A 47,097-nucleotide genomic window follows, 5' to 3' on the forward strand; every position below is an offset into this window, starting at 1 on the left:
TCCGGCGTGCTGTTCTACGGCGACAGGACCGGGACTGCGGCACAGAGCACCTTCAACGGCACAGCGGACTCGCTTTTGACCGGCGCCATCTATTTTCCCAGGCAGCAGGTCAACTACCTTGGCAACTTCTCGGGGAACGGTGGCTGCACTCAGGTCGTCGCCGACACTATCCAGTGGTCAGGCAGTACGACGATCAAGCAGAACTGCAAAGGCCTCGGGATGGACGACATTCCGGCGGCACTGTCCGTTCAGCTTGTCGAGTAGCGGGATGGGTGGGCGGACCTTGCGCATTGTCCGGGACAAATCCGGGATAGCTGCCGTGGAGTTTTCCATGTTGCTGCCGGTCCTGTGCCTCGTTTGCCTCGGCATCGCCGACGGCTGGTCCTACGTGACGAGTTACCTGCAGATGCGCGCGGGCGTTAAAACCGCGGCCAATCTCGTAATGGCCGGCGCGTCCAATGACACGGGAACGCAGGCGGTCGCGCTTTCGAGCTGGAACGACAAGCCCGAGGACGCCGCCGTCGTGCTGATCCGCTCCTATTTGTGCGGCGCCACGGTCGTGGATGAGACCACCATCTGCGGCGGAACAAAGCTGCCGACTGTCTTCGTCCAGATAACGGCCACGGGCACCTGGGTGCCCCCGTTCAACTTCGGTGTTTTCCCGGACCCGCGCGCGATCAGCCATCAGGAGGTGATCCGTGTCCGCTGAAAGGATCGGATCCAGGTGGCGCCGTGACTGCTCCGGCGCAGCCGGGCTGGAATTCGCCTTGATCGCGCCTTTCCTGGTGATGCTTTTGTTCGGAATCTTCGCCTTCGGCTGGGCCATGAATGCCGTGTCGACCGTCCGCTATACACTGGAAACCTCTTCTCGGGCGCTGCAGCTGAACAACACGCTTTCGCAGAGCGACATCCAGGCCATCGCCACGCAGAAATTGGTGAACCTGGGTCTGAAGAACGTCATTGTGACGATCGCGACCGACCCTGCCAGCGGCGGTTTCAAGATGGCGCATCTGACCGCCAGCTATGCCTTCGTCATCGCTTTCCCGTATTTCGACCAGTATCCGATAAATTACGCCACGACCGTCACGGTCCCCCTGGTTGCTAGCTAGGCGTACGACCGGCTTTCGTTGAGTTGGCGGCCCTGTATTCAGCTTCCCAAGGCAATGCGTCGAAGTCGGGCTTGTGCCCCGCTTCACGGTAGGCGGCCTGAGTGAGGAAACCTGCTTTGTCCCGCTCCACAACGCAAACAAATGGCGGAGTGCCCGGGCACCTATAAACGCCTACAGCTTTTTCCATGCAACAGGTGTGCTACGGGTGCTCGGAGATGTCGTCCTTCATTACGATGACAGAACAAGAGCGAGGACAGCAGCGGCCCGGCATCACTGAAAGGGTGCGGGTTGGTAAAATTCGTACAACTCTTTTCATTGCGGAGAGAGTTTCGGCGAGCTTATTAATGTGTCGTTTGCCATTGCCTTTTCTGGGAGGCTGCGATGGTTGCAACGCCCATAGATATCGCTCGAGCGGCCACTACGGCCACCTTGCTGATGCGCCAGAAGTCCATGGCGGAACCCGCCACATTTCGCCGGGACATGGATCAATCGCGCAGGGCCATCCGAGCCTCACGCGAGCTTCTGAAGCGCCTTGGTCACGTCGTCGCGACGTGGCGCTAGGCTGGGAAGATGCCGACCCGTCTACTGTTGCCGTCTCCGCCTTTCAAGCCGACGTTCTCCGCTCTGCATTCCGAGCCCTAGTAGGGGAAACGGGTACGCCTGAGTGTCAATGGCGCGATTTAGCCAAGGCCCTGGTGCGCGATTTCACTGGGTGCGAGCTGATCGAAACTGGCTTGGTGGATTGGATCGTCAGCAAGTAGCCGCTGCCCGCCAGCGGCCCAGCAGCGGTCTGCGGGGACTTTGCAGCGGACGCGCTGGGCCTGACCGGTGGGGCGGTGTGGTATCCGCCGGCTGGCGAACATATGCGCCTCCTGCCAACGCCAGCGAAACATCCAAACGAACGAGGCGATCTAACCGCGATCTCGCCATCCAAGGCCAACACATAGGCCGATAGCAAAGGCCTATAATCGCTGAGAGAACGAAAATGGCCGACGCCATGGTTGGGGAACCCGGGTGGGTAGGCGCCGGCCACAAGTGGAACAAGCCCGCCGCGCCACACACATGGCTGATTTGTCATCACGTGGTTATGGTGTGATCGCGCAGGGCTGCACCAGCGGAACTTAGTAAACGCCGCTTGGTAAGCGATCCTCGACGCGATCGTTCATCGCCACGACGACTTGGGAAACTTGACGGCTGCAGCCTTCTGCCATGTCAAACTCAAGTCGTTAACAGCGGCCGCCCGGTCATGAACAGGCATGCGCCCATCCTAGCATATCGCGCTGCCGGTATCGCAAGGCGCCGGCAGCAAGGGGAGGCGACCAGAGCCGATGTGAAGGGACTAGGCAGCTAATATTCGCTTGCGCTAATTTAAAAGTGCCGTAACGTCATGCTCAGCCTTTTGCGGAGGCGCAACGGTGGGGAAGTATGATGAGAGTTGCTGCGTTTTGTGCGGCGATCGTGATCGCTGGGACTGGTGTCGCTGTTGCCAAGGAGAAGAAGGTGGTGGTGAGTGACGCCACGGACCTTTGCTCTACGAAGCAGTCGGCCAAGAAGCAGGTGCTCGAGCTGGACTGCAGGCCGACCGGAACCGCCAAATTGCCGGCCGATGGAACGCCGGAAAAGCCGCGCCTCGGATACGACACCGATCCGTGGCTGGTTAAAGGCCTTTAGAGACTAGCCGATGGCAATACAGCGCGGCTAAGGGGAATGTGCGCTGGCGGTGAAGCCTTCTTTGTTCTCTCATCGGTGGAACATTGTCGCCTGGAAACGCTTCGGACGGTGCACTGCCCCATCAGTGCAACGTTCCCTTCCTTGTTTGCACTGGCCGGCTGCCGAAAGGTGGCCGGCTTTTTTGTATATAACCGCGACCTGATGTTTGGGATTGTTGATGGACAGCCGCGAGTGGCCGCTGCTGGCCTAGCGTCTAGGATTGGAATACGTAGAGGCGAGATCACCAAGGCAGGAATGGCCAGACTAAACAGCGGTTTCGTCTGTTAGCCGCGACGCCGGCGATAATTGAATTCAGAAGGGCGTCGGCCCGGCTGCACAGCCGGGCCAAGGCTGGAAGAGTTCCGCTCCCGCCCAGCACGATACGCATCGCACCTGGCCGCAAGCGGTACCAATGGCTCGCCTATTCCGCCGCGTCTTTTCGGCAGGAAACCCTCGGCCTCATCACAATGGAGGGCGACATTCGCAGCGCCCTATGGAACCATCCAGAGTGACATAGGCTGTTTCATGGAACTTCCTGATGACATCAGGAGGCCTGTTAAGCATGCCAGTTGTTCGCGCTCGTAGCTCAGATGCAGGTTGGAGCTCTGCCTAGTGCACCAGTATCGGAAGCGAGAACTAGGAACCGGGAGTGCTGCGGATAGATTGCCGCAGTGGAGCTTTTATCAGCGCATGGCAAGGGCTGCCTTTCTCTCCACGTTGGCGGTCGTCCTGTTGCTCGCGCTATTGCCAGACCACTTGCTGCACGCCCTCGGATTGGCCCTTACGTCTCATCACGACAAGCTCAACCACGCCGCCGCGTTCGCCACCTTGTCGGCTTTGGGTAGCCTCGGCTGGCCCCAACAGGTGGTCCGGCTGGCGGTTCTACTTGCTTTAACGGGCGCAGCGATCGAAATCCTTCAATGCGTCACAGGCCGTGACATGAGTGTCTTCGACTGGTTTGCCGACTGCGCCGGAATGGCATACGGGCTGAGAACTATGAGCTGGGTGAACGAGATTCTGGGCGAACCGGTTATTTGATCGCCACAGGCTCCGCTTTACCGCCCCTGTCTTGGCCCCACTTGCCAGCCTCACGCCCGGGGCCGCCTTCGATCACCCTCGCTATTTCAATTTCCGACGCAAAGGCCGATAGCAAGGCGAATGGGTTTCAGGCCGCTCACCATTTAGACTTAGGTCCGATTCTTTCGCGCAAATGGCCGAAGCCGGAAACATTTCTCCTTCTACTTTGTTGCAGTGGCCGTGCCGCTGAGGAGAACATGCACAGTGCCTCTATCAAACGAACTGCGCGACGTACCTTTAGAATTCCAATGCCCCTCCTGTTCACGCCCTATGGTGAGAAGGGGATCCTGGCTGAAAACGATTGCCGGTTTCAAATGCGATAGCTGCAGGTCCAGAGTGCGGCTCGGCTACGAAGAGAAGCTGGCCATATTCGACCGGCACCTTAAGCGAGGCGCGCCGGATCTGGGCCGACGACCAATGGAGTGCGATCCCGGCAACGGTTCCTGAGAGTGTGTCGGCAATTCAAGCTCCAACTGCTTGCGGTCTGCCGCAAGTCCAAGCTTTCATCTGGTCGCAGGGTCAGGCGGCTCTTTCGTCCGTACGGAACCGATGATGGCGAGAGGTTTCGATGCGTCGGAGCACCGAGCAGGTCTACACGTTTTTCGTAGCGACCACCAATCTCTAGCTGACCACTTCAACGCTTTGACGAGGTGCGAGCAACTTGATTTTCAATAGTCTTTTTCGGGCCAACATGCGCGCCGCCTCTGCGATGCGGCCTCCGTAAGCATCGGCGACGAATGATAGCGTCGACAGGTCAATAATGAGGTCACCGACCGCGCCCGCCAAGACATTGGACCCGGGCCCAAATTGATGCACCAGCGCCCGCACTTCCTTAAGTGCCGTCGAGGCTTCACCCGCATCCAGCAGCGCCTCGATGTGATCGAAAATCTGCATCCCGACCCTCCCGCTTGCGCCTCACACGCTGAGCCCCCTCGAATGGAAAGGAAAACGATGGCAATATCGCGCGAAAAGAAAGCGCCTGCCAAGGTGCTCGCGGACGAGGCGGCCGCGACTTCATATCGCATCGCCGCAGGGAGGCGGTGCTGAAGGATATCGTAGCACTTGCCGACCGCTTGGCGTCGAAATCGAGACCGCCATCCGCAGCCGCGTCGCCGCCGCCGATGCCATTCCCCGCCAGGCGGGCAGGGGAGCGGCACTGATCGTCATGGGCGTGGCGCGGCGCACCGGCGAGGAGCTCTTCTTCGGCGAGACGGCCACCGGCCTGCTGCAGCGCTGCCCGTGCCCGGTGGTGCTGATCTCCGATTCCAGGCTGCGCCGTGATGACGAGGGCAGGGAAGAGCTGCGGTCGGGAACGGGTGGAGCTTGATCTCCCCCTTGAGGGGCCCTTGAGGGGGTTGAGGAGTGGTCCGCGTAGCGGACAGAAAGCCAATTGCTCGGCTTTCTGAATGACGAAAGCCGGCAGGCCAGAGGGAGTCGCCGCGTGTCAAGCGCTGGCCTCTTCTCGGCAATAAACTCTCGATATGTGACCGATCTCGTGATGCGACAAAGTCCCACTAGGGAAGGAAAGAGACGAAGCCTTCTGTCCGCATTGGGAAGCCAACCGGAAGGTCTGCTTTGCGCCCAATCTCGGTCGTTGCAGTTAGGTTTGCGACTGCCTTAAAGCGGACATTACCAGCGTCCGCGCCGGAGGTCGCGGCCGTCTTTCGCAAGTACCCGCAAACTGGCGGCCCGCGAATCCTACCCAGTCGAGATGATAGCGACTATGCCGATTTCAAATGAGCTTCTTGAGCGAGGCTCCGTGCCAGTGCCTCTCCGTCGACCTGGTTGTGCCTGGCAGACAAACGGCCAGCGGTTTCTGCGTCGCCCACCAATATCGCTTCAGCGATAGGCTCGTGGATCGGAATCATGTCCGCGAAAAGATCGACATGCATGGATTCGGTCAGCGCCATGAACAACCGTATCTGTGCCTCCAAAAGTCCATACGTCTGTATGAGGCGTTTGTGCTTTGACATCTCGACGACAAGCCTATGGAAGGACAGGTCAAGCATCATGCATGCAGTCCGGTCACGCTTCTTCACCGCGCCCTGCATTTCCGTCATGAGCTTTCGCAGCGCATCTTTTTCTGACTTGGTGGCATTCTGTGCGGCCAAGCTAGCCCCCAGCGCCTCAAGAGCATCACGCAAGGTGCACAGCTCCAAGGCGTCGCTGGGGTCCATTGCAGAAACGAAGACACCCCTGCGTGGCTTCAATTCGACGAGTCCCTCGCCTTGCAGATGTCTCAAGGCTGACCGGATGGTGCCATTGCTCACCTCGAACTCACGCGCAAAATCTGCTTCGACCAGATGAGCACCGGCGGCAAGCTGACCGCTGAGGATCTTCTCACGGATGCCGTCGGCGACGACAACGTCCAGGCCGGGCCTGTCTGCAGCAATTGCACGAACCATAATGTCCCTTATCATCCGATGATTATGAATAATCAACAATGTGGAGGGCTGGCAAGTTCCGCCAGCCATCACAGACAATGACAGATCAATTTACCCCCATCAGTTCGGGCAACCACAACACCGTTTGCGGCACATAGGTGATGACGCTGAGAACCACCAGCATGATGCCGATGATCGGCAGGCTCTCCCAGACCACCTCCTTCATCGGAGCCCGTGAGATAGCCTGGGTGATGAGCAGGTTGAGGCCGATCGGCGGATGAATGAGACCGATCATCAGATTGAGAACCACGACGAGTCCGAAATGGGTAGGATCGACGCCGAAGCTGAGAGCGGCAGGCAGGAAAATCGGCACTAATATGATTGTCGCCGGGGTCGAATCCAGGAAGATGCCCGCGATCAGGAAAACCACGTTGACGATGAGCAAGAATTCGATCGGCCCAAGATCGCTGTTATGCAATGCCGACTGGATGTCTTTTGGAATTCCATGGATGACGATCACATAGGCAACGAACGAACTCACGCCAACGACCAGCATGATGTTGGCAGTCTGCAGGGCGGCATCGGTGAGCATCCCCGGTAGCTGCCGCCATTTGAATTCGCGGTGGATCACCCAACCCACGAAGATGGCGTAGAACACCAGAACCGCGCCGAGTTCGGTGACCGTGAACAGGCCGCCCTTGGCGCCCACCATCAACAAGATCGGCATGCTCAAGGCCCAGGCGCTGACGCGAAACTTGGAACCCAGTTCCGACCAGGCCATGCTGCCGCGCGACGACAGGTTCTGGCGGCGCGCAACATAAAGAACGTAGGCCGTCAGCACTGCGGCAATGATCAGGCCGGGAATGTAGGCAGCGACGAAAAGCCGTGTGATCGAGACCTGGGCTATCACCCCGTAGATGACCAGTGGGATGCTGGGCGGGATGATCGGGCCGATGATTGCGGCACCGGCGGTGAACGCGGCCGCGAAGGCGCCGGAATAGCCCTCCTTCTTCATTTCGGGGATGAGCAACGCCCCGCTCGCCGCCGCATCGGCGACGGCTGACCCGGATATTCCGGCGAGAAAGACGTTGGTTCCGACGTTGACGATGCCGGAACTGCCACGCACCCTGCCGAGGGCACCGGCAAACAGGTCTATGACTCGGGTGGTGACACCGCCACTGTTCATCACCGACGCCGCCAGAATGAAAAACGGGATTGCCAGCAGGGGAAATGAATCCATGCCGTTGACCACTTTCTGCGCGAACAGGAAGCCGGGCATGCCCCAGATTTGGATGACGACGAGTGCGGCGAGCGCCATGGCAATGGCGATCGGGACCGCGAACATGGTCAGCGCGAAAAATACGATCGAAAGCGTTGCAAGCATTACCATTGTCACGATCCCTTGTGAGCGTAAGCGACGGAATCCTCGACTTCGGTGGCATCATCGGTAGCGCCGCAAACGAGGCGTTCGACGATGAAGAACAGGCCGCAAACGCTGAACACGATAGGCGGCATGTAGAACCAGCGGTACGAAAGGCCGGTGGCCGGCGCTATCTTGAGTTTCACGACGTCGATCAGCTGCGCCGCGTAGATGGCGAACGCGACCAGAAGTATGGCCGTGAGAATGTCGACCCCAATGCCGAGACTATTCGATAGCCGTCCGCTCAGCCGGCCATGCATGAGATCAATGACGATCAGCTTACGCTGACTGACCAGGACAGCGGCGCCGATGAACACCAGCCAGATGAGAAGTATCCTGCATAGTTCGGCCAATTCGAAGGTCGAGCTGTGAGTGATGTAGCGGGCGAGGACCTGGACAAAGACGAGTATGATGATGACGCCCAGAAGCGCAGCCACCGCGTGGCCCAACACCGATCTCAAAACGTCGCCGAGCCGGCGCAGCATGTTCGACATGATTTTCTCCGATGGAACGGTGTCCACACGAGTGACGGGCAGGCATTGATCGCTCACTGAACCGCGCGGATCTTGTCGATGATCGGCTGAAGTTTCGCATCGAACGTCGCCGTCTTGGCTCGCTCGGCGAATTCATCAAGGTTTGGCGTGTGCACGACCACGCCGGCCGCCTTCAGTTCGGTGATGATCTGGTCTGTGTTCTCCTTGGTGTATTTGCGATACCAGTCGGCACCAGCGTCAGCAGCCTTGCCGATCGCTGCCTTGGTTGGGGCATCCAATTTCTGGTACCAGGGCTCACCGCACATGAAACCCATCGTTTCGGCCATGTGGTTGGTCATAACCAGATGCTTGGCCACTTCGTAGAAGCGATGATCCTTGATCGCGACCAGAGGCTGTTCGAGCCCGTCCACGACGCCTTGCTGGAGCGCTGCATAGGCTTCCTCGAATGCGACGGAAGTCGGGCTGACGCCGAGCGCCTGGATGGAGGTCACATAGGCAGGGATTCCCGGCACGCGGATTTTCATGCCTTGCAGGTCGGCAAGGCTGTCGACCGGCTTCTTGACCAGAAACTGGCGAAAGCCGCGAAATCCCGGCCCGAGTACGCGGAAGCCGGCTTCGTTCGCTATTGTGTCCAGGATCTCTTGTCCGACGTGGCCGCGCCAGATGCGGAAGAAATGGTCATCGTCGCGGTAGAGATAAGCCACGCCTTCGATGTTGGCCGCCGGAGCAAAGTCGCCAAGGTCGCCGACGCTTTCATAAAGGCATTCAAGCACTCCACCCTTGACCTGCTCGACCATCTCGCTCCAGGTTCCGAGCTGTGATGCCGGAAACAGCTCGACGGTGACATCTTTCCCGAGCGCCGCCTCGACCTGCTGCTTGAACAGCTCGATGACCTTCGTATCGGGCGACTCCGGGGTGCCGGTACCGCCGACGCGGATATGGAGTTCTGCATTGGCGCACGCGATGCTCGCCGTCGAGATGAGACATACGGCTATGACAGTCTTGAGAATTGCTTTCATCGTGGTTCCCCTTTGGTTCTTGTTTCCGGCAAGCGGTTTGTCCGCGTTGCCGGCCTGCACTGCGTAATGCGTCTCAACGCGAAATGAGGTCATCCAAGGCCGCCCGAAGTTTCGATCCGGGCGCCAGACCGAGCGCGCGAGCGGCCGCGTTTACATAGGAGATGACGCCATTGTCCCACATGTCCTGGGAGTCGCCGATGCGCGCACTCATGTGAGCGACGGCGCCTGCCGGAATGCCCTTGGTCTGCAGCATGTCGAGCGCGACGATGCCCGCATTTTCCTTGCCGACGCCGGCATCGTTGAAAAACACGCCACCAAGCGGCACGGCCAGGGCAAACTCCCCCGAACTGGCTCCGCCATGAGAGGCGGACACAACGATGGCGCCCTCATCTTCCAAGGTCACCTTGGTGATCGAATCCATGAGTATGACGCGACCGCCAACGCCACTTCCAATCTCGCTCTTCAGCATCAGACATCTCCTTTGGGCTGCGGTGGTTTCTCGCGAAAGGCGTCAGGCATTGCGGTCAGCACGTCGTCCAGCGCGTCGACGATCTGATCGATCTCCGATTCCTTGATGGTGAAGGGCGGGCTGATCTGGATGTGATCGCCACCACGTCCGAAATTGACGCCCGGCACGCCGGGGTTGATGATGACGTCGCGTTTGCGCATCTCCGATGCCAGCATCGCTGTGAAGCCGGCATCTTCCGGGAAGGGCGCGCGCGAACTGCGATCCGCCACGAACTCCAGGCCGGCAAAGAGGCCGCGACCTCGAACCTCGCCGATGCAGGGATGGCGCTGCTGCAGAGCATCCAGACGGGAGAAGAGATATTGTCCGATGATTCCGGGGCGAGCGAACAACTGCTCGTTCGTCATGATTTCGAAGACCTTCTGGCCTATGAAACATGAGGCGGCGTGTCCGCTGTAGGTGAAGCCGTGGACGAAGCGGCGCTTTCCCGAGCGGAAGAATTCGGTGATCTTGTCGTTGACGATCACTGCGCCAAGTGGCGCATAGCCGCTGGCGATCGCTTTGCCGGCGGTGATCATGTCCGGCAGCACGCCCCATTGCTCGATGGCGAAGGGGGTGCCGGTTCTGCCGTAGCCGGTCAGGACCTCGTCGGCGACGAACAGCACGCCATAGCGGTCGCAGATTTCGCGGATGCGCCTGTAGTAGCCAGCATGGGGCACGACGCCTGAACACGTCGTTCCGATGATCGGCTCGGCGAAGAAGGCCGAGATCGTTTCCGGCCCTTCGAGATTGATCGTTTTCTCGAGCTCGTCGGCGCAATCGAGCGAACAACCGTTTTTGTCGGCGCAGTATGCGCAACGATATTCGTAGGGCGGTGCGATATGAATGACCGGCAACATGTACGGGTCGTAGGGCTTGCGCCAACTGGTTCGACCCGACATCGCCAACGTGGCGAGGGTAACGCCATGGTAGCTCTGCCACCGGGTGATGATCTTGTGGCGTCGCGGCTCGCCCCGCTCCAGGTGATATTGGCGGGCGAGCTTGACCGCTGTCTCGTTGGCCTCCGAGCCACCCGAGACGAAATACACCGAAGCCATGCCTTTCGGCGCGACCGAGAGCACTGACGCCGAGAGCTGCTCCTGCCAGGGATGCGTGAACCCCGCTGTGTAGACGAAGGTGACGCTGTCGCCGGCGTCGGCAAGAGCCTGGGCGATCTCAGTTCTCCCATGACCGATGCCGACGACCCCAGCGCTGCCCATCGCATCAAGGTAAACCCGGCCGTCGTCGCTATGAATGAACACGCCCTCGCCGCGCGATATCCGTATCGGGGCAACCGAGTAGTCCCTGGAGAATACGGTCATGGCCGCTCCCTGGTTCGTTTTGAGATGCACCTGGGCCGATTGCCCAAGTCATCCTCAAATGAAAGCGAGAGGGCGCTCTTGTCAATAGAAAATAATTAATTATTATGTGTTTCAGGTTTGAAACTGGAGATTCATGTGGGTGTCATTCGCTGGAAATCGGAAAATGGGCTGGGGTTGGAACACCTTGTCTTCGATCGCGACGCAGCCGGCGTTACCGCTGACGGCACAGTGATCGGAGAGCGGCAAGGGCAAGCCTATGGCATGCGCTACCGCGTCCGCTGCGCAATGGATTGGACGGTTCGGGAGGTGGCGATCGACATCGTCGGAGGCGGCAAGATACGCCTCGAAGCGGATGGCCGCGGCGAATGGCGGGACGCCAACGGGATCATCCGTGCCGATCTTGCCGGATGCATCGATGTCGACATTTCCGCGACACCCTTCACCAACACCTTGCCGATCCGGCGACTACGGCTCGCTGTAGGCGAGCGTCGGCCGATCCGGGTCGCCTATATCGCCATTCCTTCCCTCGAGGTGGCGGCGGCCGAGCAGGCCTATACCTGCCTGAAGCCCCGTGAGCGCTACCGCTACGAAGGTATTTTCCGAAACTTCCAAGCCGAGCTCGATGTCGATGAGGACGGCCTCGTCCGCGACTATCCGAGCCTTTTCAAGCGGTGCGCCCCGGGCGATGGCTCGGCGCAAGTCTAACTGTCAACGAACTCAAATAGCGGCTTTTGCCGCGGAGAAGAGCCTGTGCCCGATCGTATCCGATGCACCTATCTGCTGGAATCTCCAATCGACATCGGCAGGGCCGCCGAGCTGCTGGCAAGCGAACAGTCGATCGGCTCCTTCACCCGGGTCGCCGGAGAGACAGACGAGATCATCGAACGCTTCTGCGGCCGTGTGGACGAGTTGCGTGTCGTCGCCGAGGACACGCCTCCAAGCTTGACAACATCGCTGCCCGGCATCGACGAACGCTCCCGGTGCAGCCGGGCGATAGCCACAATATCGTTCCCTGTCGAAAATTTCGGCCCGAACCTTCCATCGCTTTTCGCCATCCTGCTCGGCAACCTCTTCGAGCTGCAGGAACTGACCGGCGTCCGACTTGAGGATGTCGATATCCCCGCGAGCTTTGCCGACCGGTTTCCGGGGCCGGCCTTCGGCATTTCCGGAACGCGTCGATTGAGTGGCGTCGTCTCGGGCCCAATCATCGGCACCATTGTCAAGCCGAAACTCGGACTTGAACCCGCAGCCATCGCCGATCTGGTGCAGATGCTCGGCGATGCCGGAATCCATTTCATCAAGGACGACGAATGCATGACCGATCCTCCATCCGCGCCGTTCTCGAAGCGCGTCGAGGCGATCGCCCCGGTTCTCGATCGCCTGGCCGACAGGCACGGCCGCAAAGTCATGTACGCGTTCAACATCAGCGACGACGGTGACCGCATGTGCCGCAATCATGACCTGGTCGCCAACAGCGGTGGAACCTGCGTCATGGTTTCGCTCAATGCCTGCGGCCCTGCCGCCATCGCCCAATTGCGGCGCCACGCCTCGCTGCCGATCCATGCCCATCGAGCCGGCTGGGGAATGTTGACCAGGCACCCCGCCCTCGGATTGAGCTTTACGGCCTATCAAAAGCTGTGGCGCCTAGCCGGCATCGACCAGATCCATATCGGTGGCATCCAAGGAAAGTTCTCCGAAGTAGATGCTACCGTCACCCAATCAGCACGAGCGTGTCTTGGCCCATTCGGCGATCACGCGCCGATCATGCCGGTGATTTCGTCAGGCCAATGGGGCGGCCAGGCACCCGTCACATTCAAGGCATTCGGCAGTGACGATGTCATTTACTTGGCCGGCGGTGGAATCCTTGGGCACCCGCTCGGTCCTGCGGCTGGCGTGCGCGCCATAAGTGAGGCCTGGGAGGCGGCAAGGCTCGGCATAGACCTTGTTGACTACGCCCGCTCACACGAGCCGCTGGCAAGCTCGATCGGTTTTTTCGGAAATCTCAGGCAGATGAGAGCAACTGGCAATGGCTGACACCAATCCATACCTCTGTTTCTATGGAGACGACTTCACAGGCTCCACTGATGCACTCGATGCGTTGACAGCTGCCGGTGTCGCCGCGGTCTTGATTCTCGATCCGTCGCAGGATGTGTTGTCTCAATTTCCCGGTGTGCAGGCCGTTGGTCTGGCAGGGACCACCCGCGCCATGTCCCCTACCGAGATGGATAAGGAATTGCCGCAGGCCTTCCGGTGGATGGCGGATCTGAAGCCCCGTATCATTCACTACAAAGTATGCTCGACCTTTGATTCCTCACCAGAAACGGGCAGCATTGGCAGGGCCATGGAAATCGGACTGACAACGCTAGGCGGCGGCAGCGTACCTATTGTGGTCGGCGCCCCGCGTCTGGGTAGGTTCGTGGCATTTGCCAACCTCTTCGCTCGCGCAGGGTCGGCGCCGACCATTCATCGGATCGATCGGCATCCGGTCATGGCCCGGCACCCCGTAACTCCTATGAAGGAGGCTGATCTCCGGTTGCATCTCAAGGCACAGACGAAGATCCCGATCGACCATATCAGCATAATCGATATGGAGGCGGGGAACTGGCCAGTCATCGATGGCGATACGAGGGCAATCCTGTTCGACACCGTTTCTGCTGATCAACTCACTGCGATTGGGAATTGGCTTGGCAAGCAAAGCCGGGACACACCCGTCTTTTGTATCGGGTCGAGCGCCGTGGAAACAGCTCTGTCGCCAATTATGTCGGCGGAGACTCGATCCGTCGCGCCAGCGCCGACGGAAAACCCAAGCCATCGCGGACCGATCCTTGTGGTTTCCGGCAGTTGCTCGCCAGTTACAGCGCGCCAGATCGACGTCGCGGTTGGTGCCGGCTTTACACCGATTCCAGTTTCAGCCGCAGCGCTCGCAAATCAGGAAGCCTGGGAGGAGGCTTGCACTAAGGCGACCAACACCGCACTGGCGGCATTGGCAGGGGGAAGATCCGCGATTGTCTATACCGCACATGGCGAGCCCGACTTGATCCCTGGCGACGGCGACATAAACCTGCGCTCGGAAGCCGAACGGATTGGCGTCGGACTGGGGCGCATACTTTCTGCTGCCGTAGCTTCCTTGAAGCTCACCAGGGTTGCAGTTGCTGGAGGCGACACCTCCGGGACTGTAACGCGAGCGCTTGGCATCACCGCGCTGCAGATTGCTGCGCCTATCTCTCCCGGTGCGCCGCTTTGCTACGGTCTGCTCCGCCAGGGCGGGCGCATAGAGATTGCGTTGAAGGGCGGTCAAATGGGCGCGGACGACTTTTTCTGCCGGGTGAGGGATCTCTGACATTTTGTGCAGCTCGATAAGCAAGAAAAATGATCGCTTCTGGCGCGGTCGTATCACTCCGTTCGTGCCAGCTTGGTCAGCTCAGGTCGATGACGCAGGGTGGCTGAACGTCCGCTCCTGACATTCCGAGCCTCGAAGCCGTAAGTCTGGTTTCGGCCCCACTTCGGTCATTCGAAACTGGCGCCCGATGACCACCCCAGGCGCAATGTGGACGGCTTTCCGCCGAACAGGGACATCAGTCTTCGACACGCTTCGAGCCGAGGTGCAGCGTTCGTGCGCGAGGAATGGGGCGGGCGGCTTCGAGAGATCGGCCCTCACTTCCAGGAGCACAGCACCACCCCTGCCATACGACGCTGATCCTTGGTTCAGCCGACGGCCTGACGCCATCAACCCGCAAGGGGTCGGACTGCGCGAAGCGTGCCGCCGCTCCGGCTTCGCCTTCGCGGTGATTGCGGTCTTCGCCTTCAGCCTCGCTGCCACCTCATGGTAGCCATCGTCATTTTCGTGCCGGCGATGGCACTCTCTCGGTCGTTCCCACGGACGAGTATGACGGCGACGACACCGCCATCGTCGGCGAAATCGACCGTTCGCCCCAGGACGGGGCGAACATTGCCGCTGGCGAAACAGAGCTTTGGCATCTCGCCGGTGCTTTTCGTTGCTATGCTCTGCGCTGCGCCGAGGTGGTGGTGGAAGGCGCAATCGCCAGAGCTATTCTCTCGGAGAGACCACCATGATCATCCTCGGCATGTTCGTTTGTATCGCTGCAATCGGCATCTTGTGCTGGTTGCTATTCACGCTTGCTATCTTCGCCCTCCCGTTGTTCGTCGGGGGCAGCGCAGGCACCTGGGCGTTCAACACCGGCGCCGGCTGGCTTGGCGCGGTTCTTGTCGGCATCCTCGCAGCCGGGTCGACGCTCGGCGTTCGCCAAATCCTCCTCGGCGTTATTAGCCCCATGTGGGCAAAGCTGGCGCTCGTGGTGGTCTTCGTCGCTCCCGCGATCGCTGTCGGCTACCATGCCACCCATGGGATCGCGAAGCACATGATGCCTTCGGAAACCTGGCAGAGCGTCTTTTCCGTCATTGGCGCGACCGCCGTCGGCGTCACGGCATATCTGCGGGTCGCGAACATGAGGGCCGCCGACCAATCCGGCAGGGACGTCGTTCGAGCCTGGACCCGTGTGAGCGGGGCGGATGGACCAGACCGAGGAAGGCCTAGCCACCTCCTTATCGGTGGTTGGAGCAATCGGGTTCCATGCCAGGATCGAGCAACGGCCATGTGCCGGCGCGGCCCCGTCTGTGGACTTGGACTTTCTTCGGTCGAAGCCCATGGCAGACCGACCAGTCGGTAGCAGGACGGCGGCGCGCGCAGTGGCGGGGCGTTGCAGATGCGCGGAATCTGTGCCTGGAATGCATGGGCGATGCCGGTGAAGCCTGTAGCGAAGTGCAGGAGGCGCGTTGCATGCCAACGTCTCCGTTGCCAATCTGTCCCAAGAGCGCTCCAAACGGCCTCTTCAATGGGCTGATCTGGCCGAAGGACGGCTGAAGCCTCGACCGCCTGAGCCGCAACGGCGCGTCTCGACTTTCTTCCCCTGCCGGCGCCCACCCCATGCCGCAAGCGCATGGGGACCCCGAGCGCCGCCATTCCTCGCGAGACAAGAAAGCCGTTCCTGCGCCGTCCTCCGCTTTGCTCCGGTCGCAAGCGATGCGTCGTCGGTCGCCTCGGGCCAACCGATCGCCATCGAGGCCGCATGGTGCGGGCTCGGGAACAGAAAACGGAGACTTACAATGGCTACCATCGGCACCTTCAAGAAGTCCGCCTCGAACGAATTCACCGGTGAAATCGTCACCCTCAGCGTCCGGGCCAAGAACGTGCGCATCGTCCCAGACACCCGCGCCACTGGCGAGAACGCTCCCAGCCACCGGGTGCTGGTCGGCCGCGCCGAGATCGGCGCCGCATGGTCGAAGACCTCCAACGAGGGCCGCGACTACCTGGGCCTCAAGCTCGACGATCCAAGCTTCAACGCCCCGATCTACGCCAACCTCTTCGACGACGAGGAAGATGAGGGTTTCTCGCTCATCTGGTCCCGTCCGAACGCGCGGCGGAGCGACTGAGGACCCGCGCAGGCCCCGGCCGGAAGGCCGGGGCCTCTTCCGCGGACGGTCCGGTTCGGTTCACTCAAGCCGAGAGCGATGCCGAACCCGCATCGCCTGATGCTGATCAACCGGCCTCCGTTGGCAGAATTGTTCTGTAAAATGCAGGCTTTCACTCTGGGAAGACGAGGCAAGCGATGATCGAGCCGTTTGACGAAACCGCGCCGACCAGTGACGAACTCACCGAATACGATCGGGAACACGTCAAGCTCTATATGCGCCTGCTTGACGCCGCCGATGACGGCGCGGACTGGCGCGAGGTGGTCGAAATTCTGTTCGGCATTGATCTGACGAAGGAGCCGCAACGCGCCCGGCGCATCCATGACAGCCATCTGGCGCGAGCGCGCTGGATGGCGCGTGCAGGCTACCGTCATCTCTTGCGTCGGCACGGCAACTAACACCACAGCGCCTGCGGTTCCCGGGTGATGCCGGAGCGGCATCACCCGATGCCCGGCGAGGGTCTTCCGCCAATCGCTACAACCCGGAATCGTTTGCAGGCGGGGTCTATGCGTTGTTTGCGAGGAGCTCTTGGATGAGGCCGGATACGTCGCATTGGCGAGACAATGACAGCTATGATTATTTCGATACGTTGCCCATCGAGGGGCTCGCCTGGGAGTGTCTGCGGCGTCACGAACCCTATCAACGGCACTACCAAGCGCTCCTGACCACAAGAGCCGAAAAAGCACCCTTCCAAGCTGAGACACAGCGGCTGTGGGGGTTACGATTTCCCGGCCAGGCCGGATTTGTCCGCCTTAGCGCAAGACATTCTGTGGTCGCCTGACGTCGATCCAGCTGTGGTTTCTCTCGTGCCAGCGCCGGAATTTCTGTCTTCCTTGCGATGGGCGCCGTTGACCGGCCTGGGCGTGCTCCGCGACAGCCCGGAAGGACGTCACACTGTCCACAGTGCAGGTGTCGCGACCCAACTTCTCCTTCTGCCCGGCAGTGACCCGCACGGGCACCTGGCGGCGCTGATCCCATTGGATGCAGAAACGTTGGGACGGATCGAAGCACTCACCCGTTTCTGGCGCTCCTTGCAGGGGCGCCCCACACCTTCGGATACCCGTATGACCCCACAGCAGCGCCGCCGGTTTCGTTTGATGATGCAGGCCGCTGACGCCCGTGCCAACGGCGCGAGCTACCGCGACATTGGCGTCGCCCTTTACGGGTCTGAGCGCGTCGCCGCTGATCCCTGGAAGACCTCCGCGCTGCGCGATGCGGTGATCGGTCTCGTCGAAGGCGCCACCGCCATGATCGGCGGCGGCTATTTGCAAATCCTGCGTCATCGCCGCCGATCGTAGCGGTTGTGACAATGGACAGGGGGGTAGGATTTTAGCCTCCCTCAACTTCCCCATCCCTCGCGAAGCCCATTCTGCGCCAGCGTGGTCGCCGTCCACCGCTGAACGCCAGCGGCTGCCCAAAACCCCACGGAGGTCCGACCAATGCGACCCGACATCGCCGTTTTGCCGCCGCGCTTCCTGCGCACAAAGGAAGCCGCGGATTTCCTCAGCCTGTCCGCCCGCACGCTCGAAAAGCACCGGACCTATGGCACTGGTCCTTCCTACCGCAAGCTCGGCGGCCGCGTCGTCTATGCCGTCGACGACCTTCAGGCCTGGGCCGAACGCGGCGCTGTCACCTCGACATCCGATCCGCGTGGGTCGGTCCTGCCCGCCAAGCGTCACACACCGACGCCGCCGGCGCATGGCGGACGATACGCACGCTGACCGCGCGGATTTCCAGATGGTGGCGCGAAGCCAATCCCTTTCGGAGCGCGGGCAGCTCGACCTGTTCCGGGCGCTGCCTGGCGACTTCGCCCCACGGGATGCGCAGGATCTCATGGCCTATCCGTTCTTCTCCCTGTCCAAGACCCATCGCGTCGCGCCAATCGACTTCACGGCCGGCAACGTCACGATCCGGGTCGAAGCCGTGTCCGATCATGGCATGGCGACCATCTGGGACGCCGACATCCTGATCTGGGCCGCAAGCCAGATCGTCGAGGCGCGCGACGCGGGCCTTCGCACCTCGCGCCTGATGGCCGCCACGCCCTATGAGATTCTGACCTTCGTTGGCCGCGGCAAGAGCCTGCGCGACTATCAGCGCCTGAAGGCGGGGCTTGACCGGCTGCAGTCGACCACCGTCTCGACGACGATTCGTCAGCCCGCCGAAGGCCGGCGTCACCGCTTCTCATGGATAAATGAGTGGCAGGAGCGCATCGACCGCCATGGCAAACCCGCGGGGATCGAACTGATCGTCCCCGACTGGTTCTACCAGGCGGTCATCGATGATGCGCTCGTGCTGACGATTGATCGCGCCTATTTCGACCTCACTGGCGGGCTGGATCGCTGGCTCTATCGGCTGGTGCGCAAGCATGGCGGACGCCAGCGCGATGGCTGGCGCTTCGACTTCCGCCACCTTCACCAAAAATCCGGCAGCCTGTCGCCCTACAAGCGCTTTGCCTTCGAGTTGCGCGACATCATCCGCCGCCAGCCGCTGCCCGGCTACACGCTCTTCCTCGAAGTGGAGATGGGCGGCCGGGTTCTGCTTGCCTTCGAGCGGATCGGCTCCTGTGGAAGGCCTGTGGACGGCCTCGTGCTATCGGGAACCGGACCTATCGTGCCATCGGGAACCGCAGGCTCGTGCTATCAGGAACCGAAACGGGGCCTAACCCTAGGAAAGCAAAGTCGAAATCGTGCCCTTAACTTAGACTCTAACCCAGATTCTAACTTTGAAGCGCGCGCGCGCAATGTGCAGAGGCTGATCCGCCGAACCAGCGACGCACTCGGGATAGAGACCGACAAGACCTCCAATGCGCCATCGGTTTCTGGCGGTCGCATCACGGCAACCAGCGCTTCCGAAGGTCCGACTCCGCCGCTTGATCCGCGCTCGGGAGCCACCCGATGAGCGCCGCACCCCTCAATCAAAAGAGCCGTGTCGGGTGGGCAACTTTGACGCTGCATCTCGCCGGTGAATTGACCTGCAAGGGAAATCAGTTCGCGACCTTCGTCGTGCGCCCCACCACCGACATGACGACTCAGGAGCGCGCACGCATCGCCGCTTTCGAGAACGACGTCATCGTCGCCGAAACGCTGCGCGCGAGGCTCGCGCGCGAAATTCCCACCACATCAGGAGAACCGAAATGACTGGCATTGCGGCTCCCCGCACGCGCGGCGCATTCCCGGCCACGCACCACGCTGCCGATAATCTCGTCCATGTCGAACTGACCTGGGTCGAGAAGAGGATCGAGAACTGGATACGGTTCGGCACGCCCGCCCAGGAACAGATCGTCGATCGTCGCCGGCGGATCCTGTCCTATCGTCCCGGCGTGGTCTTCGCCTTCGTGCGATGGGCGGCGAACGACTTCGGAACGATCATCTCACGCATCGACATCGTGCGTGCGGTCGCGTCTTGCGAAGCCTATCAGACACTGCCCTTCGTGCGACCCGGCGGCGACATCCTTTTGAAGGTCGAGAGCTGGCCCAAGGTCGAACGCGTGCTGCAGGCGATTGACGCCATCCAGCGCCTCGGCATCGAGCCGGAGTTGGCGTCGCCCGATCATTGGCGGCACATCCACAACCGGATAACCACCGGCCACACGCCGCGCAGCTACACACTCGACCAACATCGCGCCTTCCTGCTGCGCAAGAGGACCGAGCCGTGACGCGCGCCATGATCATATTGGCCAGCGTTATTGCAACCATCGGCGTCGGTTATCCCGGCCTCACTTCCATGCCCGCGAAGCTCATCTGGAATGCGTCAGCCAGCGCACCGATCGGCTTCTACACGATCGACTTCGACGGACCCTCCGAGGTCGCCGATCTTGTCGCCGTCAACGCGCCCGAGCCACTCGCGACGTTACTCGCCGATCGCGGCTATCTGCCGAGGGGCGTGCCACTCTTGAAGCGCATCCTTGGCGTATCGGGGCAACGGGTCTGTCGCTCGAATCTCACCATCACTGTCGATGGCATCGAGGTGGGCGCGGCGCTCGAGCGTGATCGGGCCGGCCGTGACCTGCCGGTCTGGCAGGGCTGCCGCCGCATCTCGATCGGGGAACTCTTCCTGATGAACCGGCAGGTCCGCGACAGTCTCGACGGACGTTACTTCGGCCTCCTCGCAACCAGCCAGATCATCGGCCGCGCCGTCCCGTTGTGGACGGACGAGGGCGGCAACGGCCGCTTCGAATGGCGCGCGCCAACGCGGTGAGCGCGCGACCAGCGGCGCGCGTCGTGCCGCCAGTCTTCATCACCGCACCACTCGAAAACAGGAACCTGACATGCAACAGATCGGGGAATTCACGCGCCAGAAGACAGGCTATAGCGGGCGCATCCACACGCTCAGTCTCAACCTGGATATCGCCATTGTGGCGGCAGAGGCGAGCGAAACGGAGAATGCGCCTGACTACCGCGTTCACGCCGGAAACGAGGACGGCCCCGAGATTGGTGCCGGCTGGAAACGCTCCAGCGAAAAGGCCGGAGACTATGTCTCGATCGAGCTCGACGACCCGACCTTCGCGCAGCCGATACGCGCCAACCTCTTTCGCAATGGCGACGACAAGACGTCCTGGTCGCTGCACTGGGCGCGCCCGCGCGACCGTAGCGAGAAGGATTGAACGATGCGCGCTCGCCGTCCGTCGACGAGCCATCGCGGTGCGCCCGGGCCGCTTCGCGCTGCCTGGCGCATGGCTCTGCTCCTCCTTTGCGGCCTGTCCGTCGCGACCGTCATGCCGGCGGCGACCTTGGCGCAGGACTTGGCCGTCCCACGGTCGTCCCAACGCGATCCGTTCGGCGCGCATATCGCAGAAGCCTCGCACCGCTTCGGCGTTCCGACCGCGCTGATCCGCGCCATCATACGCAAGGAGAGTGCGGGCGATATGCGTGCCGTCTCCAGCGCAGGCGCCCGCGGCTTGATGCAGATCATGCCCCGTACATGGGACTATCTGCGCGCCCGCTGGTCGCTTGGCCGCGATCCATTCGATCCCCGGGACAACATCCTGGCTGGAACGGCGTATCTGCGCGAACTGCACGATCGCTTCGGCTCGCCCGGGTTTTTGGCCGCCTACAATGCGGGACCTGCACGCTACCAGGCCTACCTCACTGGGCGTCCGTTACCGGCCGAGACCCGCGCCTATGTCGCAGCACTTGCTCGGCTTGTCGGAGGTCGCGCAACCATCCGCCCTTTCGCCGTTACGTCTGTCGAGGCCATTCCCTGGAAGCGCGGCTCGCTCTTCGTCGGTCAGCCGGATCGCAAACAAGCTGTCGCTCGGGTGCCAACCGAGCGACCACCAAATGACGCGAGCTCCGCACCCACTGTGCGCGATGTCTCCGCCATCGTGCCGCTGTCCGAAGGCCTCTTCGTGGCGCGAGCTGGCGAAGGGATCCAGCCATGAGCGCACATGGGCGTCTTCGCGCAACCGCGAGCCCCGGCGCACCGTGGCGTGGATGGAGGCGGAAAATGTGCAGAACAACCGGAAGATGGCGAGATAAAAGGCCGCGAGGTGCGGCGTCGATCGGTTGTGTTGTTTCAATAGTTTATGCAGCATTTCCGCGAGGTGCGAAGGTTTCGCGCACCTCGGCGGAGCACCGATTTACCTGTGATTTCCGTGTCTTGACACGATGTGCGGATCTTCGTCATGCACGGTGAGGATGGTTTCCGAATCCGGCCCGGCCGCATCCGCTCATCGGGCGCCCAGCGCGCCAGGCCCTTCATCGCGCAGGCGCTTGCCGCCGCCCAGAAGGCCGGCGCCCGCATCTCTCGCACAGGCCGGATCAGTGCGGGCAATCGCTCGACCTTCGGGCGTGGCCGCTCGGCGAGCGTGCGCGCCAATCGTCTCCTCACCGGCCGCTCGCGAGCCGTGATCATCAAGACACGGCTGGTGCGTCATCACGCGCGCGCAGCGCCGCTTGCCGCCCATCTCACCTATCTGCGCCGAGAGGGCGTCACCCGGGACGGGGAGAAGGCCAGGCTGTTCGGGCCGGGGGCCGGGGAGGTGGATGGCGGTGCTTTTGCCGAGCGGTGCGGCGATGATCGGCACCACTTCCGCTTCATCGTCTCGCCGGAAGATGCCGCCGACATGGCGGACCTCAAATCCTTCGCCCGCGATCTGATGGGGCAGATGGAAAAGGACCTCGGCACAAAACTGGATTGGGCTGGCGTCGATCACTGGAACACCGACAACCCGCACCTTCACATCATCCTGCGCGGCCAGACTGATGACGGGCAGGATCTTGTGATCTCGCGCGATTACATCAAGGAGGGGATGCGCGCCCGCGCGGCCGATCTTGTTACCCAGGAGCTCGGCCCGCGCACCGATCTCGACATCCATCGCAATCTGCAGCGCCAGGTCGAAGCCGAACGCTGGACCCAGCTTGACCGGCAGCTTGTTCGCGACGGCCGCGACACAGGCGTTGTCGATCTTGGGTCCCCGGCGAACGCTCAGCCCGATGAGTTTCACGTGCTGAAGGTCGGGCGGGTGCGCAAGCTCGAAACCCTTGGCCTTGCCGAACAGGTCGGCCCGGGCCAATGGATGATCGACGACAAGGCCGAGGCAACGCTGCGCGAGCTTGGCGAGCGCGGTGACATCATCAAGCGCATGCACCGCGCCCTGACAGAGCAGGGCATCGAGCGCGGCTCGGCGACCTATGTGCTGGCGGCGGAGCGCCTCGACACGCCGATCGTCGGTCGGCTGGTCGACCGCGGTCTCGATGACGAGTTGAAGGGCAGTGCCTACGCCGTGGTCGATGGCACCGACGGCCGCACCCATCACATCAAGCTGTCCGATCTCGATGCCGCCGGCGACAGCGCTCCGGGTTCCATCGTTGAGCTGCGCAAGTTCCATGACGCGCAGGGACATGGGCGCGCAGCACTCGCTGTCCGTTCCGATCTCGATATTGAGCGGCAGGTCACCGCCGCCGGCGCGACCTGGCTTGACCGCCAGAACATCGCCCGCGAACCGATTGCGCTGTCGGAATCCGGTTTCGGCGCCGAGGTACGGCAGGCAATGCAGCGCCGTGCCGACCACCTCGTCCAACATGGCCTCGGCGAGCGGCATGGCCAACGCACAACCTTCACTCGCAACCTGATCGACACGCTGCGTCGCCGCGAGTTGGATGCGCTCGGCGAAAAGCTCTCGGCCGAAACCGGCCAGCCTTTCAACCGCGTCCGCAGCGGCGAGTTTGTGGCCGGTTCCTGCCGGCAGCGCTTCACGCTCGCGTCGGGCCGCTTCGCCATGATCGATGACGGCCTCGGTTTCCAACTGGTGCCCTGGACGCCGTCTCTCGAAAAGCATCTTGGCCGCCACGTCTCGGGCATCGCTCGCGATGACGGCGGCATCGACTGGAGCTTCGCACGCAAGCGAAGCCTCGGTCTCTAACCCATTGTGAAGAAAGGACCGCTTCTATGTCCGCCACCAAGATACTCTGGGGCCAGATCCTCGCGGTCTTGATGATCGTGCTGATCACCATCTGGAGCGCGACGCAATGGGTGGCCTGGCGCCTGGCGTTCCAGCCCGAGCTCGGCAGGCCATGGTTCCATGTCCTGGGCTTTCCGTTTTACCTTCCGCCGTCCTTCTTCTGGTGGTGGTATGGCTTCGATGCCTACGCGCCGTCGATCTTCGTGGAGGGAGCCTTTATCGCGGCTTCCGGCGGTTTCGCCTGCGTCGCCGTCGCCATCGGCATGTCGGTCTGGCGGGCTCGCGAGGCCAAGAAGGTCGAGACCTACGGCTCCGCCCGCTGGGCCGACAAGCAGGAGATCAAGGCAACGGGCCTTCTCGGCTCCGATGGAGTGGTGCTTGGGCGGTTTGACCGCGCCTATCTGCGCCACGATGGACCGGAGCACGTGCTGTGCTTTGCGCCCACACGTTCGGGCAAGGGTGTCGGCCTCGTCGTCCCGTCGCTGCTGACCTGGCCGAGTTCAGCCGTCGTCCATGACATCAAGGGCGAAAACTGGCAGCTCACCGCAGGCTTCCGCGCCAGGCATGGCCGTGTCCTGCTGTTCGATCCAACCAATCCGAAATCCTCATCCTACAACCCGCTGCTAGAGGTGCGCCGCGGCGAATGGGAAGTCCGAGACGTTCAAAACATTGCCGACATCCTGGTCGATCCCGAAGGCTCGCTCGAGAGGCGAAACCATTGGGAGAAAACCAGCCATGCCCTGCTGGTCGGCGCGATCCTGCATGTCCTCTACGCCGAGAAGGACAAGACGCTTGCTGGCGTGGCCGGTTTCCTCTCCGATCCAAAGCGGCCGATCGAATCGACGCTGTCCGCGATGATGAAAACTGCGCATCTGGGTGACGCGGGTCCACACCCGGTCATCGCCAGCGCCGCGCGAGAGCTGTTGAACAAATCAGACAACGAGCGCTCCGGCGTGCTGTCCACCGCCATGTCGTTCCTTGGCCTTTATCGCGATCCTGTCGTGGCCGAGGTCACGCGCCGCTGCGACTGGCGCATCAGCGACCTCGTCGACGACAAGCATCCAACGACACTCTACCTCGTCGTGCCGCCGTCCGACATCAACCGGACCAAGCCGCTCATTCGCCTGATCCTCAATCAGATCGGTCGCCGCTTGACGGAAGATCTGCAGGTGAGGGCGAAAGGGCACCGGCTGCTTTTGATGCTCGACGAGTTCCCGGCGCTTGGCCGCCTCGACTTCTTCGAGTCGGCGCTCGCCTTCATGGCCGGCTACGGGCTGAAAAGCTTCCTGATCGCTCAATCCCTCAATCAGATCGAGAGGGCGTACGGCGCCAACAACTCGATCCTGGACAGTTGCCATGTCCGGGTAAGCTTTGCCACCAATGATGAGCGCACCGCCAAGCGCGTGTCCGACGCGCTGGGAACAGCGACCGAGATGAGGGCCATGAGGAACTATGCTGGCCACCGGCTGTCGCCGTGGCTCGGTCATCTCATGGTCTCCCGCTCGGAGACGGCTCGCCCTCTGCTCACGCCGGGTGAAGTGATGCAGCTCCCATCCACCGACGAGATTGTCATGGTTTCGGGTGCACCGCCGATCCGCGCCAAAAAGGCGCGCTATCATGAGGATGCTCGCTTCCAGGAACGTATCCTGCCGCCGCCGGTGCTGAAGGCGGCGGCGGAGGAGGGGAGGCCCGACGACTGGACGAAACTGCCGCTGCCTTCCCGTCCGCAGATTGCTGAAGCCACGTCGGCACCGTCGGCCACGGATGACGACACAACTGATTCCGAGCGTCGTCGGCAACCCGAGCTCAGTCGCGTCGATCAGGTCGTGAAGCCTTCGACCGAGAACGAATTCGAGATCGATCACCTGGACGACGTGGAAGACGAGGCTGCCCGCAACCGTCGACTGACGCGTCTGATGCAGGGCATTGCGCGGCAGGCGTCACTCGACCCCGGCGACGGCGTGGATATGTGAGGCTGCCATGGTAAAGCCGCCCCGCAAACAACGCCTGTCCGTCTATCTCGATCCGAAGGTCATGAGCAGGCTGGCCGAACATGCGGCGCGACGAGATTTTTCACGGTCGCTCGTCGCTGAGGCGGCCATCGAGTCGTTCCTCTCACCCGATGCCGCCGAGCGACAGGAGGCGGCGATCACCAAGCGGCTTGACCAGCTCGATCGCCGTATGACACGCCAGGAGCGCGATGTCGCAATTGCCGTGGAGACGCTCGCTGTTTTCGTCCGCTTCTGGCTGGCGACAACACCAGCGTTGCCCGAGCCTGCGGCGCAGGCAGCCCACGCCAAGGCTGGCGAGCGCTATGATGCCTTCGTCACAGCGCTCGGCCGGCGCCTGGCGAAAGGTCCAAAGCTCCGACAGGAAATCTCCGAGGATATCGATGGCGGCCTGGACACAAACCAGCCCGGCAGGCCCGTGGGCTAAATGGACGGGCGGACTGAGATTTTACAAGCCTCGATCAGGATTCTTCGTTGAAAAGTATAGTCTGTATGCTATAAGGCGAGGGCGAATGAAAAACCAAAAGCCCGCAGTATGGATGGGGTCGTCGAAGGGCGACCTGCGCGAGTTTCCGGTCGATGTTCGCCGGTTGATGGGTGTCGCAATCAACGACGCGCAGAATGGTGAGGAGCACCCGGCTGTCAAGGCCCTGAAGGGCTTTGGGGGCCGCAGCGTCCTCGAGGTGGTCGACGACTTCGACGGAGATACCTATCGGGCCGTCTATGCCGTGCGGTTTGCCGGGGTGATCTACGTGCTTCATTGCTTCCAGAAGAAGTCGAAGAAGGGCAGGGAGACACCCAGGCACGGAATCGATCTGGTTACAGTGCGATTGACGGCGGCCGAGGCGCACTACCGCGAAAACTATGGCAAAGGAACAGAGTCATGACAGAAGACATCACCGCCGAAGTGAGCAGCGGCAACGTGTTTGCGGACCTCGGCTTTGACAATCCCGAAGAGGAATTGCTCAAGGCCAAGCTGGCCCGCGAGATCCGCGCCATTATCAAGCGCCAGCGCCTGACCCAGGCGAAGTCGGCTGAACTGCTTGGAATGAAACAGCCCGACGTCTCCGCGATCGTGACCGGGCGCACGGGTAAGTTTTCAATAGACAGGCTGGTTCGCTGTCTGGACCGGCTCGACTACAAGGTCGAGGTTGTGGTTCGCCACAAGCCTCGACGGTCGACTCGTGCTGAAGCCGATTGATCAGACGGCTTTGCCGACGAGCGGACAATTAATTTTCCAGGTTTGGATGGGCGCCACCGCGACCAGGACGGTAGGATAAGAAAGCACGGGAACACGAACGTGGACACCCTTAGTCAGACCTAAGCGGTCATCTTAATCTCCCACCTGCGATAAGGGATACTGACCCGGGACTCCGGCCCGCGGGCGGGCTAGATGTGCGCGGCAAGCTCGCGTTTCAGTGCTTGGATTGCATCTGCGAAATTCCTGAGTATCCTGCTTTTGCGCATGTGAGCATAAGGTGGCGCCTGGCGCCCTGTTTGGCCACCACACTAAGAACCACCGTCGGGATGGCGACCGACAGGCTGATGTCACGGAACGCCACTCCAAGAAGGATGGTCCTCTCATGGATTCCAATGCCATTATTACGTCCCTGCCAGTGGCCGGGGCTGACCGATTTGTGCTGATTGAGGCCGCTGACGCCGCGTTCGAGGCCGTCATTGAGCGGATTGAACCGAACAACGAGGAGCAGACCCGAAGCCTTTGGGATGCCGGCGATTACATCGACAATAGCCTGTTCACAGACCTCAAACTGCCGATGCACGGGACGAGGTTGCATATTATATCGATGTATTCCTGGTACATCATGTCATTGGTCTGGCGGTTGAGGCAGACAGAGAGGCCGCCGAACCGCAGCCTTGAACGCGGCAAGGCGGTAATCAGCTCAGACCTTGTCAGTTGCGGCCGCGTCAGCCTGTTGCACCGTTCTTAAGGAGGGCGCGATCAAAAAGGTAACCTTTACCGCCACCTCTTCGAGAGTGGCGGTAAGCCGGTTGATCTGCGAGGTGGTTGCCGCCAGTTCCGGGCCGTAGCGAGTGACGAGATATTCCCGGTTCTGGCTGAGGGACTGAAGATGATTGGCGGTTTTCGCGCGAAGGCGCAGCCCCACTTCCAGGGCGCGCTCTGTACGCTCCGCCAAGTTGTGCTGCATCTTCCGAATTTGATTGGGATTGTGCCCGCGGTGGAGCAAAAGCGCGGTCAGATAGAGTTCGATCGCGTGGATGGCGGAGAGTCTGAACGGCGCCCGAGTAAGCGGCTTGCCTGATCGGCCGAGCTGAAGGAGCAGGGCTGCCGCCTTGCGGTACTCTTCGGCCAGTTCATGGATCTGCTGCGGGGAGGCCAGCTCTCCCGGATAATTGGGTTCTGTCATCACCATTTACACAATGTAAAAGGGTACCGGTTGCGGTAGTAAGCATCTCACGCCAACCCAACATCAGCAAATGTTGTCCTAGCTCAGCGCTCTCTGGAACGGATGTGCCTCAAGGTCGTCAGCCTTGATTGCCGGGCGGCACCGCCGATCTCCTGTATTTGCACGCTACGCCACTACGCCTCGACATAGGTGTTGAATCCACTCGAGATGTGGCTCTCTTAATCATCCCCGTCCAGGGGCCGCCAATGTTCCCCCGGATCGAAAGGGGACCGGATGGCAGCTTCGCATTACAATTCAGAAGGTCTCGCGCGCGGCGCACGGATGCTGCGCACGGCACTCGGACCCGCCATCGCGCGCTATCTCGACGACGCGAGCATTGTCGAGGTGATGCTCAACCCCGATGGGCGTTTGTGGATCGATCGCCTGTCCGAGGGTTTGTCCGACACAGGAGAGCGCCTGTCGGCGGCGGACGGCGAACGCATCGTTCGCCTCGTCGCTCATCATGTCGGTGCCGAAGTCCATGCCGGCGCCCCACGCGTCTCGGCGGAGTTGCCCGAGACGGGCGAGCGCTTCGAGGGGCTTCTTCCTCCCGTCGTCGCGGCGCCCGCCTTCGCGATCCGCAAGCCCGCCGTCGCCATCTTCACCCTTGAGGACTATGTCGCGGCCGGGATTATGTCGGCGCGCCAGGCGGACACGCTGCGCCAGGGCGTTGCCAACCGCGCCAACATTCTCGTTGCAGGCGGCACCTCCACGGGCAAGACCACGCTGATCAACGCGCTGCTCGCTGAAGTGGCCAAGACCGCCGATCGCGTCGTCATCATCGAGGATACGCGCGAACTGCAATGCGCCGCGCCAAATCTCGTGGCAATGCGCACGAAAGACGGCGTCGCGTCTCTATCTGATCTTGTCCGCTCATCGTTGCGCCTGCGCCCCGACCGCATCCCGGTCGGCGAGGTGCGCGGGTCCGAGGCGCTCGAACTGCTCAAGGCCTGGGGCACCGGCCATCCCGGCGGCCTGGGCACGATCCACGCCGGCAGCGCCATTGGCGCGCTCCGCCGCATGGAACAGCTCATCCAGGAAGCCGTCGTCACGGTTCCACGCGCTCTGATCGCCGAAACGATCGACCTGGTTGCCGTCCTTTCCGGCCGCGGTTCCGCGCGCCGGCTGTCCGAACTCGCCCGTGTCGATGGCCTGCGCCCGGACAGTGATTACCGGGTCGCGCCAGCCGTCCTCGATGGCGACGAGGGCCCGACCTTGCTCGTCCAAAACCCTGAAGGAGAAAATCCATGATCCAACGCCTGCGCCTCACGCGCCATCGTCTCGCCATGACAGTTACGGGTGCCACGCTCATCCTGGTGATGGCCGCGCCCGCCCATGCCTCCGGCTCGTCGATGCCGTGGGAACAACCGCTGCAACAGATCCTCCAGTCGATCGAAGGCCCGGTTGCCAAGATCATGGCGGTGATCATCATCATCGTCACCGGCCTGACACTCGCCTTCGGCGACACGTCGGGCGGCTTCCGCCGGCTCATCCAGATCGTGTTCGGCCTGTCCATCGCTTTCGCGGCGTCGAGCTTCTTCCTGTCGTTCTTCTCGTTCGGCGGCGGAGCGCTGGTCTGATGGCGGGCGCTGTCGAACAGAGCGGCCCAATGCCGGACTACGCAGTGCCGGGTTATGCGGTCCTCGTGCACCGGGCGCTGACCGAGCCGATCCTGCTCGGTGGCGCCCCGCGAGCCATTGCCATCATGAACGGGACGCTCGCGGGCGCCGTGGGGCTGGGACTGCGTCTCTGGCTCGTCGGCGTCGCCATCTGGGCCATCGGCCATGTCGCCGCCGTCTGGGCCGCCAAGCGCGATCCGCTTTTCGTCGACGTCGTTCGCCGGCATTTGCGCATCCCAGCGCATCTCACTGTTTGAGCGAGGTCGCACCGATGATGAACCTTGCCGAATATCGCAACCGTAGCAGCCGGCTCGCCGACTTCCTACCCTGGGTGGCATTGGTCGGCGCCGGCGTCGTCCTCAACAAGGATGGCAGCTTCCAGCGGACCGCGCGCTTTCGCGGCCCCGATCTCGACAGCGCCGTTCCGGCCGAACTGATTGCCGTCGCCGGCCGGCTCAACAATGCCTTCCGCCGTCTCGGCTCCGGCTGGGCGATCTTCGTCGAAGCGCAGCGCCATGCCTCGACCCGCTATCCCGACAGCAGCTTTCCGGATGCGGCCTCCACGCTGGTCGATGCGGAGCGAAAGGCGGGCTTCGAGGAGGCCGGCGCGCATTTCGAGTCCAGCTACTTCCTGACGCTCACCTATCTTGCGCCCGCCGAAGACACCGCCCGCGCGGAAAGCTGGCTCTACGAAGGCCGCGAGAAGAAGGGCCTCGACCCCAACGCGGCGCTGACCGGGTTCACTGACCGCAGCGACCGCGTCTTGCGCCTTGTCGAAGCCTTCATGCCGGAGTGCCGCTGGCTCGATGACGCCGAGACGCTGACCTATCTGCATGGCTGCGTCTCGACCAATCGCCACCGTGTCCGCGTTCCCGAAACGCCGATGTATCTCGACGCCATGCTGGCCGACCAGCCGCTGACCGGCGGGCTCGAGCCGCGGCTTGGCGCGTCGCATCTGCGCATTCTCACGGTCACGGGATTCCCGACCGCAACCACGCCGGGTCTGCTCGACGAACTGAACCGGCTGGCGTTTCCGTATCGCTGGTCGACACGCGCGATCCTGCTCGACAAGACCGATGCCACCAGGCTGCTGACGAAGATCCGGCGTCAATGGTTCGCCAAGCGCAAGTCAGTGGCGGCGATCCTCAAGGAGGTGATGACCAACGAGGCGTCCGTCCTCGTGGACACCGACGCCGCAAACAAGGCCGCCGATGCCGACATGGCGCTGCAGGAACTCGGCGCCGACTATGCCGGCATGGCCTATGTCACCGCGACGGTGACGGTGTGGGACGATGATCCCAACATCGCCGACGAAAAACTGCGCCTGGTCGAAAAGGTCATCCAGGGCCGCGACTTCACGGCGATTATTGAAACCATCAACGCCGTCGACGCGTGGCTCGGCAGCCTGCCGGGTCATGTTTATGCCAACGTCCGTCAACCTCCCATCTCCACGCTCAATCTCGCCCACATCATTCCGCTTTCCGCGGTGTGGGCGGGCGAGGTGCGGGACGAGCATTTTGCAGCGCCCCCTCTGCTCTTCGGCAAGACCGAAGGCTCGACCCCGTTCCGGCTCTCGCTTCACGTCGGTGACGTCGGCCATACGCTGATCGTCGGCCCGACCGGCGCGGGCAAGTCCGTGCTCTTGGCACTGATGGCGCTGCAGTTCCGCCGCTATCCAGGGTCACAGGTTTTCGCCTTTGATTTCGGCGGCTCGATCCGCGCGGCGGCACTCGCCATGGGCGGCGACTGGCATGATCTCGGCGGCGATCTCAGCGATGGGGCGATCGACAGTGTCAGCCTTCAGCCGTTCGCCCGCATTCACGATGTCCCCGAGCGCGCCTGGGCCGCCGACTGGATCGTTGCGATCCTGACGCGCGAGAATGTGACGATCACCCCTGAGGTCAAGGAGCATATCTGGACGGCGTTGAGTTCGCTGGCGTCCGCGCCTGTCGCGGAGCGCACCATCACCGGCCTGGTCGTGCTGCTGCAATCAAATGACCTCAAGCAGGCATTGCGCCCCTATTGCGTCGGGGGTCCCCATGGCCGGTTGCTCGATGCCGAGCGCGAGCATCTCGGATCGGCGTCGGTCCAGGCATTCGAAACCGAAGGACTGATCGGAACGGGCGCTGCGCCCGCGGTGCTATCCTATCTCTTCCATCGCATCGAGGACCGGCTCGATGGCTCGCCAACGCTTCTCATCATCGACGAAGGCTGGCTTGCGCTGGACGATGAGGGTTTTGCTGGCCAGCTCCGCGAATGGCTGAAGACGCTGCGCAAGAAGAACGCCAGCGTGATCTTCGCCACGCAGTCGCTCAGCGACATCGATGGTTCGGCAATCGCGCCCGCGATCATCGAGAGCTGCCAGACCCGGCTTCTGCTGCCGAACGAGCGCGCCATCGAGCCGCAGATCACGGCGATCTATCGCCGCTTCGGCCTCAACGACCGGCAGATCGAGATCATCGCGCGGGCGATGCCGAAGCGCGACTATTACTGCCAGTCCCGTCGCGGCAACCGGCTGTTCGAGCTGGGACTGTCGGATGTGGCGCTCGCGCTTTGCGCCGTATCCGCGAAGACCGACCAGGCCGCGATCTCCCGCATCGTCGCTGAGCACGGCCGCGACGGGTTCCTCGCTGCCTGGCTTAGCCACCGTGGCGTCGGCTGGGCCGCTGAACTGGTTCCCGCCCTAACCAGCCCCGCCCTCACCAACAAGGAGAAGTCCCCATGAAACTGCACCGCTCCCTTGGCATGCGGCTCGCTGCCGCCCTGCTTGTCGCTCCCGCCGCGCTCTCGCCCATGCTGGCAACGCCCGCACAGGCCTTGATCGTTTTCGATCCCTCGAACTATTCGCAAAACGTCCTGACGGCAGCGCGCTCGCTCGAACAGATCACCAACCAGATCACCTCGCTTCAGAACCAGGCGCAGATGCTCATCAACCAGGCGCGCAATCTCGCAAGCCTGCCGTTCTCCTCGCTGCAACAGCTCCAGCAGTCCGTGCAGCGCACGCAGCAATTGCTCAGTCAGGCGCAGAACGTTGCCTATGACGTGCAGCAGATCGATCAGGCCTTCCAGCAGAAATATGGCAACGTCTCGCTGTCGGCTTCGGATCAGCAACTCGTCGCCGACGCGCGCTCGCGCTGGGGCAACACGGTTGGTGGCCTTCAGGATGCCATGCGTGTGCAGGCGGGAGTCGTCGGCAACATCGACACCAATCGAACGCAGATGTCGGCGTTGGTCGGCCAAAGCCAGGGTGCGACCGGAGCGCTTCAGGCAACACAGGCCGGCAACCAGCTCCTCGCGCTCCAAGTGCAGCAGCTCGCCGATCTCACCGCTGTCGTCGCCGCGAACGGTCGGGCGCAAGCGTTGCAATCGGCCGAACAGGCCACCGCTGCCGACCAGGGCCGAGAGCAGCGCCGGCGCTTCCTGACGCAGGGCTCGGGCTACCAGCCCGGCAGTGCGCAGATGTTCTATGGCAAGAACTGAGGTCGGCGCGATGGAAGGCAAGCTCCTCGCTCGCATCGGCGCGGTCATCTTCATCGCGGGCGCTTTGACAGTGACCGCAATCGAGATGAGCAGCGAGGACGACGAGCCTGACGCCCTTGCGACGGGGGACCGTTCCGTCGCGCCACAACACCCACTCGCGGCCGAATTGCGCCGCTGTTCCGGGATCGGCGAGGCCGGTCCTCGCGATCCCGGCTGTCTGAAAGCGTGGGCAGCCAGCCGGCGCCGGTTTCTCGGTCAACGTGACTCGGCAACCGCGCCTGCTCCGGTAGCGCCGACAACGCTGTTTCCGAATGTGCCGCCGTCAGCCGACCGGAAAGAAGGGAAGCGGGCGGATGTGACCGCTCCCGCGATGCAGGTCGAGCCGCCCCGACCGGAGGCTCGCTGACATGGGCGGCATGGGCGTCATCGACCATTTCCTCGAAGTCTTCACGCGCTACATCGACAGCGGCTTCGGCCTGCTCGGCGGCGAGGTCGGGTTCATCGCGACGACCCTGATCGTCATCGACGTGACGTTGGCTGCGCTCTTCTGGTCCTGGGGTGCGGACGACGACATCATGGCGCGCCTCGTCAAGAAGACTCTGTTCGTCGGCGTCTTCGCCTATCTCATCTCCAACTGGAACAATCTCGCCCGCATCGTCTTTGAAAGCTTCGCCGGGCTTGGCCTGAAGGCCTCGGGTACGGGTTTTACCGTCAACGATCTCATGCGCCCGGGCAAGGTGGCGCAGACCGGGCTCGATGCCGGCCGGCCGTTGCTGGACTCGATCTCGAACCTGATGGGCTATTGGTCCTTCTTCGAGAACTTCATCCAGATCGCCTGCATGTTCTTCGCCTGGGCGCTGGTGCTGCTGGCCTTCTTCATCCTGGCAATCCAGCTTTTCGTCACGCTGATCGAATTCAAGCTGACCACGCTCGCCGGTTTCGTGCTCATTCCCTTCGGTCTGTTCGGCAAATCCGCCTTCATGGCCGAGCGGGTGCTTGGCAACGTCATCTCGTCCGGCATCAAGGTGCTGGTGCTCGCCGTCATCATCGGCATCGGCTCAACGCTCTTTTCCGAGTTCACCGCGGGGTTCAGCGGCAACACGCCGTCGATCGACGATGCCATGGCGATCGTGCTGGCCGCGTTGTCGCTGCTCGGCCTTGGCATCTTTGGACCGGGCATTGCCAACGGTCTCGTCTCCGGCGGCCCGCAACTCGGTGCGGGCGCGGCTGTCGGGACCGGGCTCGCCGCCGGCGGCATGGCAGCAGTGGGCGCCGCCGCCGCCGGTTCCGTCGTGTCCGGCGGCGCGGCTGTCAGCGGCGGTGCTGCAGCGGCGGCCCGTGGCGGTGCCGCCATGGCGGGCAGGGCGTCCACAGCCTACGGCCTCAGCGCGGCCGGAGAGTCTGGCTTTTCTGGCGTCGCATCCGGGCTCGGCGGTGTCATCAGAGCCGGCGCCCAAGGTGCCATCTCACCGCTCAAGCGTGCGGCCAATAATGCGGCAGGCAGCATGAAGCAGAGCTTCCAGTCCGGCGCTCGCGCTGCCTTCGAGACGACGGGCGGGTCATCCACGGCTGGCACAATCGGCGCGAACGCGCCCGAAGCCGGCTCCGCACCCGTCGCGTCCTCCGCAACCGAAAGTCAGCCAGCCTGGGCGAAGCGCATGAAGCGCTCGCAACAGATGACCCATGGCGTCCAGGCCGCCGCCCACGCCGTTCGCAGTGGCGACAGCCATGGCGGCGGCTCCTCGATCAACCTCTCTGAAAGTGACTGAGCATGTTCAAACGACCGTCCACGCACTACGGCAGATCCCCACAACCCGAGACGCCCTACCAGCGTGCTGCGCAGGTCTGGGACGAGCGCATCGGTTCCGCTCGCGTGCAGGCGCGCAACTGGCGGTATATGGCTTTCGGTTGCCTGGCGCTCGCCGCGGGCTTCTCCGCAGCGCTCATCTGGCAATCCGCGAAAGGCTCGATCGTGCCTTGGGTGGTGCAGGTCGATCGTCTCGGCCAGGCGCAGGCCGTGGGACCCGCGATCGGCGACTATCAGCCGAGCGATCCGCAGATTGCCTTCTACCTGGCACACTTCATCGAACAGGTGAGGTCGATCCCCGCCGATCCGGTCATCGTGCGGCAGAATTGGCTGCGCGCCTACGACTTCGCGACGAAGGGCGGGGCGCTGGCGCTCAACGACTATGCGCGCGCCAATGACCCGTTCACCAAGGTCGGAAAGCAGCAGGTCGCCGTCGACGTGTCCTCGGTGATCCGCGCATCGCCGGTGAGCTTCCGCATCGCCTGGGTCGAACGCCGCTATCAGGATGGCTCACTCGCTTCCACGGAGCGCTGGTCCGCCATTCTCACTATTGTCGTGCAGCCCCCGCGCGACGCCGATGCGCTGAGGAAGAACCCGCTTGGCATCTACATCAACGCCATCAACTGGTCGAAGGAGCTTGGACAATGACGCCCGCACCCTGCAAAGCCGCCCCCTGGGGGCGTCCGGTTTTCCTCATCCACGCTGTGCCGGCCTTCCGCAAAATAGCCTTTCCAGCACTTCTGCTTTGCACTTTGGCGCTTTCAGGCTGTGCCACCAGGCAGAAGCCGCCGGAGATTTCCTATGACGATCCGGTCCCGGCCGTGCAGGCGGTCGATCCGCCCCCGCCCGTCAAGGTGGTGGAGCTGTCTAAGCCGCTGCCGCTTCCAGGCCAGTTGAAGCCGGTCGGCAAGGCCGCAAGGCCCGAGCCGGAACCGACCGATCCGGCCGCGCGGGTGAGCCTGGCCAACGCGGCCGCGCGCGTCCAGCCTGTGCGCAACGGCTTCATCAACTCGATGCAGGTCTATCCGTTCGTCGATGGCGCGCTCTATCAGGTCTATGCCTCGCCGGGGCAGATCACCGACATCGCGCTGCAGCCCGGCGAGCAGCTCGTCGGCTCCGGTCCCGTCGCCGCCGGCGACACCGTGCGCTGGATCATCGGCGATACCGAGAGCGGTACGGGCGGCGCCAAGCAGGTCCACATCCTCGTCAAGCCGACGCGCGCCGACCTTCTCACCAATCTCGTCATCAATACCGATCGGCGTACCTATCATGGAACTGCGCTCGACGCCGTCGACCTATATGGCATCGGTTTCCTGGCAATATCCGCAGGACCAGCTCATCGCCTTGCGCAGGCAGAACCAGCAGGCTGAGGCTGCACAGCCGGTCTCGACCGGCATCGATCTTTCTCGCGTCAATTTCCGCTACGAGGTGACGGGCGATCGCGCACCGTGGCGGCCGCTGCGCGCCTTCGACGATGGCAAGCAGGTGTTCATCGAGTTCCCGCGCGGCATCGGCCAGGGCGAGATGCCGCCACTCTTCGTGGTCGGGCCGGAAGGTGACACGTCCGACTTGGTGAACTATCGCGTGCGCGGTAACCACATGATCGTCGACCGGCTGTTTGCCGCCGCCGAGTTGCGCTTCGGCGCAGGCAAGAACCAGCAGCGTATCCGCATCTCCCGCACCGACGGGGTGCGGAGCAGTCGATTTTCATTGATACGTGGCCCTGGTGAGACCCCGAAAGCGACGTTCTACCGAACAGACAAGGGAGGGTCGTCATCATGAGCGACAGATTGGATCCCGGGAAGGAAGAGGGCCGGGGGCCGGCGGATGACGCCCGGCCGGAGGCGTCGGTCGAGGATGGCGCCCGGCCCCTGACAGGCGAGCCGGCCGCGGCCATGCGGCTGCGCGCCGAGCCACCGCGGGTGACGCGTCTGTCCCGCAAGGCGCTGGCCGCGTTGGGGCTCACCGCAAGCCTCGCTGTCGGCGGTGCGCTGATCTACGCGCTGCAGAACCGTCAACAAGGCCAGGGGCAGGAGCTGTATTCGACCGACAATCGTTCGACCCCCGATGGGCTCGCCGGCCTGCCGAAAGATTATACGGGCGTTCCGAAGCTTGGCCCACCGCTTCCCGGCGATCTCGGCCGCCCGATCCTCGCCGCGCAGAATGGCGGCCCCGCGCTATCAACAGGTCCCGTTGGACCGGACCAGGAGGAGCAGCGCCGGGAGCAGGAACTGGAAGCGGCGAGGACGGCGCGCTTGTTCGCGTCCACGCAAACGTGGCCTGCAAGTGACACGACCGTCGCTCAAGTCACGACAGAAACCGTGCCACGGCCTGATCTCTCCAGCCTTGGGTTCGCGCCGCAGCCGGCCACGCCCTCGGCGCAGGACCGGCAGCGCGCGTTCCTTGATCAGCCGGCGGACAAGCGAACCGTCTCGCCTGATCGCGTGGCGGCGCCGGCGTCGAAAAACGTCCTGCAGGCGGGCGCTGTCATCGCGGCCGCCCTCATCACCGGCATTCGCTCCGACCTGCCGGGTCAGATTACCGCGCAGGTGACGGAGAATGTCTATGACAGCCCCACCGGACAAGTCCGTCTCATTCCGCAGGGGACGCGCCTCATCGGCCAGTATGACAATGGTGTCGGCTTCGGCCAGCGTCGCGTGTTGCTGGTCTGGACCAGACTGATTTTTCCGAACGGCCGCTCCATCATTCTGGAACGTCAGCCTGGCGCGGACGCGGAAGGCTATGCTGGGCTCGAGGACGGCGTTGACTATCACTGGGGCGAGCTCTTCAAGGCTGCAGCGCTCTCCACGGTTCTGAGCATCGGGGCGCAGGCAGGCTCATCGGGACAGGAGAGCAACATCATGCGCGCTCTTCGCCAGGGCGCTTCGGACAGCATCAGCCAGACAGGCCAGCAGGTCTTGCAGCGGCAGCTCAATATAGCGCCGACACTCACCATCCGGCCGGGATACCCGGTGCGCGTCATCGTCACGCGCGATCTCGTGCTTGAACCTTATGGAGGCTGAAATGGCCAAGCTGAAACTGGGGCCAATCGCTGACGACAAACCTGTCAAGGTCATGGTGGAGCTTCCCGCGGCATTGCACCGTGACCTGACCGCTTATGCCGAGATCCTCGGCCGCGAAGCGGGGCACCGGCCCGCCGATGCGCCGCGCCTCATCGTTGCGATGTTGGAGCGGTTCATTGCGACGGATCGGGGCTTTGCCAGGGCCAAGCGTTCGGAAAGTGCTGGCTAAGGGCCTGGGGACCGAAGTCGAACCGGGTCAGTCGCGCCTCCCATGCCTGGCGTGACTTCAGAAATCGCGCCGCGGCGAGCTCCTCCATTGACAGGTCCCGGGTCGTGCTGCTGTCGCCATGTTTCTTGCGGTCCCAACCAGCCGCAAGAGCGCGCGCTTTGGGTTCGATTCAAGCCACACTGCCTTGATCCAACTGATGCTGCTCTGCCCACGGATCGGTTTCCACACTGTGGCGTCGATGGCGACTGTCCTGGCAAAACCCTCGCCCGCCAGAGTGACGCCTTGACCGAGTTGCACCTTGAGGATGACCGTTGCTTCGCTGGCGCGACATATCTGGATAGCGGGGCCACCATTCGCAGCGATATGCTCCAGCAATTGCGGATCCCGGGAGGATTCGCCTGAAACCAGCAGACACGTATCTGCAAGATCTGCCCATCTGACCGCAGGCTTTTCTGCAAGCGGATGGTAGCAGGGCAGGAGAACGAACAAGCGCTCGTGCGCAAATATCTCGCTACGGCACAGGGCGGCGTTCTCAAGCCCGTGCGTGAAGACGATGTCGAGGCGCCGGCGGCGTATAGCCGCCAGGCACTGTTCGAGTGGAACGTCTTCGATCTCGACGCACACGTCTGGATGTAAACGGCCAAAACGATCGATGAGACGTGTCACGAACGTGCGCCCCATCTGGGCGCATAATCCTATCCTGAGCGTTTTGACATCCTGGTGACCGCGACTACCTCCAGCCAGTGCATCCTGCAAGCCTTCATAATGGGCCCGGACAAGATCGACCCAGGCCCGGCCTGCCTCGGTCAGCCGAACGCCATGGACGTCGCGGTCAAACAACTGCATGTCGAGCAACTGCTCGAGAGCTACGATGTTGCGGCTGACACAGGATTCCCTCACTCTGAGAACTCTTGCAGCCTGCCTGAGGCTGCCATGGTCGACAGCTGCGAAGACATGGTCCAAACGGCGGAGCGTGTTGTCGACCTGTCCCAAGGCGCAGGAGCCTATTCCTGCGCGGCAGGGACGCTAACTGGCAGGGGCGGACACAAGCTCGTTTCGTAGACGTACTCGTGCGGAATGGCCGGAGTGGCCATCTGGGAGAGGTACCGGTTTAGGTTTTCCTCGCTATTGCTCGCCGCCAGGCTACAGAAATTTCCGCTGTTCCACGTCAGTGAGCAGTAGCTGAAATGCTGGCGTATGGCGTCGGCCATCTGTGCCAAAGTCACCTCATTGCCGAACATCGTATCCAGAACGAGGGTTTGCTTCTTCTCGATTTCATCTGGGGGAAAATAGCGCGCCTTGAACCCAAAATCCTTCTGGTATTCGCGACGCCTGTAGTCCGGCTCCTCGGTTGCCCGGAACTTTTCGACGAAGACGAAGATTCCGTCCTGCTTGAGGTGCTGGGTCACGAATTCGATCTGGCTTGCTCTGTTGGGCGAGTACATCTGAAAGGTCGTATCTTCGAGAATGATGTCGAACCCGTGGGCAAAATTTGCCAGTCGCGGATCTGAACGCAGGACGTCCTTTGTCAAATGATGAAAGGGGCCGACGAAGAAGTCAGCGTGCGGCGGTTCGCCATAAGCCATGAAGCAATTGTAATTCTCCGCGTTCGGGCTGCACGACAGTGTGCGTATCTGTCCCTCCGACAGTTCGGACAGTGTCCTCGCCATCGTGCCTTCCGCTGTTCCAAGGCTGTATAGCGAATGCGGACCACCACGATCCCGTGCGTATTTCAGCATTGCGTAGGCCATCCGGCACTCCTCCTCCAATCTGTAGGGAATGCTGCCGTGATAATGCTGGTCAAAAAAGCCTTGTCGTGCCCCATGCAGGCTGACCAGGCCGCGCAGCAGTTCATCGCTCGGCAGAAGCCGGGCGTCGGCGACGGGCTTGCGGATTGGCATCCCGCTCTTGCCAGCGGCGGTCGCCGCGAAAAAGCCTGCCAGTCCGTTGATCCGTGGGCCGTGGTCGCACTCAGCCAGAAAGTCGTCGAGTCCACGCATCGCAGTATGCCTCCAGCACCGTTCCATTGGTGAGATGCCGATACGTCGATGGGGGAAATTCCACCAAGATAAGTGGGGTCTAATATTTCACCGGGCTCAAGTATTGGCTGAGCCAAATGGTAGGCCTGCCGGATACAGGCGGCTTTCACTCGTTTGCCATTTTTTCGCTAAAGTCACATCTTCTACCAATCCAGAGTTATTTGCGTGTTGTTCAGCAACCCATGGTTCGCCACATCATGCGACGACTGGCCGCTCGCCAGTAAGGAGGCTGCGGATACGTGAATACTCTTGCCCTCGACCCGACCGAGAACCGCCGGTCACGCCACCAATCGCTTGCCCACAAGTATGAGAATTGGGGCAGCGTACGGGCGGACGTGGTCAAAAGAACCGGGCTGAGCGCCAGGAAACAAGAATCCTGCAGCCAAACCATTTGTTCCTGATGAACCTGAAGGGCACGGCGTGCCGCGGAGAAGACATCGTGGATGGGCGCCGGATTGCCTTTTTGCCGCGCCGGGCCGGTTCGATAATCTTCATGCCCGCCGGCAGTGATTGGAATGGGTGGGACGAGGGGGACGCGACCGCTTCCTACCTCCTAGTCTCGATTGCAAAAGAGTTCGCCGACGATGTGTTTGCGGGAACGGCTCGCCATCGCCCGGCAGTGCTGCCGCCGTCGATCGGGTTTCGGGACGGCACTGTAGAGTTGGCGTTGCAGAGGATTGCCTTGGAGCTCAAGCAGCCTGACCCCATCAGCGCAACGATGGTGGAGTGCCACGCCACGCAATTGCTCGGCCAAATGTTGAGGTTGAACGGCTTCCATCAGGAGCCGGCAAAAGGCGGTTTGTCATCGTTCGATCTCAAGCGGGCGGTGGACATGATCGAGACGTTGTCGGACGGCAGACCTACGCTCGCCGATCTGGCGAAAGAGATTGGGGTTAGCCGGTTCCATTTCTGGAGGGCCTTCAAGCAGTCGACAGGCATGACGCCGCACGCATTCATTGCGCAGCGACGGCTGGAGCAGGCCGCGGACATGCTGCGATCGACCAGTCTGTCGGCGACGGAAATCGCGATGGAATGTGGTTTCGGCAGCTCGAGCCATTTCACGACCGCCTTTAAGCGGGCATTCGGCGCGGTCCCGACGGAGTTTCGTCGTAACTGCAGAATCTAGCCCGCCGCTTGTCGGTTCTCAGCAAGTATCGGAAAACCCCAACATCACAGTAAAGCAGGCTTGGCGGAAGACGGTATCCATCGGCGGTCAGCCGGATACGCCGCTCATGTCAAACCTGGTTCGAGTTCATCATGGCAAAGGACGGGCCGGCCGGTCCAGTCCCTGCCTCGGATTCCTGGCCAGCACGCTATCGGCGGCCGTTGCCCGAAACGGCTACTACATCGCATCCGCCTGGATTCTCGTCGAGCGAGGGTACGGAACCGCCGGCGTGGCGACGTTCCTTGCGATCGTCAGCGTTGTCGAATTCATCGCGAGCCCTCTGGCCGGTGTAGCGGCGGATCGATTTGACAGGCGATGCTTGAACGTTGCGGCAGACCTCAGCCGCTTCGTCGTTATGCTGGCTACCGCTTGCGCGCTTCTCGACATGGACGTGTTTGTGATTATCTGTCTGTCAGCGGCCCTCTTTTCGTTTTGCGACCGTGTCGCGCTTACAAGCTCTCAATCAATGATCCCCGTGATAGCTGACGGCCGCGATCTTGTAGCCTCGAATTCCGCCGTCTTCTTCGTCATGCAGGTCGGCAATCTCGGCGCAGCTTTGCTTGCAGGGCCTTTGCTGCATGATCGCTCCCCAGTCCTGCCATTCACCGTTATTGCTGCCTTCTTTTTGTTTTCATCGGGCTGCCTAGCCTTGATGCGGCTGCAACCGGTTTCGCGTGATGTCCGCTTCGCCAAAATCTCGGCAGCACAATTAGATCCAAGCCTGCGTCGTCTCATCGGCGTCTACGCGCTTCTCTACACAAGCGCGGTGCTTGTCAGCGTCATGGGATCTAGCTTCGTCTTCCAGGAGCAGAAGGGTACTGCCGCGGATTTCGGCTACCTTGAGGCTGCATGGTCGGCGGGCTCACTGATCGGTGCGGTCTCTCTATTCCGGATTGAAAGAGCGATGAGTACCCACGTGCGGCATCTCATGCTTTTGGGCTTAACGGCGCTGGTACTCATGGCGCTGGCATCTCTGCCCACGCCTTGGACAGTGATCCTTTTTGTCGCGCTCGGATTTCTATACAATCTTGGACGCGTCAGCGTTGAAGTCACATTGCAGTCGCATGTTTCCATTTATCTTTTGGGCCGGGCCAAAGGCATTATGCATAGTGTGGCCGTGGTGCTCGGGTTACTCATCTTCGGCATCGCCGCCGCTGTCGGAGATCGAGCATTTCCTTCGACGATTTTCTTGAGCTTTGGCGTGGCGCTCCTCGTCAGTATTTTGTGTTTGAGCGTGGGTGTAATTCAGACACGAGAAAAAGGTGAAACGTGAGGTGGAAGAGCTAACAGCAGGCGTAGATGCGAAACAGGCAGTCCTGGGGTCGCTGACGGCACTCTACCCCTGGATGAGCCCATACCATTCCCGGCCGATCCGTGATTATGCGTTTCGCCTGTTTACGGCGCCGGCTTCGGTTCCCATGCCAGAAATCCGGCTCCGAGCCTTCACCAAACTACTCGACATCATCAGGAAGGCAGCGACACGAAACGGGTTGTCTGCCGATACCGCCTTGGAAATCTGCAGGGATTTCCAAAGGCGCCGCGTGTTGCAGACAGGCCCTCATTTGTTTCTCCTCCTGGAGCCGGAAGCCTATTATACGCATATCTTCAGCCTCCTTGGTCTCTCGGCGCATGGCTGTTCGACCTACGTTTCCTACGCCGTTTCGACGGTGAATCTCGTCGAAAAGCCACGCAAGGGACCAGGCTGGATCACCGTTGACGGCAAGCCGGTCAACGTCTTTGGCCTGAGCCGAAGCCGGATGATCGGATACAGCCTGCTAGCCGGGCCGGGACCTTACAGGTTCGAGTTGTTACCGACGGAGCCAAGCACTGGCGGAGACGCGCTCACGCTGCTTCGTAGCCTTCTGCCGAAGACGCAATTCGAGCGGCCCGCGCACGCCATCAAGGCAGCCAATCTCATCCTTTGGCCAAAAATGTTCGGAGGCCGCTTCGCCTTCCTGCAGATCGACGACGAGGATGTTGCCGACCTGGTGGCCAACCATCTGTCGGAGGAAAATTCCTGGCTACGCATGAGACTGCTGGAAGACCCGAAGTTCGCTTCCAACATCCTTGCCGGCCGCGACGGACTCGCGTCTGGCCCGTGGAGTGGCTGGCTCGCTCGGGGTACTGATTTCTTCTGGTTCTATGAAAATGGCAAACGCCGTCCGCTGCGTCTGATCGCCGGCGAACTCATCGATCCTGCGACCGGTATGAAGGTGGCGTGCTTCACAGCCCCCGACATTCTCGAGCGGCTGGCAAACCGCAGCCTTGTCCCGAATCTCCTGCTGATGTTTCTGGTTTTGTCGATCCTGCCCGGCGTGCGCGCGCTTGGAGGCAGCTATCAGCCGATCTACTACCCCCTGATGCGCTATGTCGTCTGCCGGGCGCTCAAGGCCGCAGGTGTGGATGAAGATCTTCGGCAGGCTCTCGCAAACGAGGACATACCGGGTGCCTGGGGACATCGGGTAATTGAGTGTGACGATGATCCGCTCGAACTATTCCTAAATGGCAGGAACCGTGGGTTGAGTGGTCTTATCGACCGCCTGGGCGACATTTCCTTCGCCGAGGCATGTGGAACCATGAGAGGCTTCGTGACTGATCCGTCGTGGCATGAACTTCACAGCCGGTTGCGGAACGGGCTGATTGCGCCGACCGATGAGGAATGGGCTTTTTCCTGAAATGTCCTACTGCACTTCCTATGTGTACGCCGGTTACGAATGGCAGCTTTGCGCCCCATGTCGGTCATTGAGCAAGCCATAGTTGCATCCGAAAGCGGACACTTCCGCCAACGGCCACCTTTGCGCTTACCGGCTATCCCAACGGAGCAACAGGCGGTTACGCTCGACGCCGCTCGGCGCCTCGGTAATCGACGCTCTTCAAAATTCAGCCTGGATTGGTGCCGTACTGACGAAGCCAGTAGCACTAACGCCTTCCCGCCCTGGGCCGCGTTCGCTATGTCTGGCCGCGCCGTCCGCCTTGGATCCACCTGATGTGCCCAGGACAGCTTGTATGACCACAAGCTAATATGCTACCTTGCACAATGCGCGGATTGCTGGCACTTGGAATGCTGGTTTTGGCGGCTACAACAGCAGCCGCAGGTGAGCAGTTGTTCGACTCCATCGCCGCCGGCGACAAGGGTGCCGTGGAGCAAGCCCTGGCAGGCGGTGCCGACGTCGACAGCCGGGCGCGCGACCAGGCAACGCTGCTCATCGCTGCAGCGCTCGATAACCAGCCGGAAATCGCCGACTTCTTGCTGGCCAAGGGTGCCGACATCATGGCGCGTAACTCGGGCGGCTTTACCCCGCTTCATGCGGCGGCCTTCTCGGGCAGCCTGCCGATCGCCAAGCTGCTGCTGGAAAAAGGCGCGGTGCTCGACGATGCCGCCAACAAGGCGGGTGCTACGCCGTTGCTGGTGGCCGGCGAGGAAAACCACATTGAACTGGCCGAGTTCCTCATTGCGAAAGGTGCCAATGTGAACCATGCCGAGGGGCATGGCTACATGCCGATAACGCGCGCATTCTGGAAGGGCAACACGGATATCATACGACTTTTCAAACGCCATGGTGCTACCTGCCAAGCCAAAATTCTTGGCGAGGCGAACGCGGCGAAGTGCGCCGAGATCCACGATTAACGGAGGATACAGATGAGCACGATGATCAAGCCACGACTGGTTCGGAGTTTGGGGACGGCTGCCCTGGTCGCGGTAGCTGTGGTCGCCGGCGCGGGATCGGCATGTGCCGACGATTCGGTAAACACCGGCTATTTTGGTGGTGTGGCGATCATGGGCTACGACACGGTCGCTTACTTCACTGACGGCAAGGCCGTGAAGGGCTCCGAAGAGTTCACTTATGAATGGCTGGGGACACCTTGGCATTTCGCCAGCAAGAAACACCAGGAAATGTTCATGAGCGAACCGGTCAAGTACGCTCCTCAATATGGCGGGTACTGCGCCGGCGAAGTCGTGGGCGGGGGGGTCACGGTCAATGTCGATCCTGAGGCATTCAAGATTATCGACGGCAAGCTCTACCTGATCTACGACGTCGACAATGCGGATGATTTCGCCGCGCATGCAGCTGAAAATATCCCGAAAGCCGATGCCAACTGGCCGAAGGTCGCGGCCAATTTGGAACTCGATCACTATCATTGAGACGCGCGTGTGCGTCTACCGAACCACGGTGAAGTGAAACACCTTGCTTGTATTGGCATAGGAGTAGCTTTTGCCGGCTGCGTCGTTGCGTCTGTAGACGGGACCACAGTCGGGGCGACCGAACAGGTTCTCGCTCTGCTCGCACAACAGATCGCCATCGACGTAGACGGTCTCGGTGACTAGCCGCGTCGTAGAGCGGAAGGCCGCCTTGCCGTCGCTTCCGATCTGAAGGAAGGCTGGTTGGAGACCGGGTTCGATCTGGCCTTGCAGTGTATGGCCAATGACGAGGGACGCGATCTCGGCACCCTTTAACTGGTCCTGTTCGGCCGGGGTAAAGCCGAAGCGCCATTGGGGGAGGCCCGCCTGGCGCAGTGCGGCGACGAGTATCGCCAGATCCTGCGGATTCCGAAAATGTGCATGAGTCATCTCCCACCCAGCCAAAGAGTCCACGTAGCTGGACCCTGCTACGAGGCGGAGCCCCTCGGCGATTGCGGCTTTCGCATCCGGTAGGCGGCCGCCGCGGACATACGCCGCAGCGAGCGTAAACCGAAAGTTGCCAACCGTGGACGCATCGTCGCGTGTGTGCTCGAGAGTCTCGATCGCTTTCTCGACATTGCCCTGGAGCAGAAAAACCAGCCCAGCAGTTTCCCGGTTGATCGCTGAGAGGTCGGGGTCGAGCCTGAGCGCCGTCTCGACCGCAGTGGCTGCCTCGGCATGATTGCCGGCGTAGAACTGAACATATCCAAGGGCTGCTTGCGCCTCTGCATCGCCCGGACCGATTGAAACAGCCTTCTTGGCAGAGGCAATCGCATCTTCGTAGCGGCGATTCACGACCTGCATGATCCCAAGAATAGCATAGGGCGACGAAAGGTCAGGGTCGAGTTCCAAAGCTCGGCTCGCCTTCTCATATGCTCTCTTTCGTGCTGGCGCGCTCTGGATGACGTCGTTGAAGGCCTCCCGCCAGATATAGATTGTGGTGCGCGCGTCGGCCGCGAAGGCTTCGGCAAAGGCGGGGTCAAGCTCCTCCGCCTTGTCGTAGAGCGCAAGCGCCTCCCGCAGCCCGGCCTGCAGGACGCTGCGTGACGCCGTCTCGGCTTGTAGATAGTAATCATAGGCCTCGAGATTGCTCGTCGGCGGCCGCGCCATGCGCTCGCTTTCCGCTGCCGAAGGTTGCATGCCAAGCGCCTTGGCGATCTCGCCGCTCATCTCGTGTTGGACGGCAAA

52 protein-coding genes and 2 pseudogenes are annotated in these 47,097 nt (G+C 61.9%); 43 read left to right on the forward strand and 11 right to left on the reverse strand.

Going from position 1 to position 47,097, the window contains the following annotated elements; all coding sequences use genetic code 11:
• The 5 genes and pseudogenes from NKI37_RS29840 to NKI37_RS29860 all read left to right on the forward strand — a co-directional run.
• Window positions 1–264: pseudogene (locus NKI37_RS29840) on the forward strand (pilus assembly protein TadG-related protein); the annotation flags it as partial.
• Between the two features lie 4 nt (window positions 265–268).
• Window positions 269–709 carry a TadE/TadG family type IV pilus assembly protein gene (locus tag NKI37_RS29845; protein ID WP_031204579.1) on the forward strand — a complete coding sequence of 147 codons (441 nt, stop codon included), beginning with the start codon at window positions 269–271 and terminating at the stop codon, window positions 707–709.
• Entirely contained in the window at window positions 699–1,109 is a 411-nt protein-coding gene (locus NKI37_RS29850; protein ID WP_023708223.1) for a TadE/TadG family type IV pilus assembly protein, read from the forward strand. The genes NKI37_RS29845 and NKI37_RS29850 overlap by 11 nt, the downstream gene beginning before the upstream one ends.
• A 1,425-nt stretch (window positions 1,110–2,534) precedes the next feature.
• The gene (locus tag NKI37_RS29855) at window positions 2,535–2,780 is read left to right on the forward strand and encodes a hypothetical protein (RefSeq protein ID WP_023686078.1); all 246 of its coding nucleotides are present in this window, start codon (window positions 2,535–2,537) and stop codon (window positions 2,778–2,780) included.
• Between the two features lie 729 nt (window positions 2,781–3,509).
• Window positions 3,510–3,857, forward strand: a complete 348-nt coding sequence (locus tag NKI37_RS29860; RefSeq protein WP_023686079.1) for a VanZ family protein — start codon at window positions 3,510–3,512, stop codon at window positions 3,855–3,857.
• A 660-nt stretch (window positions 3,858–4,517) separates the two neighbouring features.
• On the opposite strand, the gene NKI37_RS29865 is transcribed toward NKI37_RS29860, so the two are convergent.
• Entirely contained in the window at window positions 4,518–4,790 is a 273-nt protein-coding gene (locus tag NKI37_RS29865) for a hypothetical protein (protein WP_023807793.1), read from the reverse strand.
• 232 nt (window positions 4,791–5,022) lie between these two features.
• On the opposite strand from NKI37_RS29865, the gene NKI37_RS29870 reads away from it, so the two are divergent.
• Window positions 5,023–5,223, forward strand: coding sequence for a universal stress protein (locus NKI37_RS29870; protein ID WP_245270445.1), 201 nt, complete (start codon window positions 5,023–5,025; stop codon window positions 5,221–5,223).
• 394 nt (window positions 5,224–5,617) lie between these two features.
• On the opposite strand, the gene NKI37_RS29875 is transcribed toward NKI37_RS29870, so the two are convergent.
• From NKI37_RS29875 to NKI37_RS29900, 6 genes are all read right to left on the reverse strand, one after another.
• Window positions 5,618–6,370: a GntR family transcriptional regulator gene (locus NKI37_RS29875; protein ID WP_081725514.1), complete on the reverse strand. Its 753-nt coding sequence runs from the start codon at window positions 6,368–6,370 to the stop codon at window positions 5,618–5,620.
• Between the two features lie 16 nt (window positions 6,371–6,386).
• Entirely contained in the window at window positions 6,387–7,670 is a 1,284-nt protein-coding gene (locus NKI37_RS29880) for a TRAP transporter large permease (protein ID WP_031208710.1), read from the reverse strand.
• A 2-nt stretch (window positions 7,671–7,672) separates the two neighbouring features.
• A complete protein-coding gene (locus NKI37_RS29885) occupies window positions 7,673–8,194 on the reverse strand; it encodes a TRAP transporter small permease (RefSeq protein WP_352791777.1) in 522 nt (173 codons plus the stop codon).
• A 53-nt stretch (window positions 8,195–8,247) separates the two neighbouring features.
• Window positions 8,248–9,213 (reverse strand): TRAP transporter substrate-binding protein, encoded by a 966-nt coding sequence (locus NKI37_RS29890; protein WP_352791779.1) that lies wholly within the window; start codon window positions 9,211–9,213, stop codon window positions 8,248–8,250.
• Window positions 9,214–9,286: 73 nt separating this feature from the next.
• A complete protein-coding gene (locus NKI37_RS29895) occupies window positions 9,287–9,682 on the reverse strand; it encodes a hypothetical protein (protein ID WP_031208714.1) in 396 nt (131 codons plus the stop codon).
• The gene (locus NKI37_RS29900) at window positions 9,682–11,040 is read right to left on the reverse strand and encodes an aminotransferase family protein (protein ID WP_023807799.1); all 1,359 of its coding nucleotides are present in this window, start codon (window positions 11,038–11,040) and stop codon (window positions 9,682–9,684) included. Before NKI37_RS29900 ends, NKI37_RS29895 begins: the two co-directional genes overlap by 1 nt.
• A gap of 135 nt (window positions 11,041–11,175) precedes the next feature.
• Between NKI37_RS29900 and NKI37_RS29905 the strand changes: the two genes are divergently transcribed.
• The 21 genes from NKI37_RS29905 (at window position 11,176) to NKI37_RS30005 (ending at window position 27,890) form a co-directional block, all read left to right on the forward strand.
• Window positions 11,176–11,745, forward strand: coding sequence for a putative glycolipid-binding domain-containing protein (locus tag NKI37_RS29905; protein ID WP_031208718.1), 570 nt, complete (start codon window positions 11,176–11,178; stop codon window positions 11,743–11,745).
• A gap of 45 nt (window positions 11,746–11,790) precedes the next feature.
• On the forward strand, window positions 11,791–13,074 hold the full coding sequence (locus tag NKI37_RS29910; protein WP_023807801.1) for a RuBisCO large subunit C-terminal-like domain-containing protein: 1,284 nt from the start codon (window positions 11,791–11,793) through the stop codon (window positions 13,072–13,074).
• Window positions 13,067–14,380 carry a four-carbon acid sugar kinase family protein gene (locus NKI37_RS29915; protein WP_352791781.1) on the forward strand — a complete coding sequence of 438 codons (1,314 nt, stop codon included), beginning with the start codon at window positions 13,067–13,069 and terminating at the stop codon, window positions 14,378–14,380. The genes NKI37_RS29910 and NKI37_RS29915 overlap by 8 nt, the downstream gene beginning before the upstream one ends.
• Before the next feature lie 730 nt (window positions 14,381–15,110).
• Window positions 15,111–15,728, forward strand: coding sequence for a hypothetical protein (locus NKI37_RS29920; protein ID WP_023808369.1), 618 nt, complete (start codon window positions 15,111–15,113; stop codon window positions 15,726–15,728).
• 436 nt (window positions 15,729–16,164) lie between these two features.
• Complete coding sequence (locus tag NKI37_RS29925; protein ID WP_023808370.1) at window positions 16,165–16,491, forward strand: DUF736 domain-containing protein; 327 nt, start codon at window positions 16,165–16,167, stop codon at window positions 16,489–16,491.
• 176 nt (window positions 16,492–16,667) lie between these two features.
• Window positions 16,668–16,928: a DNA -binding domain-containing protein gene (locus NKI37_RS29930; RefSeq protein ID WP_023808371.1), complete on the forward strand. Its 261-nt coding sequence runs from the start codon at window positions 16,668–16,670 to the stop codon at window positions 16,926–16,928.
• Between the two features lie 134 nt (window positions 16,929–17,062).
• The gene (locus NKI37_RS29935; protein ID WP_081725623.1) at window positions 17,063–17,311 is read left to right on the forward strand and encodes a transcriptional regulator domain-containing protein; all 249 of its coding nucleotides are present in this window, start codon (window positions 17,063–17,065) and stop codon (window positions 17,309–17,311) included.
• 67 nt (window positions 17,312–17,378) lie between these two features.
• Window positions 17,379–17,828: a DUF2285 domain-containing protein gene (locus NKI37_RS29940; protein WP_348626599.1), complete on the forward strand. Its 450-nt coding sequence runs from the start codon at window positions 17,379–17,381 to the stop codon at window positions 17,826–17,828.
• Between the two features lie 141 nt (window positions 17,829–17,969).
• Window positions 17,970–18,251 (forward strand): helix-turn-helix transcriptional regulator, encoded by a 282-nt coding sequence (locus NKI37_RS29945; RefSeq protein WP_023808373.1) that lies wholly within the window; start codon window positions 17,970–17,972, stop codon window positions 18,249–18,251.
• Window positions 18,252–18,267: 16 nt separating this feature from the next.
• Window positions 18,268–19,428, forward strand: a complete 1,161-nt coding sequence (locus NKI37_RS29950) for a replication initiator protein A (protein ID WP_081725622.1) — start codon at window positions 18,268–18,270, stop codon at window positions 19,426–19,428.
• The gene (locus tag NKI37_RS29955) at window positions 19,425–19,667 is read left to right on the forward strand and encodes a hypothetical protein (protein WP_352791379.1); all 243 of its coding nucleotides are present in this window, start codon (window positions 19,425–19,427) and stop codon (window positions 19,665–19,667) included. The genes NKI37_RS29950 and NKI37_RS29955 overlap by 4 nt, the downstream gene beginning before the upstream one ends.
• Window positions 19,664–20,185, forward strand: coding sequence for a DUF2840 domain-containing protein (locus NKI37_RS29960; RefSeq protein WP_023808376.1), 522 nt, complete (start codon window positions 19,664–19,666; stop codon window positions 20,183–20,185). The genes NKI37_RS29955 and NKI37_RS29960 overlap by 4 nt, the downstream gene beginning before the upstream one ends.
• On the forward strand, window positions 20,182–20,727 hold the full coding sequence (locus tag NKI37_RS29965) for a S26 family signal peptidase (RefSeq protein WP_023808377.1): 546 nt from the start codon (window positions 20,182–20,184) through the stop codon (window positions 20,725–20,727). The genes NKI37_RS29960 and NKI37_RS29965 overlap by 4 nt, the downstream gene beginning before the upstream one ends.
• Before the next feature lie 70 nt (window positions 20,728–20,797).
• Window positions 20,798–21,133 carry a DUF736 domain-containing protein gene (locus tag NKI37_RS29970; protein ID WP_023808378.1) on the forward strand — a complete coding sequence of 112 codons (336 nt, stop codon included), beginning with the start codon at window positions 20,798–20,800 and terminating at the stop codon, window positions 21,131–21,133.
• A gap of 3 nt (window positions 21,134–21,136) precedes the next feature.
• Complete coding sequence (locus NKI37_RS29975; protein WP_023808379.1) at window positions 21,137–21,910, forward strand: lytic transglycosylase domain-containing protein; 774 nt, start codon at window positions 21,137–21,139, stop codon at window positions 21,908–21,910.
• Between the two features lie 243 nt (window positions 21,911–22,153).
• A complete protein-coding gene (locus tag NKI37_RS29980) occupies window positions 22,154–23,893 on the forward strand; it encodes a relaxase/mobilization nuclease domain-containing protein (RefSeq protein WP_023808380.1) in 1,740 nt (579 codons plus the stop codon).
• Between the two features lie 26 nt (window positions 23,894–23,919).
• The gene (locus NKI37_RS29985; protein WP_023808381.1) at window positions 23,920–25,905 is read left to right on the forward strand and encodes a conjugal transfer protein TraG; all 1,986 of its coding nucleotides are present in this window, start codon (window positions 23,920–23,922) and stop codon (window positions 25,903–25,905) included.
• A gap of 7 nt (window positions 25,906–25,912) precedes the next feature.
• Window positions 25,913–26,368 (forward strand): ribbon-helix-helix domain-containing protein, encoded by a 456-nt coding sequence (locus tag NKI37_RS29990; protein ID WP_023694923.1) that lies wholly within the window; start codon window positions 25,913–25,915, stop codon window positions 26,366–26,368.
• A 112-nt stretch (window positions 26,369–26,480) separates the two neighbouring features.
• Window positions 26,481–26,828 (forward strand): type II toxin-antitoxin system RelE/ParE family toxin, encoded by a 348-nt coding sequence (locus NKI37_RS29995; RefSeq protein WP_031209206.1) that lies wholly within the window; start codon window positions 26,481–26,483, stop codon window positions 26,826–26,828.
• Entirely contained in the window at window positions 26,825–27,142 is a 318-nt protein-coding gene (locus NKI37_RS30000) for a helix-turn-helix domain-containing protein (RefSeq protein ID WP_023808383.1), read from the forward strand. Before NKI37_RS29995 ends, NKI37_RS30000 begins: the two co-directional genes overlap by 4 nt.
• A 382-nt stretch (window positions 27,143–27,524) precedes the next feature.
• Window positions 27,525–27,890: a hypothetical protein gene (locus NKI37_RS30005; protein ID WP_155927464.1), complete on the forward strand. Its 366-nt coding sequence runs from the start codon at window positions 27,525–27,527 to the stop codon at window positions 27,888–27,890.
• Here NKI37_RS30005 and NKI37_RS30010 read toward each other — a convergent pair.
• Window positions 27,843–28,328: a hypothetical protein gene (locus NKI37_RS30010; RefSeq protein ID WP_352791374.1), complete on the reverse strand. Its 486-nt coding sequence runs from the start codon at window positions 28,326–28,328 to the stop codon at window positions 27,843–27,845. The genes NKI37_RS30005 and NKI37_RS30010 overlap by 48 nt on opposite strands.
• A gap of 273 nt (window positions 28,329–28,601) precedes the next feature.
• Between NKI37_RS30010 and trbB the strand changes: the two genes are divergently transcribed.
• From trbB to NKI37_RS30065, 11 genes and pseudogenes are all read left to right on the forward strand, one after another.
• A complete protein-coding gene (gene trbB, locus NKI37_RS30015; protein ID WP_023808386.1) occupies window positions 28,602–29,618 on the forward strand; it encodes a P-type conjugative transfer ATPase TrbB in 1,017 nt (338 codons plus the stop codon).
• Entirely contained in the window at window positions 29,615–29,947 is a 333-nt protein-coding gene (locus NKI37_RS30020) for a TrbC/VirB2 family type IV secretion system protein (RefSeq protein WP_023694927.1), read from the forward strand. The genes trbB and NKI37_RS30020 overlap by 4 nt, the downstream gene beginning before the upstream one ends.
• Entirely contained in the window at window positions 29,947–30,243 is a 297-nt protein-coding gene (locus NKI37_RS30025) for a VirB3 family type IV secretion system protein (protein WP_023694928.1), read from the forward strand. Before NKI37_RS30020 ends, NKI37_RS30025 begins: the two co-directional genes overlap by 1 nt.
• Before the next feature lie 14 nt (window positions 30,244–30,257).
• The gene (gene trbE, locus NKI37_RS30030; protein ID WP_352791371.1) at window positions 30,258–32,711 is read left to right on the forward strand and encodes a conjugal transfer protein TrbE; all 2,454 of its coding nucleotides are present in this window, start codon (window positions 30,258–30,260) and stop codon (window positions 32,709–32,711) included.
• Window positions 32,708–33,466, forward strand: a complete 759-nt coding sequence (gene trbJ / locus NKI37_RS30035) for a P-type conjugative transfer protein TrbJ (RefSeq protein ID WP_023808388.1) — start codon at window positions 32,708–32,710, stop codon at window positions 33,464–33,466. The genes trbE and trbJ overlap by 4 nt, the downstream gene beginning before the upstream one ends.
• 10 nt (window positions 33,467–33,476) lie before the next feature.
• Window positions 33,477–33,872 carry a putative entry exclusion protein TrbK-alt gene (trbK-alt, locus tag NKI37_RS30040; RefSeq protein ID WP_031209212.1) on the forward strand — a complete coding sequence of 132 codons (396 nt, stop codon included), beginning with the start codon at window positions 33,477–33,479 and terminating at the stop codon, window positions 33,870–33,872.
• A gap of 1 nt (window position 33,873) precedes the next feature.
• Complete coding sequence (trbL, locus tag NKI37_RS30045; protein WP_352791368.1) at window positions 33,874–35,235, forward strand: P-type conjugative transfer protein TrbL; 1,362 nt, start codon at window positions 33,874–33,876, stop codon at window positions 35,233–35,235.
• 2 nt (window positions 35,236–35,237) lie between these two features.
• Complete coding sequence (gene trbF, locus NKI37_RS30050) at window positions 35,238–35,921, forward strand: conjugal transfer protein TrbF (protein ID WP_023808435.1); 684 nt, start codon at window positions 35,238–35,240, stop codon at window positions 35,919–35,921.
• Window positions 35,918–37,055, forward strand: a pseudogene (trbG, locus tag NKI37_RS30055) (P-type conjugative transfer protein TrbG). Before trbF ends, trbG begins: the two are co-directional and overlap by 4 nt.
• A complete protein-coding gene (locus NKI37_RS30060; protein ID WP_023808434.1) occupies window positions 37,052–38,296 on the forward strand; it encodes a TraB/TrbI/VirB10 family type IV secretion system protein in 1,245 nt (414 codons plus the stop codon). Before trbG ends, NKI37_RS30060 begins: the two are co-directional and overlap by 4 nt.
• Window position 38,297: 1 nt before the next feature.
• Window positions 38,298–38,525 (forward strand): DUF2274 domain-containing protein, encoded by a 228-nt coding sequence (locus NKI37_RS30065; RefSeq protein WP_023716200.1) that lies wholly within the window; start codon window positions 38,298–38,300, stop codon window positions 38,523–38,525.
• Window positions 38,526–38,582: 57 nt separating this feature from the next.
• Here NKI37_RS30065 and NKI37_RS30070 read toward each other — a convergent pair whose 3' ends face one another.
• Both NKI37_RS30070 and NKI37_RS30075 read right to left on the reverse strand, forming a co-directional pair.
• On the reverse strand, window positions 38,583–39,518 hold the full coding sequence (locus tag NKI37_RS30070; RefSeq protein ID WP_023716199.1) for a LysR family transcriptional regulator: 936 nt from the start codon (window positions 39,516–39,518) through the stop codon (window positions 38,583–38,585).
• Window positions 39,519–39,529: 11 nt separating this feature from the next.
• Window positions 39,530–40,525 carry a class I SAM-dependent methyltransferase gene (locus NKI37_RS30075; RefSeq protein WP_023808433.1) on the reverse strand — a complete coding sequence of 332 codons (996 nt, stop codon included), beginning with the start codon at window positions 40,523–40,525 and terminating at the stop codon, window positions 39,530–39,532.
• 439 nt (window positions 40,526–40,964) lie between these two features.
• On the opposite strand from NKI37_RS30075, the gene NKI37_RS30080 reads away from it, so the two are divergent.
• The 5 genes from NKI37_RS30080 (at window position 40,965) to NKI37_RS30100 (ending at window position 45,873) form a co-directional block, all read left to right on the forward strand.
• A complete protein-coding gene (locus NKI37_RS30080; RefSeq protein ID WP_352791383.1) occupies window positions 40,965–41,690 on the forward strand; it encodes a helix-turn-helix transcriptional regulator in 726 nt (241 codons plus the stop codon).
• A 106-nt stretch (window positions 41,691–41,796) separates the two neighbouring features.
• The gene (locus NKI37_RS30085) at window positions 41,797–43,002 is read left to right on the forward strand and encodes an MFS transporter (RefSeq protein ID WP_023673783.1); all 1,206 of its coding nucleotides are present in this window, start codon (window positions 41,797–41,799) and stop codon (window positions 43,000–43,002) included.
• Window positions 42,992–44,404: a hypothetical protein gene (locus NKI37_RS30090; RefSeq protein WP_155927474.1), complete on the forward strand. Its 1,413-nt coding sequence runs from the start codon at window positions 42,992–42,994 to the stop codon at window positions 44,402–44,404. The genes NKI37_RS30085 and NKI37_RS30090 overlap by 11 nt, the downstream gene beginning before the upstream one ends.
• 362 nt (window positions 44,405–44,766) lie before the next feature.
• A complete protein-coding gene (locus NKI37_RS30095) occupies window positions 44,767–45,357 on the forward strand; it encodes an ankyrin repeat domain-containing protein (protein WP_023695862.1) in 591 nt (196 codons plus the stop codon).
• 12 nt (window positions 45,358–45,369) lie between these two features.
• Window positions 45,370–45,873: a YHS domain-containing (seleno)protein gene (locus NKI37_RS30100; RefSeq protein WP_023707420.1), complete on the forward strand. Its 504-nt coding sequence runs from the start codon at window positions 45,370–45,372 to the stop codon at window positions 45,871–45,873.
• 15 nt (window positions 45,874–45,888) lie between these two features.
• Here the strand turns inward: NKI37_RS30100 and NKI37_RS30105 are convergent, their stop codons facing one another.
• On the reverse strand, window positions 45,889–47,079 hold the full coding sequence (locus NKI37_RS30105) for a tetratricopeptide repeat protein (protein ID WP_348626790.1): 1,191 nt from the start codon (window positions 47,077–47,079) through the stop codon (window positions 45,889–45,891).
• Between the last annotated feature and the right edge of the window lie 18 nt (window positions 47,080–47,097).

Source organism: Mesorhizobium sp. M0626 (assembly GCF_040320665.1).
Taxonomy (GTDB): domain Bacteria; phylum Pseudomonadota; class Alphaproteobacteria; order Rhizobiales; family Rhizobiaceae; genus Mesorhizobium.

Excerpts from the sequence above, each read along its gene's own strand:
- NKI37_RS29845 (WP_031204579.1), top strand. The coding sequence starts at position 269 with ATGGGTGGGCGGACCTTGCGCATTGTCCGGGACAAATCCGGGATAGCT.
- NKI37_RS29855 (WP_023686078.1), top strand. The coding sequence starts at position 2,535 with ATGATGAGAGTTGCTGCGTTTTGTGCGGCGATCGTGATCGCTGGGACT.
- NKI37_RS29860 (WP_023686079.1), top strand. The coding sequence starts at position 3,510 with ATGGCAAGGGCTGCCTTTCTCTCCACGTTGGCGGTCGTCCTGTTGCTC.
- NKI37_RS29865 (WP_023807793.1), bottom strand. The coding sequence starts at position 4,790 with ATGCAGATTTTCGATCACATCGAGGCGCTGCTGGATGCGGGTGAAGCC.
- NKI37_RS29875 (WP_081725514.1), bottom strand. The coding sequence starts at position 6,370 with ATGGCTGGCGGAACTTGCCAGCCCTCCACATTGTTGATTATTCATAAT.
- NKI37_RS29880 (WP_031208710.1), bottom strand. The coding sequence starts at position 7,670 with ATGGTAATGCTTGCAACGCTTTCGATCGTATTTTTCGCGCTGACCATG.
- NKI37_RS29885 (WP_352791777.1), bottom strand. The coding sequence starts at position 8,194 with ATGTCGAACATGCTGCGCCGGCTCGGCGACGTTTTGAGATCGGTGTTG.
- NKI37_RS29890 (WP_352791779.1), bottom strand. The coding sequence starts at position 9,213 with ATGAAAGCAATTCTCAAGACTGTCATAGCCGTATGTCTCATCTCGACG.
- NKI37_RS29895 (WP_031208714.1), bottom strand. The coding sequence starts at position 9,682 with ATGCTGAAGAGCGAGATTGGAAGTGGCGTTGGCGGTCGCGTCATACTC.
- NKI37_RS29900 (WP_023807799.1), bottom strand. The coding sequence starts at position 11,040 with ATGACCGTATTCTCCAGGGACTACTCGGTTGCCCCGATACGGATATCG.
- NKI37_RS29915 (WP_352791781.1), top strand. The coding sequence starts at position 13,067 with ATGGCTGACACCAATCCATACCTCTGTTTCTATGGAGACGACTTCACA.
- NKI37_RS29920 (WP_023808369.1), top strand. The coding sequence starts at position 15,111 with ATGATCATCCTCGGCATGTTCGTTTGTATCGCTGCAATCGGCATCTTG.
- NKI37_RS29925 (WP_023808370.1), top strand. The coding sequence starts at position 16,165 with ATGGCTACCATCGGCACCTTCAAGAAGTCCGCCTCGAACGAATTCACC.
- NKI37_RS29930 (WP_023808371.1), top strand. The coding sequence starts at position 16,668 with ATGATCGAGCCGTTTGACGAAACCGCGCCGACCAGTGACGAACTCACC.
- NKI37_RS29935 (WP_081725623.1), top strand. The coding sequence starts at position 17,063 with ATGAGGCCGGATACGTCGCATTGGCGAGACAATGACAGCTATGATTAT.
- NKI37_RS29945 (WP_023808373.1), top strand. The coding sequence starts at position 17,970 with ATGCGACCCGACATCGCCGTTTTGCCGCCGCGCTTCCTGCGCACAAAG.
- NKI37_RS29950 (WP_081725622.1), top strand. The coding sequence starts at position 18,268 with ATGGTGGCGCGAAGCCAATCCCTTTCGGAGCGCGGGCAGCTCGACCTG.
- NKI37_RS29955 (WP_352791379.1), top strand. The coding sequence starts at position 19,425 with ATGAGCGCCGCACCCCTCAATCAAAAGAGCCGTGTCGGGTGGGCAACT.
- NKI37_RS29960 (WP_023808376.1), top strand. The coding sequence starts at position 19,664 with ATGACTGGCATTGCGGCTCCCCGCACGCGCGGCGCATTCCCGGCCACG.
- NKI37_RS29970 (WP_023808378.1), top strand. The coding sequence starts at position 20,798 with ATGCAACAGATCGGGGAATTCACGCGCCAGAAGACAGGCTATAGCGGG.
- NKI37_RS29975 (WP_023808379.1), top strand. The coding sequence starts at position 21,137 with ATGCGCGCTCGCCGTCCGTCGACGAGCCATCGCGGTGCGCCCGGGCCG.
- NKI37_RS29980 (WP_023808380.1), top strand. The coding sequence starts at position 22,154 with ATGCACGGTGAGGATGGTTTCCGAATCCGGCCCGGCCGCATCCGCTCA.
- NKI37_RS29985 (WP_023808381.1), top strand. The coding sequence starts at position 23,920 with ATGTCCGCCACCAAGATACTCTGGGGCCAGATCCTCGCGGTCTTGATG.
- NKI37_RS29990 (WP_023694923.1), top strand. The coding sequence starts at position 25,913 with ATGGTAAAGCCGCCCCGCAAACAACGCCTGTCCGTCTATCTCGATCCG.
- NKI37_RS29995 (WP_031209206.1), top strand. The coding sequence starts at position 26,481 with ATGGGGTCGTCGAAGGGCGACCTGCGCGAGTTTCCGGTCGATGTTCGC.
- NKI37_RS30000 (WP_023808383.1), top strand. The coding sequence starts at position 26,825 with ATGACAGAAGACATCACCGCCGAAGTGAGCAGCGGCAACGTGTTTGCG.
- NKI37_RS30005 (WP_155927464.1), top strand. The coding sequence starts at position 27,525 with ATGGATTCCAATGCCATTATTACGTCCCTGCCAGTGGCCGGGGCTGAC.
- NKI37_RS30010 (WP_352791374.1), bottom strand. The coding sequence starts at position 28,328 with ATGACAGAACCCAATTATCCGGGAGAGCTGGCCTCCCCGCAGCAGATC.
- trbB (WP_023808386.1), top strand. The coding sequence starts at position 28,602 with ATGGCAGCTTCGCATTACAATTCAGAAGGTCTCGCGCGCGGCGCACGG.
- NKI37_RS30020 (WP_023694927.1), top strand. The coding sequence starts at position 29,615 with ATGATCCAACGCCTGCGCCTCACGCGCCATCGTCTCGCCATGACAGTT.
- NKI37_RS30025 (WP_023694928.1), top strand. The coding sequence starts at position 29,947 with ATGGCGGGCGCTGTCGAACAGAGCGGCCCAATGCCGGACTACGCAGTG.
- trbE (WP_352791371.1), top strand. The coding sequence starts at position 30,258 with ATGATGAACCTTGCCGAATATCGCAACCGTAGCAGCCGGCTCGCCGAC.
- trbJ (WP_023808388.1), top strand. The coding sequence starts at position 32,708 with ATGAAACTGCACCGCTCCCTTGGCATGCGGCTCGCTGCCGCCCTGCTT.
- trbK-alt (WP_031209212.1), top strand. The coding sequence starts at position 33,477 with ATGGAAGGCAAGCTCCTCGCTCGCATCGGCGCGGTCATCTTCATCGCG.
- trbL (WP_352791368.1), top strand. The coding sequence starts at position 33,874 with ATGGGCGGCATGGGCGTCATCGACCATTTCCTCGAAGTCTTCACGCGC.
- trbF (WP_023808435.1), top strand. The coding sequence starts at position 35,238 with ATGTTCAAACGACCGTCCACGCACTACGGCAGATCCCCACAACCCGAG.
- NKI37_RS30060 (WP_023808434.1), top strand. The coding sequence starts at position 37,052 with ATGAGCGACAGATTGGATCCCGGGAAGGAAGAGGGCCGGGGGCCGGCG.
- NKI37_RS30065 (WP_023716200.1), top strand. The coding sequence starts at position 38,298 with ATGGCCAAGCTGAAACTGGGGCCAATCGCTGACGACAAACCTGTCAAG.
- NKI37_RS30075 (WP_023808433.1), bottom strand. The coding sequence starts at position 40,525 with ATGCGTGGACTCGACGACTTTCTGGCTGAGTGCGACCACGGCCCACGG.
- NKI37_RS30080 (WP_352791383.1), top strand. The coding sequence starts at position 40,965 with ATGAACCTGAAGGGCACGGCGTGCCGCGGAGAAGACATCGTGGATGGG.
- NKI37_RS30085 (WP_023673783.1), top strand. The coding sequence starts at position 41,797 with ATGTCAAACCTGGTTCGAGTTCATCATGGCAAAGGACGGGCCGGCCGG.
- NKI37_RS30095 (WP_023695862.1), top strand. The coding sequence starts at position 44,767 with ATGCGCGGATTGCTGGCACTTGGAATGCTGGTTTTGGCGGCTACAACA.
- NKI37_RS30100 (WP_023707420.1), top strand. The coding sequence starts at position 45,370 with ATGAGCACGATGATCAAGCCACGACTGGTTCGGAGTTTGGGGACGGCT.
- NKI37_RS30105 (WP_348626790.1), bottom strand. The coding sequence starts at position 47,079 with ATGAGCGGCGAGATCGCCAAGGCGCTTGGCATGCAACCTTCGGCAGCG.